The 56,188-nt window shown below is 64.9% G+C and carries 56 protein-coding genes and 2 pseudogenes (2 of these 58 only partly in view); 23 read left to right on the top strand and 35 right to left on the bottom strand.

Translation table 11 applies throughout. The features are described 5' to 3' along the window. The 3 genes in view from CMASS_RS01390 to CMASS_RS01380 are tightly spaced (at most 37 nt apart) and all read right to left on the bottom strand, a layout consistent with a single transcriptional unit that may run on beyond the window. Positions 1-5, bottom strand: partial view of a TlpA disulfide reductase family protein gene (locus CMASS_RS01390; protein WP_027018748.1) — the 5' portion only. Its footprint begins 625 nt before the window's first position; the window shows 5 of its 630 coding nt (coding positions 1-5); it begins with the start codon at positions 3-5; its stop codon lies off the left edge, out of view. 19 nt (positions 6-24) lie between these two features. Continuing rightward, positions 25-633, bottom strand: coding sequence for a histidine phosphatase family protein (locus CMASS_RS01385; protein WP_022863399.1), 609 nt, complete (start codon positions 631-633; stop codon positions 25-27). A gap of 37 nt (positions 634-670) precedes the next feature. Further along, entirely contained in the window at positions 671-1,339 is a 669-nt protein-coding gene (locus tag CMASS_RS01380; RefSeq protein ID WP_022863398.1) for a metal-dependent transcriptional regulator, read from the bottom strand. A gap of 154 nt (positions 1,340-1,493) precedes the next feature. Here CMASS_RS01380 and CMASS_RS01375 point away from each other — a divergent pair, with 154 nt between their 5' ends. Genes CMASS_RS01375 through CMASS_RS01360 form a run of 4 tightly spaced genes read left to right on the top strand, consistent with a single transcriptional unit; the run spans position 1,494 to position 4,813 of the window. Continuing rightward, a complete protein-coding gene (locus CMASS_RS01375; protein WP_022863397.1) occupies positions 1,494-2,465 on the top strand; it encodes a metal ABC transporter substrate-binding protein in 972 nt (323 codons plus the stop codon). Continuing rightward, on the top strand, positions 2,462-3,187 hold the full coding sequence (locus CMASS_RS01370) for a metal ABC transporter ATP-binding protein (protein ID WP_022863396.1): 726 nt from the start codon (positions 2,462-2,464) through the stop codon (positions 3,185-3,187). Before CMASS_RS01375 ends, CMASS_RS01370 begins: the two co-directional genes overlap by 4 nt. Further along, complete coding sequence (locus CMASS_RS01365; protein WP_022863395.1) at positions 3,180-4,010, top strand: metal ABC transporter permease; 831 nt, start codon at positions 3,180-3,182, stop codon at positions 4,008-4,010. The genes CMASS_RS01370 and CMASS_RS01365 overlap by 8 nt, the downstream gene beginning before the upstream one ends. Next, on the top strand, positions 4,007-4,813 hold the full coding sequence (locus CMASS_RS01360) for a metal ABC transporter permease (protein WP_022863394.1): 807 nt from the start codon (positions 4,007-4,009) through the stop codon (positions 4,811-4,813). Before CMASS_RS01365 ends, CMASS_RS01360 begins: the two co-directional genes overlap by 4 nt. On the opposite strand, the gene hemL is transcribed toward CMASS_RS01360, so the two are convergent. Continuing rightward, positions 4,810-6,129, bottom strand: coding sequence for a glutamate-1-semialdehyde 2,1-aminomutase (hemL, locus tag CMASS_RS01355; RefSeq protein ID WP_027018746.1), 1,320 nt, complete (start codon positions 6,127-6,129; stop codon positions 4,810-4,812). The two genes, CMASS_RS01360 and hemL, sit on opposite strands and share 4 nt — an antisense overlap. 32 nt (positions 6,130-6,161) lie before the next feature. On the opposite strand from hemL, the gene CMASS_RS01350 reads away from it, so the two are divergent. Further along, positions 6,162-7,001, top strand: a complete 840-nt coding sequence (locus CMASS_RS01350) for an NAD(P)-dependent oxidoreductase (RefSeq protein ID WP_022863392.1) — start codon at positions 6,162-6,164, stop codon at positions 6,999-7,001. Here the strand turns inward: CMASS_RS01350 and CMASS_RS01345 are convergent. From CMASS_RS01345 to CMASS_RS01305, 9 genes are all read right to left on the bottom strand, one after another. Next, positions 6,998-8,449 carry a protoporphyrinogen oxidase gene (locus tag CMASS_RS01345; protein WP_022863391.1) on the bottom strand — a complete coding sequence of 484 codons (1,452 nt, stop codon included), beginning with the start codon at positions 8,447-8,449 and terminating at the stop codon, positions 6,998-7,000. The genes CMASS_RS01350 and CMASS_RS01345 overlap by 4 nt on opposite strands. Beyond that, positions 8,450-9,508: a uroporphyrinogen decarboxylase gene (gene hemE / locus CMASS_RS01340; protein ID WP_022863390.1), complete on the bottom strand. Its 1,059-nt coding sequence runs from the start codon at positions 9,506-9,508 to the stop codon at positions 8,450-8,452. It lies immediately after the preceding gene. 27 nt (positions 9,509-9,535) lie between these two features. Next, positions 9,536-10,066: a hypothetical protein gene (locus CMASS_RS01335; RefSeq protein ID WP_022863389.1), complete on the bottom strand. Its 531-nt coding sequence runs from the start codon at positions 10,064-10,066 to the stop codon at positions 9,536-9,538. Further along, positions 10,063-10,773, bottom strand: a complete 711-nt coding sequence (locus CMASS_RS01330; protein WP_022863388.1) for a hypothetical protein — start codon at positions 10,771-10,773, stop codon at positions 10,063-10,065. The genes CMASS_RS01335 and CMASS_RS01330 overlap by 4 nt, the downstream gene beginning before the upstream one ends. A gap of 69 nt (positions 10,774-10,842) precedes the next feature. Next, positions 10,843-11,832, bottom strand: a complete 990-nt coding sequence (hemB, locus tag CMASS_RS01325) for a porphobilinogen synthase (RefSeq protein ID WP_022863387.1) — start codon at positions 11,830-11,832, stop codon at positions 10,843-10,845. An 84-nt stretch (positions 11,833-11,916) separates the two neighbouring features. Then, positions 11,917-13,815 carry a uroporphyrinogen-III synthase gene (locus CMASS_RS01320; RefSeq protein ID WP_022863386.1) on the bottom strand — a complete coding sequence of 633 codons (1,899 nt, stop codon included), beginning with the start codon at positions 13,813-13,815 and terminating at the stop codon, positions 11,917-11,919. Between the two features lie 246 nt (positions 13,816-14,061). Next, positions 14,062-14,955 (bottom strand): hydroxymethylbilane synthase, encoded by an 894-nt coding sequence (hemC, locus tag CMASS_RS01315; protein ID WP_022863385.1) that lies wholly within the window; start codon positions 14,953-14,955, stop codon positions 14,062-14,064. After that, positions 14,956-16,335 (bottom strand): glutamyl-tRNA reductase, encoded by a 1,380-nt coding sequence (locus CMASS_RS01310; protein ID WP_022863384.1) that lies wholly within the window; start codon positions 16,333-16,335, stop codon positions 14,956-14,958. Between the two features lie 91 nt (positions 16,336-16,426). Next, on the bottom strand, positions 16,427-16,666 hold the full coding sequence (locus tag CMASS_RS01305; protein ID WP_022863383.1) for a glutaredoxin family protein: 240 nt from the start codon (positions 16,664-16,666) through the stop codon (positions 16,427-16,429). A gap of 114 nt (positions 16,667-16,780) precedes the next feature. Between CMASS_RS01305 and CMASS_RS01300 the strand changes: the two genes are divergently transcribed. Further along, positions 16,781-17,794, top strand: coding sequence for an HAD family hydrolase (locus tag CMASS_RS01300; RefSeq protein ID WP_027018745.1), 1,014 nt, complete (start codon positions 16,781-16,783; stop codon positions 17,792-17,794). Positions 17,795-18,109: 315 nt separating this feature from the next. Beyond that, positions 18,110-18,874 (top strand): annotated as a pseudogene (locus CMASS_RS01295) (IS256-like element IS1249 family transposase); the annotation flags it as partial. Positions 18,875-18,895: 21 nt separating this feature from the next. On the opposite strand, the gene CMASS_RS01290 reads toward CMASS_RS01295, so the two are convergent. After that, a protein-coding gene (locus tag CMASS_RS01290) for an IS3 family transposase (protein WP_273665894.1) occupies positions 18,896-20,130 on the bottom strand; the annotation gives its coding sequence in 2 pieces (ribosomal slippage) (positions 18,896-19,842 and positions 19,842-20,130; 1,236 coding nt in all). Positions 20,131-20,172: 42 nt separating this feature from the next. Between CMASS_RS01290 and CMASS_RS01285 the strand changes: the two are divergent. Continuing rightward, a pseudogene (locus CMASS_RS01285) lies at positions 20,173-20,598 on the top strand (IS1249 family transposase); the annotation flags it as partial. A 151-nt stretch (positions 20,599-20,749) separates the two neighbouring features. Here CMASS_RS01285 and CMASS_RS01280 read toward each other — a convergent pair. The 5 genes from CMASS_RS01280 to CMASS_RS01260 form a co-directional block, all read right to left on the bottom strand. Further along, positions 20,750-20,851 carry a 30S ribosomal protein bS22 gene (locus CMASS_RS01280; RefSeq protein ID WP_003855542.1) on the bottom strand — a complete coding sequence of 34 codons (102 nt, stop codon included), beginning with the start codon at positions 20,849-20,851 and terminating at the stop codon, positions 20,750-20,752. A gap of 333 nt (positions 20,852-21,184) precedes the next feature. Next, entirely contained in the window at positions 21,185-21,376 is a 192-nt protein-coding gene (locus CMASS_RS01275; RefSeq protein WP_022863596.1) for a helix-turn-helix domain-containing protein, read from the bottom strand. A 275-nt stretch (positions 21,377-21,651) separates the two neighbouring features. Beyond that, a complete protein-coding gene (proC, locus tag CMASS_RS01270) occupies positions 21,652-22,449 on the bottom strand; it encodes a pyrroline-5-carboxylate reductase (RefSeq protein ID WP_022863595.1) in 798 nt (265 codons plus the stop codon). A gap of 83 nt (positions 22,450-22,532) precedes the next feature. Continuing rightward, entirely contained in the window at positions 22,533-23,453 is a 921-nt protein-coding gene (locus tag CMASS_RS01265) for a hypothetical protein (RefSeq protein WP_022863594.1), read from the bottom strand. Positions 23,454-23,463: 10 nt separating this feature from the next. Further along, entirely contained in the window at positions 23,464-24,393 is a 930-nt protein-coding gene (locus tag CMASS_RS01260) for a Ppx/GppA family phosphatase (RefSeq protein ID WP_169460809.1), read from the bottom strand. A gap of 33 nt (positions 24,394-24,426) precedes the next feature. On the opposite strand from CMASS_RS01260, the gene CMASS_RS01255 reads away from it, so the two are divergent. Beyond that, positions 24,427-25,371 carry a DUF3109 family protein gene (locus CMASS_RS01255; RefSeq protein ID WP_022863592.1) on the top strand — a complete coding sequence of 315 codons (945 nt, stop codon included), beginning with the start codon at positions 24,427-24,429 and terminating at the stop codon, positions 25,369-25,371. Between the two features lie 14 nt (positions 25,372-25,385). On the opposite strand, the gene CMASS_RS01250 is transcribed toward CMASS_RS01255, so the two are convergent. The 4 genes from CMASS_RS01250 to mshA are packed head-to-tail and all read right to left on the bottom strand — an operon-like array spanning position 25,386 to position 29,340. After that, positions 25,386-26,084: a response regulator transcription factor gene (locus tag CMASS_RS01250; RefSeq protein ID WP_022863591.1), complete on the bottom strand. Its 699-nt coding sequence runs from the start codon at positions 26,082-26,084 to the stop codon at positions 25,386-25,388. Next, positions 26,081-27,289: a sensor histidine kinase gene (locus tag CMASS_RS01245; protein ID WP_022863590.1), complete on the bottom strand. Its 1,209-nt coding sequence runs from the start codon at positions 27,287-27,289 to the stop codon at positions 26,081-26,083. The genes CMASS_RS01250 and CMASS_RS01245 overlap by 4 nt, the downstream gene beginning before the upstream one ends. Before the next feature lie 34 nt (positions 27,290-27,323). Beyond that, positions 27,324-28,070 (bottom strand): phosphoglyceromutase, encoded by a 747-nt coding sequence (locus tag CMASS_RS01240; protein WP_027018790.1) that lies wholly within the window; start codon positions 28,068-28,070, stop codon positions 27,324-27,326. 4 nt (positions 28,071-28,074) lie between these two features. Then, the gene (gene mshA, locus CMASS_RS01235) at positions 28,075-29,340 is read right to left on the bottom strand and encodes a D-inositol-3-phosphate glycosyltransferase (RefSeq protein WP_033399687.1); all 1,266 of its coding nucleotides are present in this window, start codon (positions 29,338-29,340) and stop codon (positions 28,075-28,077) included. Between the two features lie 133 nt (positions 29,341-29,473). Between mshA and CMASS_RS01230 the strand changes: the two genes are divergently transcribed. Continuing rightward, complete coding sequence (locus CMASS_RS01230; protein WP_022863587.1) at positions 29,474-31,195, top strand: long-chain-fatty-acid--CoA ligase; 1,722 nt, start codon at positions 29,474-29,476, stop codon at positions 31,193-31,195. A 27-nt stretch (positions 31,196-31,222) separates the two neighbouring features. Next, a complete protein-coding gene (locus CMASS_RS01225) occupies positions 31,223-31,699 on the top strand; it encodes an S-ribosylhomocysteine lyase (protein WP_022863586.1) in 477 nt (158 codons plus the stop codon). A 71-nt stretch (positions 31,700-31,770) separates the two neighbouring features. Here CMASS_RS01225 and CMASS_RS01220 read toward each other — a convergent pair whose 3' ends face one another. Next, positions 31,771-32,883 (bottom strand): UDP-N-acetylmuramate dehydrogenase, encoded by a 1,113-nt coding sequence (locus CMASS_RS01220; protein ID WP_022863585.1) that lies wholly within the window; start codon positions 32,881-32,883, stop codon positions 31,771-31,773. A 39-nt stretch (positions 32,884-32,922) separates the two neighbouring features. On the opposite strand from CMASS_RS01220, the gene CMASS_RS01215 reads away from it, so the two are divergent. Together CMASS_RS01215 and CMASS_RS01210 are read left to right on the top strand one after the other, a co-directional pair. After that, positions 32,923-33,417 (top strand): DUF2505 domain-containing protein, encoded by a 495-nt coding sequence (locus CMASS_RS01215; RefSeq protein WP_022863584.1) that lies wholly within the window; start codon positions 32,923-32,925, stop codon positions 33,415-33,417. Between the two features lie 27 nt (positions 33,418-33,444). Then, positions 33,445-34,242 carry an LmeA family phospholipid-binding protein gene (locus tag CMASS_RS01210; protein ID WP_022863583.1) on the top strand — a complete coding sequence of 266 codons (798 nt, stop codon included), beginning with the start codon at positions 33,445-33,447 and terminating at the stop codon, positions 34,240-34,242. Positions 34,243-34,282: 40 nt separating this feature from the next. Here CMASS_RS01210 and CMASS_RS01205 read toward each other — a convergent pair whose 3' ends face one another. From CMASS_RS01205 to CMASS_RS01155, 11 genes are all read right to left on the bottom strand, one after another. Further along, positions 34,283-34,939, bottom strand: coding sequence for a beta/alpha barrel domain-containing protein (locus CMASS_RS01205; protein ID WP_022863582.1), 657 nt, complete (start codon positions 34,937-34,939; stop codon positions 34,283-34,285). A 12-nt stretch (positions 34,940-34,951) separates the two neighbouring features. Next, a complete protein-coding gene (locus CMASS_RS01200) occupies positions 34,952-35,266 on the bottom strand; it encodes a DUF2516 family protein (RefSeq protein WP_022863581.1) in 315 nt (104 codons plus the stop codon). Between the two features lie 10 nt (positions 35,267-35,276). Next, complete coding sequence (locus CMASS_RS01195) at positions 35,277-35,672, bottom strand: hypothetical protein (protein WP_022863580.1); 396 nt, start codon at positions 35,670-35,672, stop codon at positions 35,277-35,279. Positions 35,673-35,691: 19 nt separating this feature from the next. Then, complete coding sequence (locus tag CMASS_RS01190; protein ID WP_027018788.1) at positions 35,692-37,008, bottom strand: DUF445 domain-containing protein; 1,317 nt, start codon at positions 37,006-37,008, stop codon at positions 35,692-35,694. Between the two features lie 95 nt (positions 37,009-37,103). Continuing rightward, the gene (locus CMASS_RS01185) at positions 37,104-37,592 is read right to left on the bottom strand and encodes a hypothetical protein (protein WP_022863578.1); all 489 of its coding nucleotides are present in this window, start codon (positions 37,590-37,592) and stop codon (positions 37,104-37,106) included. A gap of 60 nt (positions 37,593-37,652) precedes the next feature. Further along, complete coding sequence (locus CMASS_RS01180; protein ID WP_022863577.1) at positions 37,653-38,402, bottom strand: succinate dehydrogenase/fumarate reductase iron-sulfur subunit; 750 nt, start codon at positions 38,400-38,402, stop codon at positions 37,653-37,655. Continuing rightward, positions 38,402-40,417, bottom strand: a complete 2,016-nt coding sequence (locus CMASS_RS01175; RefSeq protein WP_022863576.1) for a fumarate reductase/succinate dehydrogenase flavoprotein subunit — start codon at positions 40,415-40,417, stop codon at positions 38,402-38,404. Before CMASS_RS01175 ends, CMASS_RS01180 begins: the two co-directional genes overlap by 1 nt. 30 nt (positions 40,418-40,447) lie before the next feature. Further along, complete coding sequence (locus tag CMASS_RS01170) at positions 40,448-41,203, bottom strand: succinate dehydrogenase cytochrome b subunit (protein ID WP_022863575.1); 756 nt, start codon at positions 41,201-41,203, stop codon at positions 40,448-40,450. 288 nt (positions 41,204-41,491) lie between these two features. Next, the gene (locus CMASS_RS01165) at positions 41,492-42,364 is read right to left on the bottom strand and encodes a MetQ/NlpA family ABC transporter substrate-binding protein (RefSeq protein WP_027018787.1); all 873 of its coding nucleotides are present in this window, start codon (positions 42,362-42,364) and stop codon (positions 41,492-41,494) included. Between the two features lie 197 nt (positions 42,365-42,561). Next, positions 42,562-43,974: a dihydrolipoyl dehydrogenase gene (gene lpdA / locus CMASS_RS01160; protein WP_022863573.1), complete on the bottom strand. Its 1,413-nt coding sequence runs from the start codon at positions 43,972-43,974 to the stop codon at positions 42,562-42,564. Positions 43,975-44,023: 49 nt separating this feature from the next. After that, complete coding sequence (locus CMASS_RS01155; RefSeq protein WP_022863572.1) at positions 44,024-44,155, bottom strand: hypothetical protein; 132 nt, start codon at positions 44,153-44,155, stop codon at positions 44,024-44,026. Positions 44,156-44,473: 318 nt separating this feature from the next. Here CMASS_RS01155 and CMASS_RS01150 point away from each other — a divergent pair, with 318 nt between their 5' ends. From CMASS_RS01150 to CMASS_RS01105, 10 genes are all read left to right on the top strand, one after another. Next, positions 44,474-45,631, top strand: coding sequence for an alpha/beta hydrolase (locus CMASS_RS01150; RefSeq protein WP_022863571.1), 1,158 nt, complete (start codon positions 44,474-44,476; stop codon positions 45,629-45,631). Between the two features lie 80 nt (positions 45,632-45,711). Continuing rightward, positions 45,712-47,094, top strand: a complete 1,383-nt coding sequence (locus CMASS_RS01145) for a M1 family metallopeptidase (protein WP_027018786.1) — start codon at positions 45,712-45,714, stop codon at positions 47,092-47,094. Positions 47,095-47,126: 32 nt separating this feature from the next. After that, complete coding sequence (gene rfbB, locus CMASS_RS01140; RefSeq protein WP_022863569.1) at positions 47,127-48,131, top strand: dTDP-glucose 4,6-dehydratase; 1,005 nt, start codon at positions 47,127-47,129, stop codon at positions 48,129-48,131. A 10-nt stretch (positions 48,132-48,141) separates the two neighbouring features. Continuing rightward, a complete protein-coding gene (locus CMASS_RS01135; RefSeq protein WP_033399683.1) occupies positions 48,142-49,545 on the top strand; it encodes a sugar nucleotide-binding protein in 1,404 nt (467 codons plus the stop codon). 121 nt (positions 49,546-49,666) lie between these two features. Next, positions 49,667-51,319, top strand: coding sequence for a peptide ABC transporter substrate-binding protein (locus CMASS_RS01130; RefSeq protein WP_084684444.1), 1,653 nt, complete (start codon positions 49,667-49,669; stop codon positions 51,317-51,319). A 12-nt stretch (positions 51,320-51,331) separates the two neighbouring features. Beyond that, positions 51,332-52,258: an ABC transporter permease gene (locus CMASS_RS01125; RefSeq protein ID WP_022863566.1), complete on the top strand. Its 927-nt coding sequence runs from the start codon at positions 51,332-51,334 to the stop codon at positions 52,256-52,258. Continuing rightward, a complete protein-coding gene (locus tag CMASS_RS01120; RefSeq protein ID WP_022863565.1) occupies positions 52,251-53,300 on the top strand; it encodes an ABC transporter permease in 1,050 nt (349 codons plus the stop codon). Before CMASS_RS01125 ends, CMASS_RS01120 begins: the two co-directional genes overlap by 8 nt. 2 nt (positions 53,301-53,302) lie before the next feature. Next, on the top strand, positions 53,303-54,964 hold the full coding sequence (locus CMASS_RS01115) for a dipeptide ABC transporter ATP-binding protein (protein WP_022863564.1): 1,662 nt from the start codon (positions 53,303-53,305) through the stop codon (positions 54,962-54,964). Positions 54,965-54,983: 19 nt separating this feature from the next. Continuing rightward, positions 54,984-55,868, top strand: a complete 885-nt coding sequence (gene rfbA, locus CMASS_RS01110) for a glucose-1-phosphate thymidylyltransferase RfbA (protein WP_022863563.1) — start codon at positions 54,984-54,986, stop codon at positions 55,866-55,868. A 166-nt stretch (positions 55,869-56,034) separates the two neighbouring features. Continuing rightward, on the top strand, positions 56,035-56,188 hold the 5' end (the start) of the coding sequence (locus CMASS_RS01105; protein ID WP_156831817.1) for a hypothetical protein. It continues 953 nt past the right edge of the window; only the first 154 of its 1,107 coding nucleotides appear in the window; it begins with the start codon at positions 56,035-56,037; its stop codon lies off the right edge, out of view.

Below are 56,188 nucleotides of genomic sequence, written 5' to 3'. Positions count from 1 at the left end.
TGCAACGAAAAAGACACTTCTTACCTAAATCTCGTGTGCCGGTTCTGCATAGTGCATATCACTGATCTCGCCGTCGCGGAAAACGAGCGACGTCACCGACGCCAAGTCACACTGCCTATCCCACGGCGCGTGCGCGAGCCGCTTGCCCCGCACATAGCGCTGCACGGTGACAATGGGCAGCTGGTGGCTGACCAGGATGGCCTCGTGGCCTTCCGCCTCCGCGCGGGCGTTATCCACCGCGTCGAGCATGCGCTTGGCGATGTCCACGTACGGCTCACCCCACGACGGCTGCAGCGGGTTGGTCATCAGCGGCCAGCGCACCGGGTTCCACAGCTGGGAGCGCCAGCCCTTCGTGCGCAGGCCCTCGAAGCGATTGCCCGACTCGATAAGCCGCGGCTCCACCTCCACGTTGAGCTTGGTCGCCGCCGAGATGGGCTGCGCGGTTTCCTGCGCGCGCTGCAGGGGCGAGGCGGCGAGATAGACCACGTCGTGACCGCGGAAAGACTGCGCGGTGCGCGCCGCCTGCGAGTGCCCGCGGGACGAGAGGTGGTAGCCCGGGATGCGCCCATAGAGGATCTTTTCCGGGTTGTGGACCTCGCCGTGGCGAACGAGGTGGACGATGGTGGTAGACACTCGTGTTGCTCCTTTAGTCTTTTCGGTGCGCGTGTGCTTAGTGCACCGCGATGTCGCGGGCGGCGATCTCCGCCAGTGCGAAGGACGCCGTGCCGTCCACGCTGACGTGCATGAGCCCCGCGGCTGGTGCGGCGGTCACGGTGAGCTGGGTGCCGGGTCGCATGCCGTGCTCGTCCAAGAAGCGCAGCAGCTCTGGGTCGGCATCGTCAACCTGTTCCATGGTGACGGTTTCGTCGGCGGGGACATCGGCAAGCTTGCGCGCGGACAGCGGTTCCGCCGTCCCATCGGCGCCCGGGATGGGATCGCCGTGCGGGTCGCGCGCGGGGTGGTCGAGGAAGTTGTCCAGCCTGTCGATGAAGCGGTCGCTGCACGCGTGCTCGAGCTGGTCCGCCTCCACGTGGACCTCGTCCCATGTGTAGCCGAGGGTGGTGACCAGAAAGGACTCGAGCAACCGGTGGCGGCGGGCCACCGCGGCGGCGAGCGAGCGCCCCGTTTCAGTTAGCCGCGCGCCCGCGTACCGCTCATGGGAGACCAGCTTTTTGGCGTGGAGACGCTTGACCGCCTCCGAGCACGCCGGCAGCTTCTGCCCCGTTGACCGGGCAAGTTCGCCGAGCGGCATGGCCGCGTCCACGCCGTGGTGCTCTTCGAAATTCCACAGCGTCTTCAGGTAGTCCTGCGTCCGCTCGGGCAGTTCATCAACGTGCATGCGGGCAAGTCTAACGCCAGCACCGCCGCACAGTTTCCAGCACGTTTGCACCCGCTCCATTCATTCCTTATGTTTTCAACTGTTCAATGCATTGAACTTCATCATTTCATGCGTCGATCTTTGTATTCCACGACCCTTCTACAGAAAGCCAGACATGCGACCTCATCTCTCCGCTTCCCGCCGCCAGAATCGCCCGGGCGCCGCCACCGCTCTTGCCGCCACCGCCATCATCGGCACGCTAGGCGCGCTGACCGCCTGCTCCTCGGGCACCGACACCGCGGCCGGCCCCGGCGACAACGATCACCTCCACATCTTCGCCACCACCGGCTACCTCGCCGATGCCGCGCACAACCTCGCGCCCGAGGCGGAGATCACCACGATGGTCGGCCCGGGTGGTGACCCGCACACCTACCAGCCGTCCACCAAGGACTTGGAATCCATGAAGGATGCCGACCTGGTGCTGTGGAACGGCCTCAACCTCGAGGCCCAGATGGTGGACCAGCTTGAATCCCTGGGCGACAAGCAGCTCGCCGTGGGCGACAAGGTGGACCAGAAAGAGCTTCTGCCCTGGCCGGACGCGCCGGATCAGCACGACCCCCACATCTGGAACAGCCCCACCCTGTGGTCCCAGGCCGTCGACGCCATTGGGGACAAGCTCGCGGACATGGACCCGGACGACAAGGTGGCCTACCAAGATCGGTCCGCCGACTACCAGCAGCAGATTGCCGATGCCGCCGCGGACGCCGAAAAAGATCTCTCCCGCGTGGATACCCGCGTACTGGTCACCGGCCACGACGCGTTCAACTACTTCGGCAAAACCTTCAACTTCACCGTGCACGCCACCGACTTCGTCTCCACCGAGGCGACCAAGTCCGCCCCGGAGATCTCCGAGCTGGCCGACGTCATAGCCAAGGAAAAGGTGCCGGTCATCTTCAAGGACAACCAGGCCAACCCACAGGCGGTGACCTCCCTGAAGGAGGCGGTCAAGGATCGCGGGTGGGACGTCGGCGTCTCCGACGCCGAGCTCTTCGCCGATACCCTCGGCCCCACCCCGCCGACCGACACCTACTTGGGCGCGTTCCGCCACAACGCCGAAGCCGTCGCAGATGGGCTAGCTACTAAATGATCCGCACCCGCAACGTAAGCGCCGGCTACGGCAAGCGAACAGTGCTGGAGGGTGTCTCCCTCGACATCCGCCCGGGCAGCTTTACCGGGCTCATCGGCGCCAACGGTTCCGGAAAATCGACCCTGGTTAAAGCCATCGTCGGCCGCATCCCCAGCACTGGCGATATCGAGGTGGACGGGCGTTTGGGGTACATGCCCCAGCAGGCCGACATTGACTGGGATTTTCCCGCCACGCTTTTCGATGTCGCCCTCTTCGGCCGCATCGCCCACCTTCCCTGGTGGCGCTGGCCCGGCAAGCGGGACAAGGCCGCGGCCCGGCGCGCCCTGGAGCGGGTCGGGCTCGCCGATCTGGCCAACCGTCCCATCTCCGCCCTGTCCGGTGGACAGCGCCAGCGCACCCTGCTCGCGCGCACGCTGGCCGGCGACCCAGACGTCATCATCCTGGACGAGCCCTTCGCCGGTGTCGATGCCGCCAGCCAGGCCACCATCGTCGACGTCCTCCACGAGCTCAACGCCGCCGGGTGCACCATCGTGCTGGTGCACCACGACCTGGCGGAAGTCGCCGCGTACTGCTCGGACGTGGTGCTGCTCGCCGGCGGCACGATCATGGCCAGCGGGCCAACGCAGGAGACGCTGACGGACGCGAACATCGCCACGCTGTTTTCCCTTCCTCCCTCCGAAAAACAGCTGGCCCACCACCCGCGAGGTGGCCGCGATGATTAGCCCGGCCGAGCTCGTCACGAACTACACCTACGCCCAGGCGCTCGCCGGGACCGTCGCGGTGGCCGGGTGCGCGGGCGCGGTTGGCCCGTTGGTCTACCTGCGACGGCAGTCACTCATGGTCGACGCGGTCTCGCACGCCTCCTTCCCCGGGCTCATCGCGGTCTTCATCGTCGCTGCATCGCTGGGTTTTAACGGGCGCAACGTCGTCGCGCTGACCTGCGGCGCGGTCGCCTTGGGGTGCCTGGCCGTCGCGGCGATCAATTACCTGCCCAAACACTCGCCGCTGAAGACCGATGCGGTCATGGCTGCCGTGCTATCGACGTTCTTCTCGCTCGGCATGCTGCTCATGCAGTACGTGGCCCGCCACCCCCTGCCGGGCAAGGCCGGCATTCAGGACTACCTGCTGGGCAACGCGTCGACGCTCACGCGTGCCGATGTCATCTCTGCCGCCGTCGTCGGCGCCCTCGCCGCCCTGGCGCTGGGCGCGGTCCACTTCCCCTTGGCGCTCGCCGTCTTTGACCCCGCCTACCGGCGCTTCGAGCCGCTCGTCTTTCTTGTGCTCACGGTGGTGGCCGTCATCGGCATCAAGGTCGTCGGCGTCGTACTCATGGTCGCCGTCGTGGTCGCCCCGGCGGCCGCGGCGCGGCAATGGGTGCGCCGCCTGCCCGGGTTTATCGCCCTGTCGGCGGCCCTCGGGGCGCTGAGCGCCGCGGTGGGCACCTATGCCTCGGTGAACTGGGCCATCCCCACCGGCCCGGCGATTGTCCTCGTCCAAGCTGCCATCGTGGCGGCCTCGCTGATTAACCGGAAGGTCCGCTCATGAGTCTTGCTGCCTCCGCGTTCCTTTTGGCCGTGGTGACCGCGGTCGCGTGTGCCATTCCCGGCGTCTTCGTGGTGCTCTCGCGCCAGTCGATGCTCATCGACGGCATCAGTCACGCCGTGCTGCCGGGCATCGCGCTCGGGTTCCTCTTCACCGCGAGCCTCACCTCGCCCTGGCTTTTGGTCACCACCGTTGTGGGCGGGCTACTCGTGGCCCTCGGCAGCGAGTGGCTCACCCGCTCCGGCTGGCTGGCGGGCGACGCCGCCCTCGGTCTTATCTACCCCGCGCTGTTTGCCGCCGGCGTCATCCTCATCTCCACGCGGTTTAGCCACGTCCACCTCGACGTGCACGCCGTGCTGGTGGGCGATCTCAACCTCGCGGCGATGACCCGCCCGCCATTCGTCCTCGTGATGGGGACGGTCGCCATAATCAACGCCGCAGTGACGCTCATCGCGCTCCCGCGGCTGACCGCGCGGGCGTTTTCCGGGCGCGGGCTGGCCACCGTCTATCTGGCGCTGGTCACCCTCACCTGTACCGCCGCCTTTCACGCGGCCGGCGCAATGCTCGTCATCGCGCTCATGGTCTTCCCCGCCATCACCGCGCGGCTTTTCACCCACCGCGTGCCCGCGATGCTGGCGGCCGCAGTCGCCGTCGCCATCATCACGGCCGCCGCTGGATTTTGGATCGCCTACCACCTCAACGCCGCGACGTCGCCGGCCATGACCGTGGCCAATGCCGGCGTTTTCCTTGCGGTCCTGGCCCTAAGAACCGTCACGCGGCGCACAGCAGGCGCCACCCAGCGCTAGTTCTCCTGCGCCTGGGCGGCGGCCTCCGCGGCCGGTTGCAGCGCCTTTTCGATGACCTCGAAGTCGTCGTCGGTGAGCGCATCGGAGACGAACCACGTCTCGAAGGCGCTCGGTGGCACCATGACGCCGTGATCCAAAAGCGCGTGGAAGAACGGCGTGAAGCGGAAGGTGTCCGCGGCCTGCATGTCCGCGAAGTTGCGGCCTTCGCCTTCGGCGAAACGGATGGACAGCATCGACGAGGCGCGCTGGATGTGGTGGGCAACGCCGGCGTTATCCAGCGCGGAGTCGATGAGGTCTTCCAGACGGTCCGCATGGGTGGCCAGGCGGGGGTACATGGATTCATCGGCAAGCGTGAGCGATGCCAGACCGGAGGCCATGGCCACCGGGTTACCGGACAGGGTGCCGGCTTGGTAGACGGGGCCTGCCGGCGCGAGGTGGTCCATGACGTCCGCGCGGCCGCCGAACGCCGCGGCGGGCAGACCGCCGGAGATGACCTTGCCAAAGGTCACCAGGTCACCGGCGACGCCGTCGACGCCGTACCAGCCCTGGTAGGAGGTGCGGAAGCCGGTCATGACCTCATCGAGGACCAACAGGGCGCCGTCCTCGTGTGCGATGTCCTTGAGCGCCTGGTTGAAGCCCTCAGCTGGGGCGACGGTACCCATGTTGCCGGCCGCGGATTCGGCGATGATGCAGGCAATCTCGCCCTTGTTCTCCGCGAACGCGCGACGCACCGCGTCGAGATCGTTGTACGGCACCACGATGGTGTCCTTGGCGGTCGCGCCCGTAACCCCCGGGGAATCCGGCAGCCCGAACGTGGCCACGCCGGAGCCGGCCGAGGCGAGCAGCGCGTCCACGTGTCCGTGGTAGCAGCCCTCGAACTTCAGGACCTTGGCGCGGCCGGTGTAGCCGCGCGCGAGGCGCACCGCCGACATGGTCGCCTCCGTGCCGGAGTTGACCAGGCGCACCTTGTCCACCGCGGTGCGCTTGACGATGGCCTCCGCCAGCTTCTCCTCCCCCACCGTCGGGGTGCCGAAGCTCAAGCCATCGGCCACGGCCTTCTGCACCGCCTCGACCATCTGCGGGTGCGCGTTGCCGTGGATCATCGGCCCGAAGGAGCTGACCAGATCCACGTACTCGTTGCCGTCGACGTCCCACAGGCGGGAGCCCTTGCCGTGATCGATGACGCGGGCCTGGCCGCCCACGGAACCGAACGCGCGGACCGGGGAGTTCACCCCGCCGGCAATGTACTGGGCGGAACGGTTAAACCACTCGGCGGACTGGGCAGTAGACGCAGAAGTTAAAGACATGGGCGCCATTGTAGTAACCGCATTTGGCACACTAGGAAGCCATGAAGATCGCATTCTTAGGAACCGGACGCATGGGCACCGAGCTTGCCCGCCACCTTCTCACAGACCACGACGTCACCGTATGGAACCGCACCGCCGACAAGGCGCAGCCGCTTGTCGATGCCGGCGCGCACCTCGCCGACTCCCCCGCCGCCGCGGTGGACGGCGCGGAGGTTGTATTCACTTCCCTCTTCGGCCCGGACACGGTCCGCGAGGTGGTCATCGAGCCGAACCTCATCCCGGAGGGCACCCCGTGGTGTGACGCGACCACTATTTCCCCGGACGATGCCCGCGAATTCGCCGACGCCGTAGACACCTACGTGCACACCCCGGTCGTGGGCACACTGGGTCCGGCGCGCGAAGGCACCCTCGGCGTCTACGTGGGCACGCCTGACGATGACCTGCGGGAGAAAATCATGGATCTGGTCGAGCCGTGGGCCGGCGAGAAGAAGCTCATCGGCGTCGACTCCGCCGCGGCCGCCGCCACCGGCAAGCTGCTCGCCAACCTGGCGCTGGCCACCATGGCCCAGGGCGTACGGGAAGCGCTCTACCTCGGCGAATCACAGAACGTGGACACCGAGTCCATCCTCACCATGCTGGACATCTCGGGCCTGAAGTTCATGAAGGACATGAAGCAGGACTTCATCACCCGCGAGCGCGACACCGACCCGGGCGATTTCACCGTCGACGCGCTGTGCAAGGACGCGAAGCTCATGGAGGAAAGCTCCAACGTCGATCTGCCGGCCGTCCACGCCGCCATCGAGTCCTTTGAGGAGCAGCAGTCCATGGGCCACGGCGACGAGGACTTCTCCTCTATTTTCGTCTACCGCAGCCCGGCCTAAAGAATGCGGCGGGCGGCGGCGCGGGCATCCGCGACCACGTTCGGGATGCCCACTCCCCCGGCCCAGGCGCCGGTGACGTCGATGCCGGGGACATCGGCAAGCGCGGCGCGGGCAGCCTTCACGTAGCCGAGGTGACGCTCGTCGAAGCGCGGGATGCCGCCGAACCAGCGCTGAGTAAAGATCTCGCTGACGCCGGCGTCGCGGGCATCGAACCCGGTGATGGTCTTCAGATCGTCGAGGGCGTAATCGACGAGATCGTCCTCGTCGGCGCGGACGATGGCGTCGTCGCCGAAGCGGCCGAAGCTGGCGCGGACGATGACACCGCCGTCGAGACGCTCAGCCAGATGCGGCCACTTCCGTGAGGAGAACGTGAACGCCTTGGCGTGAACACCGCCCTGATCGAGCGCGACGAGCAGACCGGAGTTTTCCGGCAGGTGGTTGCCGGCGCTGTCGGTATCCGAGTCGATCTTCAGCCCGACCACTGCGGAGCTGGCCAGCTTGATCGGGCGCATGGCCTCGGCAGCATCCGGCGCGACCTTCTTCAGCAGCCGGGAAGCGGTCGGGGCCGGGGTGGCGACGAGGACGCGGTCGTAGGGCTCCTGGGCCGCCTCCCCGCCGCCCTTGACGGTGTACCCGCCCTTCTTGTGCGGCTCGACGCCGGAGATGAACGTATCGATCTGGATGTTCGCGCCGCACTTTTCCGCGAGCGTGTCGTAGACGTCCGCGTAGCCGCCGCGGAAGGCGCGGAACGGCGGGCCCGCCGGCTGACCGACGCCGCCGTCGTTGTCCGCGGAGCGTTCTCGCGCTCGCTCCGCGCGCTCCGCTTCGATGGATTTCACAGCGGCAGACAGGGTGACGGGTTCGCCGGACTCAGCGAGCGCGTCGAGCGCTTCCGCCAACTGCGGGACGGTGGCGCGAATGCCCAGGTCGTCGGCGCTGCAAGAGTACACCCCACCAAGCAGCGCGGAGACGACCCGGTCCGCGACCTCGTCGCCGTAGCGCTCGCGGACCATGCGTCCCACGGAGTAGTCCTGACCCACCTGCCAGTCGATGGGTTCGGCGGTGGACTCGGCATCGATACGCGCGGCGGTCTCGGCGGATACCAGGTGCTTGACCGGCTCAGCAGACGACGGGATGCCCATGACGCCGCCCTGCGGGATCGGTTGCAGCGAATCCTGTGCATACACGCGGGAGCGCAGCCCCGACGGCCCGACCATCTGATCGGCCAGGCCGAGCTCGGTGAAGAAATCCACGATGTCGTTGTTGCGGGCGAGAAACGCCTCTGCACCTACGTCCATCGGGCCGCTGTCGAACGGCACCGTGCGCGTTTTGCCGCCGACGCGCGCCTCGGCCTCGAAGACGTCGACGTGCGCGTCCGGCGCGACCTTATGGATCTCGTAGGCAGCGGTGAGACCGGCAATGCCGGCACCGATGATGGCAATACGCATTTAGCCCTCCTCGTGAATGATGTGTACGGCGCGGGTGACGTCCTCGGCCTGGGTGGTGGGCAGCACCCCGTGCCCCAGGTTCCAGATGTGCCCGGTCGCATGCCCAGCCGCCTGGGCGGCGGCAACTTCGTCGCGGATCGCGCGCACGCGGCGGCGCACGGCGTCCTCGCCAGCGAACAAAAGTGCCGGGTCGAGATTGCCCTGCAGCGCGTGCGGCCCGGCGGCCGCGTGGATGCGGGCGGCCGCGGTGTCCATGGTCATGCGGTAGTCCACGCCGACGACCTCCGGGCCGGCCTCGGCCATTGCCCCGAGCAGCTCGCCGGTACCTACTCCGAAGTGGATGCGTGGGATCACGCCGTCGACCGCGGCGAGAATCTCCTTGGAGTACGGCAGGACGAACTCGCGGTAGTCGGCTTCGTTGAGGTAGCCGGCCCAGGAATCGAAAAGCTGCATCGCGTCGATGCCGGCATCGACCTGGATCTGCAGAAAGCGCGTGATGGTGGGAACCAACCGCTGCATCAGCTGGTGCCACAGCTGCGGGTCGGAATGCATGAGCGCCTTGGTGCGCTCGTGGTTCTTCGACGGCCCGCCCTCGATGAGGTAACTGGCCAGGGTGAACGGGGCGCCCACGAAACCGATAAGCGCTTGCGTGTCGGTGAGCTCTTCGAGGATGCGGCCGATGCCCTCGGTGACGGCGGGGGTGTCACCGTCAAGCACCGGCAGGTTCCGCACGTCCTCGGCGGTACGCACCGGATGCTCCATGACGGGCCCGCGGCCGGGGACAATCTCTACCCCCACGCCGGCGGCTTTGAGCGGGACCACGATGTCCGAGAACAAGATGGCCGCGTCCACGTCGTGGCGGCGGACCGGCTGCAGGGTGATCTCTGCCAAGAGATCGGGCCGGAAGCAGGAGTCCAGCATGGAAATGCCCTCACGCACAGCGCGGTACTCGGGCAGCGAACGTCCCGCCTGCCGCATGAACCAGACGGGCGGGCGGGACGGGGTTTCACCACGCGCGGCGGCGAGAATTGGCGCGTTCGGAAGGTGGCGTCGAGACATACCCTCCATTATGGACGAGGGGTAAGCCTAGTCGATGATCCGGCGCTTCTCCCAGGTTTTCTCCTGGACAAAGGAGTTCGCGGCGGGGCGGAACATCAGCAGCGCGGCAACGGCCATCAGCACCGGGATCACCAGCAGGGCCATGCCGCCAACGCCTAAGGCGATGGCGCCGATGTTCACCAGACAGGCCAGTCCCATAACCCCGGCGACGATGCGGCGGCCCCACTGGCTGCCGTTCGCCATCTGCGGGACCAGACAGCCCAGCGCCTCCGCACACACCGTATTAGCCACGGCCACGAAGCGCCGGTTGCGCTCCAGGTACGCCGCGGCATCCGCGGAAAGGTCCGGATCCACCGACCCGGTGTCTGCCCCGCCCGTGCCGAACAGCCCGACGAAGCCAGAGGTGAGCAACACGACGGCCACGGCGATAAGGATCCAATACGCCCACGCCAGCGGGGCGGGCGGCCGTGTCCGGGAGCCAGCCGCCGCGGTACCCGGTCGTGCGACGTCTTCCTGCGCGGCATCCTGGGCGGGCCCGGTGTGCGGATAATCGCTCATCGGCCCCACCCCGACTTCCAGTCGCTACCGCGCGTGCCGCGGTCTTGGTCGTCCTGCTTCTTCTGCTTTTCCTTTTCCTTGTCCTTGTCCTTGTCCTGCTTTTCGCGCCGCTTTTCCTCCCACGCTGCGCGCTGCTCGCGCTCCAGCTGTTTGAGCTGCTCCAGCTCGCCGGTGTAGTCCAAGGTGTCGCGGCGGAGGCTAAAGATAAGCCCCAGGATGGCGGCGACGCCGGTGAGGATGACCAGCATGCCGTCCAGCATGATGAGCCAGTCCGGGGCCTTGGAGCCAGCCGGGGTGGCCAAAAAGGTCAGCAGCAGGCGGAGGGTGAAGTAGATGGAAAAGGCGAACCAGATGCGCCGCGCGACGCCGGCCCGTTTCGTCCCCTTACGCAGGATGTGCAGCATCCACAGCAAGACGCCGACGATGGCGAGTGCAATAAGCCCGCCGACAACGATGGACCCGTAGGCCGCCACGCGCGCCAGCGGTTCCGACAGCGGCTGGTCGGCCTCTTCCAGCTGCTTGTGCACCATGGACACCAGCCCGTCGACGTTGGTGAACCCGATGGCGACCGTCAATAGCTGGTGGATCGCCTCCAGCACGACGGCCAAAAGCCACATCCGGAGCATGTAGTACACCGATTCCGGGTGCTTTTTCGCGGGGCCGGCGTCCGGGCTCGGGTTCTGATGGGGAGTCGGGGGCGTGGTCATAGGCATCTTTTCGTGGTGTCTGTAGTGGATGGGAAACGGACTGCGCGAGCTGAGGCGCCGCGCCGGCGCTTAGGAGTTCAGCGCGCGGGCCGCGTCGACGGCGAAGTAGGTCAGAATCTGATCGGCGCCGGCGCGCTTGAAGCTGCTCAGCGACTCCATGATGATTGCCTGCTCGTCGATCCAGCCGCGCTCGGCGGCGGCCTTGACCATCGCGTACTCGCCGGAGACCTGGTAGACGGCGACGGGCACGGTGGAGCGCTCTGCGGCCAGCGACAAGACGTCCAAGTACGGCTGGCCCGGCTTGACCATCACGATGTCGGCGCCTTCCTCGATGTCCAGATCGACCTCGAGGAGCGACTCGCGCACGTTACGCGGATCCTGCTGGTAGGTGCGGCGATCGCCGTCGAGCGAAGACGCGACGGCTTCGCGGAAGGGGCCGAAGTAGGCGGAAGCGTACTTTGCGGAATACGCCATGATCGCTACGTCCTGGTGCCCGGCCGCATCGAGCGCGGAACGGATGGCGGCCACCTGGCCGTCCATCATGCCCGACGGGCTGACCATGTGGGCGCCGGCCTCGGCCTGGGCGACGGCCATCTCCTGGTAGATGGCGACGGTCTCGTCGTTTTTAACCCGTCCCTTGTCATCCAACACGCCGCAGTGGCCGTGGTCGGTGAACTCGTCTAAGCAGGTATCGGCCATGACGATGAGGTCGTCGCCGAACTCCTCCCGCAGGGCGTTGATGCCGCGGTTGAGGATGCCGTCGGGGCGCACCGCCACCGAACCGGTCGCGTCCTTGTCTTCCGCGCGGGGGACGCCGAAGAGATCCACGGACTTCACCCCGGCGTTCAGGGCGTCTTCCACGGTGCGCTTCAGCGAGTCGATGGTGTGCTGAAACTGGCCGGGCATGGAGGTGATCTCCTGCGGGGCGTCGATGCCCTCACGGACGAACAGTGGCCAGATCAGATCGGAGCTGTGCAGGCGCGTTTCTGCGACCATCTCGCGCAGGGCGGGAGTTTGGCGCAGGCGCCGCGGGCGGCGAGAAATTTCGAAAGAAGACACGCGCTACATCTTAAGGGACGGCGCAAACCCGGCGTTTCCACCGGGCGACCGCGTCCCCCGCCTCATCCCCGCGCGCCCGCGGTTTTAGGAGTCCTTCTTCTGCGTCTTCTTCCGAGTGCGGCGCTTCTTGCGCGGGGCGGGCAGGTTGCCGGCGGCACGCAGGGCGGCGACGTGCTCCGCCAGGGCATCGACAAGCGAGGGCACGTCGGCCTGCTCCGGCACGACATCGACACGCAGGCCCATCTCTTCTGCGACCTTCTTCGTGGACGGCCCGATGCAGGCGATGATGGTGCGCGGGTGCGGCTTGCCGGCGATACCGACCAGGTTGCGCGCCGTGGAACCGGAGGTAAACGCCACGGCGTCGAAGCCGCCGGACTTGATCATGTCGCGGGTCTCCGCGGCAGGCGGGGCGGCACGCACGGTGCGGTAGGCAACGATGTCGTCGACCTCCCAGCCCAGGTCCTCCAGGCCTTCCACGAGGGTGTCGCCCGCGATGTCCGCGCGCGGCAAAAGGACGCGGCCGACCGCGTCGATCTCCTCGACGTAATTGGGAAAGACCTCGACGAGCCCCTCGGCGTTTTGCTTGTAGGGCTTCGGCATAACCTCCGGGCTAATGCCCTTTTCCTGGATGGCGGCGGCGGTCTTGGTGCCCACCGCGGCCAGGTGCACGCCGGCGAAGTCGCGGGCGTCGAGACCGAGCTGCTCGATCTTGCCCCACACCGCGCGCACGGCGTTCACGGAGGTGAACACGATCCACTTGTAGCGGCCCTCCACGATGCCCTTGATGGCGCGGTCCATCTGCGCCGGGTTACGCGGCGGCTCCACGGAAATGGTGGGCACGTTCTGCGGGATGGCGCCGTAGGAGGCCAGGCGCGCGCTCATCGGCGCCGCCTGCTCCTTGGTGCGCGGCACCAGCACGCGCCAGCCATACAGCGGCCGGTTTTCCCACCAGGAGTACTTCGTGCGGTCGTCGAAGCTGCGGCCGAGCGTGACCACCAAGTTGCCGGGCAGCTCCACTTCGAGCTTGCCCAGCGTGCCCAGGGTGGCCTCGATGGTGCGCTGCAGCCGGGTGGTGCCGTGCACGGTCACGTACGCTTCGGACTCCGCCGGCAGCCCACGATCCTGGAGGTTTTCCGAAATGCGCGACAGGTCCGCCGCGGTGGCCTGCAACACCAGTGGCTGCGCGGCCTGCGCGAGCTTGTCCCAGTCCACGTCGCCGTCGGTGACATCAGCCTCGGTGTAGGTCGAACCGAGGGCCAGTCCGGCGAAGGTGGGCACGGTCGACGGCAGGGACATCCCCGGCGCAACCTGGAAATCCAGCCCCGCGGCCGCGACCGCGGTGATCTCCTTCTTGATGGACTCGCGGTTAAGCGGGTTGCCCGCCACCAGGCGAATCACGTTGTGCGGCTCGTATGCGGCCGCCTGCTCCGGGTCGTCGGGGCGCTCGTCCAGCGCGTCTTTGAGCTGCTTGACGATGGCCGCGACGTCCGCTTCTGCCGCACTGTTTCCTTCGTCTCCAGCACCAGTGCCGGAGCCGGAGCCGATGCCGGTGCTGGTCTCGAGGTCGCCGTCGACCTCCGCGGCATCGGCACCCGCGTCGGCATCAGCACCCGCATCGCTGTGTACGTCGGCAGCGTCATCCGATGCGGACTCTGACACGGAACCGGCGACCTCGCGGATGTCCGCAGCCGTCGGCGGCGCCGGGCGCGGCGGCTTGCGGCGGGCACCGTTGGCCTTCGCCTCGGCGCACATCTGCTCGTAGGCCTCTTCTGCCGCGTCGAGTTTTTCCTGCGGTACGGGCAGCGCAGATCCCACGATGTCGCGGATCCCGCTAAAGACCTCCCTGTCCACGATGGCGATAGCGTGGTGTGCCAAAATCTCCCGTGCACGGACGGTGAGCAGATCTGGGTTGCCAGGTCCGGCGCCTACGAAGAGGACCTTGCCCCGCGCCGGGGTGGACGAGTCAGTCTCAACGTTGCTCATACAGTTCTTTTCTAAGGTTGGGCACCAAGGGCGCCGCACGCGGACATGATCGCGCGCGGCAGTCTCCCCCGAGCCATGGACAGATGGGAAAACGCTCAGTCATTTCGGGGCCATACCCAGGGGCTTTCCAGCCCATCCCCCGCCACAGGGGACCACGTGGGACGGCTGAGATGGCCGTGTGGTAGTTACACCTTAATTTAGGGTGCCCCCGGTGCAAAAATTACCGGGGACCTACCGGGGCGCCGGCTACTCCCCCAGCAGGTCGGCAGCCCCTTGGGCGAAGAGGCCGCTGGCTACCTTCTCCCCCAGCTCGCGGGCCTGGGCAGCCGGGCCCTGCTCCGTGACGATGATGTTGCGCGAACCGTCCAGGGCAAACACGCCGCCGCGGACGGTGAGCGTATCGCCTGTCAGATCGGAGGTCGCGGCGACCGGGGCCGTGCAGCCGGCCTCCAGGCGGGACAAGACCGCGCGTTCGCCGTCGACGCAGGCGGTCACGGCGGCATCGGCAAGCGTGTCGATGGCCGCGCACGTTTCCGCATCGTCCGCCCGTGCCTCGATGGCCAATGCACCCTGCGCCGGCGCCGGCATGAAGCGCTCGCGGTCGAAGACCTCGGTGGCGCGATCGGCATACCCGCCGCGGTTCAACCCGGCGTAGGCGAGCAGCACCGCGTCGAGCTCGCCGTCGGTGACCTTGCCCATGCGCGTGTCGATGTTCCCGCGCAGCGGCCGGATATCCACGTCCGGGCGCAAGGCGCGCAGCTGGGAGATACGCCGCGGCGCCGACGTGCCCACGCGGGCGCCCTCCGGGAGATCGTCTAAGCCCATGCCGTCCCGCGCGATGAGCGCTTCGCGGTTGTCCGCGCGCTGCGGGGTAATGAGGTGGAAGCGCTCGTCGGCCGCGGTGGGCAGATCCTTGTACGAGTGCACGGCGATGTCGCAGTCGCCGCGGTGGAGCGCCTCGCGCAGGGCCTGGGTGAACACGCCGACGCCGATGCGCTCGACTGGTGCCATATTCACGTCGCCGGCGGTGGTGACGATGTGCAGTTCGGCGTCAAACCCCTGCTCGATAAGCCAGTCGCGCACGTGCCCCGCCTGGGTGGTCGCGAGCTTGGATCCGCGGGTACCAATCTTGAGCGTCACTTACGCGTCCTTTCTTTCCGGGTGAGTGTCCGGCAGGTCGGGAAGGTCGGGCAGTTCGGCCGCTTCGACGGCCACGCCCGTCCCCTCCAATTGGAAGCCGAAGAGCTCCTGCAGCGCCGTGGCGTGGTCGACCGTTCCGGAGTCGGCGGCGAGTTTTTTCGCGCGCACCGTCGGTTCGTGCAACAGCTTGTCCGCCACGCGCTTTAAGGCCTGGCGTACGTCGTCCACCTGCTGTTCGGTGAGCTCCGGGGACTTCTGGCGCAGCCTGCCCAGCTCGCAGGCCACCACGTCCGCCGCCCGGCGGTGCAGGGCGCCGATGGCGGGCGCGACGTCGCGCACGCGCTGCGCCGACGTGTACGAATCCAGTTCCTCGGCCACGATGCGCTCGGCCGCCTGCCGCGGGTCGGTGGCGGCGGCGACTTCGGTGTTGGCGGCCTGCAGCGAGTTGCTCAGCGATTCGATGTTGACCAAGCGCACGCCGTGGTGCTCGGCCACCGCGTCATCGATGTCGCGTGGCAGGGACAGATCCACCAGCATGAGCGGGCGGTGGGCAGCGGCAGTTTCCTTGGCGGGCAGGTCCGCGGCGGTGATGGTGAAGGAATCGGAGCCGGTGGCGGAAACGGCCATGTCCACCTCCGCCAGCTGCGTACAACGCTCCGTGAAGGGCACGGCACGGGCCTTCACGCCGGCTTCTTCGGCGTGCTGCGCTAAGTTCTCGGCGCGCTCCAAGGTGCGGTTGGCGATGACGAGCTCCGCCGCCCCCAGCCGCCCCGCGTGGGTGGCGGCGAGCGAGGCCATCGCACCGGCGCCGAGGATGAGCACCCGCTGGCCGGCCAGATCGCTGGCCTCCATGGCGGTGAGCGCCTGGTCGAATGCGAAGGAAACCATGGAGGCGCCGGCGGCATCGATATCCGTTTCGGAGTGGACGCGCTTTCCCACGTGGAGCGCGGCCTGCGCGAGCGCGTGCAGGCGCGGGCCCACGGTGCCCTCCTCGGTGGCCGCTTGGTAGGCGGTGCGCACCTGGCCGATGATCTGCTGCTCGCCGATCACCATGGAATCCAGCCCGGAGGTCACCGTCATCAGGTGCTCGGCCGCGGCATCAGCGTATCGGACGTAGAGATACCCGCGCAGCGTGTCGGCGGGCACGTCAGAGACGTCCGCCAAAACCCCGACAACTTCCTGGACGCCCATGTGGAACGAGTTCGTCACCGCATACACTTCGAGGCGGTTGCAGGTGGAGACGATCATCGCCTCCGACAGCGCGGAGCAATCCACGAGCCGCGAGCAGGTGTCGTGCTGGATGGTGTTATCCATACTCAGCTGCTCTAGGAGGGCGACCGGCGCCGACTGGTGCGACATGCCCACTACGAGCACGCTCATTCACTTTCCTCCAGTCACAGGGATGGTTGACAGGGTTCGAGACAACCGTCAACCTTATTGTGGATAAACTCGTTCGTCCAAAAGACGGGTGCTACTCGGCCAGCGCGTCGGCGAGCTCAGCGTTATCCACTTCCCAGCACGCAAACTCTTCGCCGTCCACGACGACCACCGGTACCCGGTCGCCGAACTCGACGGCCAGCTCGGCGTCCTCATCGACGTTGACCACAGTGAATTCCGCGCCCGCCTCCTGGATCACGGGTTCGATCTGTTCGCGGACACGGGCGCACGATCCGCACGTGGTGCGAACCATCAACTCGACTGTGTGGGACATCAATCCTCCTTGCGCATGCCGCGGGCGCGGGCGGTGTCTATCATTGACACGTTACAGAACCGACGTGGAAGGCCCGTGACCGCCGCCGTGAATGCACTCGCCGCACCAGAGGACATGCCGGAGGACCCGCGCGATTTCCTCGCCCAGTGGGTAGCCAGCCGCGGCAACCTACGGCATTTCTTTGAAAACTCCGCATTCGCCCCGCTTGGCGATGCCGAGCAATTAGCCGCCGGCCACGCCGCCGCGGCGGCCGCCGCCGAGGACATCTTCGGACTCGACCTAGACTCATTTAGCTCCGGCGTCGACTCGGTGGGCGCGGTCCTGGCCAGCGGCGGGTCGTTGAAGTTGACCTCCCCGGACCCGGACATCCCGCAGGAGGCGGGTGTGGCCGCGTTTTTCGATGTGGACAACACCCTCATCCAGGGCTCCTCCCTCGTCGTATTTGCCCTAGGCCTGGCGCGTCGCCGGTTTTTCCGGCTTCGCGAGATCGCCCCCATCGTGTGGAAGCAGCTTCGCTTTCGCATCAGCGGCAACGAGAACCCGGCGGACGTGCGCGCCGCCCGGGCGCAGGCGCTCGAGTTCATCAAGGGCCGCGACGTGGCCGAGCTGGAGGAGCTGTGTGAGCACATCGTGGACCGCCAGATGCTCGACCGCGCCTACCCCGGCACGAAGGAGCTGGCACAGATGCACCTCGACGCCGGCCACCAGGTGTGGTTGGTCACCGCCACCCCGGTGCAGGTCGCGCAGATCCTTGCCCGCCGCCTCGGGTTTACGGGCGCGCTCGGCACCGTCGCGGAGGTCGAGGACGGCAAATTCACTGGGCGCCTCGTGGGCGACATCCTGCACGGTCCAGGTAAGAAGCACGCGGTGGCGGCGTTGGCCACGATTGAGGGCCTCGACATGGCGCGGTGCACGGGCTATTCCGACTCCTCCAACGACGTGCCCATGCTCACCATGGTGGGCACCGCCGTCGCGGTGAACCCGGACCGCACACTCAAGCGCATCGCCGAAGAACGCGGCTGGCCGGTCCGTGACTACCGCTCGCTGCGCCGCGCGGTGAGCACCTACGGCCTGCCCGCCCTCGCCGCCGCCTTCACGTGGCGCATAGTCCGCCGCCGGCGCGCCTGAGCGATATCCCCATCCCCGCCCGGCTCCCCCTGCTCGACTCCTACCCGGCTCCTGCGCGCACGTTTTGTGATCACAAGGCCCATTTTTGTCTGGATTTTCGCGCTTACGATCACAAAACGTGCGCCCACCCTCAGCGCGGGCATTCAGAAGGCCTGGGTTAAGGGTCAAAAAGTGTGTCCGGAATCGCGGATTTTCACGGATTGACCTGTAGGTTTCCGGAAAGTATATGCTCCGGAAGCATATATCTAGCCCCCGACGGGAAATCCTCGGTGTGGCAGCCGTGATGTGCTATGCGCGGCGTGGTGTGGTGTCGCAATGTCGAAGAACCAACCACGCTGCCACTGCGGCGGTGAAATGAAACGCAACGGCACCACCAGCAAAGGCACCACCAGATGGCGCTGCAAACAATGCGGCGCCTCCAGCGTCAAACGTCGAAACGACATCACCAACGCGGCAGTGTTCACCCAGTTCATCGAGCATTGCACCACCGCAATATCACTCGACGACCTAGCCAAACGAAACGGTGTTAGCCGCGCCACCATGAAGCGGCGCTTCAAGTGGTGCTGGCTCGTTGATGTGCCTGACCCCACCGCCGGCCACCACAAGCGGATCTACGACCAGGTATTTCTCGATGGCACCTACACCGCCGGTGGCTGCCTGATCGTCGCGGCGACCATCGACCACGTGATCGCCTGGCACTGGTGCAAACACGAAACCACCCGCGACTACCAACTGCTGCTTGAACGCATCGAAGCCCCACTCATCGCCGTCATCGACGGCGGCCAAGGCGCATACAGCGCAATCAAAAAGTGCTGGCCGACTACGAAAATTCAACGCTGCCTCGTCCACGCCCAACGCGTGGTCCGCCGCTACACCACCACCAACCCACGCACCGATGCCGGGCGCACCATCTACCGACTTGCGCTGAAACTGACCCGGATCACCACACTGGATGAAGCCGCCGCGTGGGGTGTGCAACTGCACGAGTTTTCAACGATCTACCGGGAATGGATGAACGAGAAAACCATGATCAAAGACCCCAAAACAGGTGCATGGACCCGCGTGTGGACCCACCACAATGAAGTGCCCCGAGTTTTGTTCCTAGGCATTTGCCTTGATTTCTATTATTTCTTGCGGCGGGTTCTGCTTCCAAAAATCGGTTTCCACTTCGACTGGGGTTCGGTATCCCAAGCTTTGGTGAAGCCTCATCTCGTTCCACCATGACACCCACTCGAACGTCGCGATTTCTACCTCGACAACATCATCCCACCTGCGAGTATGGATCAGCTCGTTCTTGTAGGAGCCGTTAACGTTTTCAGCCAGAGCATTGTCATAAGAATCCCCGACAGTTCCGGTGGAAGCGGCAATCCCGTGCTGGGCAAGGCGCTCGTTGTAGACCACGCTGACGTACTGCGAGCCGTGATCCGAATGGTGAATGAGACCTGTTGTTTCCTCAGCACACACGATCGCCTGATTAAGAGCTTGCAGCGGCAACGCTTCGGTGCGCATGGAGTCTGATAACGCCCACCCAACGATCCGTCGGGAGTAAACGTCGGTGACAAACGCGGCATACACAAAGCCTTTCTTCGTGCGCACATACGTAATGTCAGCCACCCACAGTTTGTTCGGGCCGGGGGCTTTGAACTCACGCTCGACCAAGTCTGGGCGCAGATCAGGCACGTTAGGCTTACGGGTTGTGAGAGGTGATCTGCCTTTGCCTTTGCCAGAAACACCGGCCAAGCGCATTAAACGGGCAGTTTGTTCACGACCGATATCAATTCCGTCACGGCGGAGAGCATGCCACATTTTCCGTACACCGTAGACACCGTAATTATCCCGATGAACAGTTCTAATGCGTTCGACCAGCACAGCATCACGAAGGCGACGAGCACTTAACCCACGGGCCTTGGACTGGCGATAGCCACGCGAGGTGATAAACCCACCAGCCCGGTTATTCTTCAACGTCTTACAGATGAACTCGACAGAGAAACGACCCCGGAATTCATCGATGAACCGGATCATTTCCGACGTTTTGGGTCGAGTTCCGACGCGAAAAAAGCTGAAGCGGCCTTCAGCAGCTCATTAGTGTCGCGTAGCTCTTGATTTTCACGACGCAGCCTCGCGTTTTCCGCGGCCAAATCTTCAGGCACAGGTTCTGGGATGTTTCCCGCACGACGGGCCTGTTGAGTCCATTGACGGGCCGTATGCCATGAAACCCCCAGCTTTGGAGCTACTGCCTGGCACGCGGCTTGCATCGACATATTTTCTGCCAAGATGCGATCTTCCACGAGACGGACCACACGGTCCTTTGCATCCTGGTCAAATTTTCTTGGCATATTCCAGATTTTCCCATCTACTTAAACGGAACAAAACCTGGGACACTTCACAACGTGCGCAAGGCCTACAACAGCCTCAACCATCTTTGGCGGTCCGAGATGCTGTTTGTCTACCTCAACCCGCCAGCAGGAGTCCTTGCGCCCGAGCGGATCAAATCCACCACCAACAGCTTAGAAGGCGGCATCAACGCCCAGCTCAAACTGCTCGCCAGAACCCACCGCGGCAGATCAGGCGAACGACAACGCCGCATGCTGGATTGGTGGCTCTACTTAAAAACGGAACTGCCTGACGATCCAGTACGAATCGCCAGGCAGTCCGACTGGGGCCAGGGCCAACTCGCCAAAGTATCCACCCTGACCCAAACCGAGAACCAAGCCGACCACGAAACAGGACGCCCAGCCCTCTACGACAACGCTATCGACACCGACTACACCCACTCAATCGGCATTCAAAAAGGCCAAATCTAACCCCCGCGACACGCCGAGCCAGACACACATTTTGACCCTTAACCCGAAGGCCTTCCCGGAGGATCTGGGTACGCGAAAAGCCCGCCCTCCCAGCGAGGTGTGCGGGAGGACGGGCTAAGAAGCAGCACGCATAAAGCGTGCGCGCGCTGGTTTACTTACCCAGCTTGCGACGCTGAACGCGGGTGCGGCGCAGCATCTTGCGGTGCTTCTTCTTGGACATGCGCTTGCGGCGCTTCTTGATCACAGAACCCATAGCAATTGCCTCACTTTCGGGGACATAGTACGTACATGCCTTATCGCGTTCGCAGGCGTGGAATACCGGCGCGCTCTCGCGGTGCACTCGGACAACGCGCGGAGGCCCTCCGAAAAGGAGAACCAGGGCTGGCGCCACATAGTGACCAGCCGCACGACGCAGGCGTCACGCAGATAAGAATGGTGCTAGTTTACCGAGACCCGCAACGTGCGACAAAACCACCACAGCGCCCGCGGCCGTGAATGTGCATAGACATTCCCAGGCGACAGGCGCTGCGGAAAGGTGTGTGGGCGGGACGCCGCCCAAGCGGCTTTAACCCCAGTTGCCCGACAGTTATCCGACGTCGTAGACCGAGTTCGACAGGTAGTCGGAAACCGCCTTTTCGTGGACACGGAAAGAACGACCAACTCGCACGGCCGGCAGATCACCCGCGTGGACCAAGCGGTACACGGTCATCTTGGAGACACGCATCATTTCTGCGACCTCAGCGACCGTGAGAAAGGTCCCTTTGTCTTCGTTTGCCATAAGTTACCTAACCCTTCAGCTCGTCGCGCGCTGCAGGCTTCCCCTCCCGCAGGACAACACGCACGTACTTGCCCCACCCTAGCGTGAGTTCTGTGACTAATGCGACCTAAGGGGTGGATTTTTCCTCAGGGAGCGCGCAGGAAACGCGAAACTAGCGGGACAACTTCCCTCCCACCGGTCCCGTTCGTGCACTCAGAAACCAACAAAAAGGCCCACCCTCCCCCGAATGAGGCGGACGGGTGGGCGCGGGCCGACTCGGCGGAACGCCTACAGCCTTAACCGAGCTCTTGGGAGCGATCCGCGCATGCCTGGGCGGCGCGGAAGAAGGCGCCGCGGATGCCGGACTCCTCCAGCTCGCGCAGTGCGTGCACGGTCGTGCCGCCCGGGGAGGACACGTTCGCGCGCAGCGTCGCCGGATCCTTGCCCGATTCGGTGAGCATCGCGCCGGCGCCAGCCGCCGCCTGGGAGGCCAGCTTCTCCGCCACGTCGCGCTTGAGACCGAGCTGCACGCCGGCATCGACAAGCGCCTCGGTAACGAGGAAGTAGTACGCCGGGGAAGAACCGGACAGCGCGGTCACGGCGTCCATGTCCTTTTCCTCCACGGTGACCACTTCGCCGACGGCGCGCAGCAGTTCCTCGACCTTCTGCAGCTGCTCGTCGCTGACGTTGTCGCCGGCCGCGCACGCGTTCATGCCCTTGCCCACCAGCATCGGGGTGTTCGGCATGACGCGCACGACGGCGGTGCCCTCCGGCAGCGCCTTCTGCATGTCCGCGAGCTTCAGCCCCGCCGCCATGGACACGACCACGGCGTCGGTCGGCAGGGAGCCGCCTACCTCATCGAACATGTCAATAATCATGTACGGCTTCACGCACGCGAAGACGACATCGGCGTCCTTGACCGCCGCCTGGTTATCGCTGGTCGTGGTAACGCCGTACTTGTCCGCCAGCTCCTCGCTGCGCGACGAGCTGCGGTTGGTCACGGTGATGTTCGTGGCTTCCTGGCCCGAAGCAACGAGACCCGAGACGAGGGCCTCGCCGATCTGGCCGCCTCCTAAGACTGCAATGTTGGTCATAGATCCAACAGTGCCAGAAAACCCGCCAACGCGACTAGGCGTGGCGGGCGGAAAAAGAGCGTTACGCGCTCAGCAGGAGCGCCTTACGCAATCAGCAGCGGGCCGAAGGTGAGAACCACGCCCACGATGGCGGCCAGCAGCATCGACATGCTGTCGCGGTCCGTGCGCAGCGCGTGCGCCACGCCGACCATCGCCGCGGTGACCGCGACGCCCAGCAGCGCGACGACCGGCTTGGACAGGCGTGCCCACAGCGCCTCAAAGCCGAGGAAGACGAGTACGCCCAGCACCACGCCGAGCACGGCGAGCAGGATGACGGCCAGCGGATTGAGCTTGCCGTCCTCGTCAGCCTCGCCGTCGTGCGCATCACGCTCGTGATCGACAGGCTCCAGCTCGTCGTGCGCAGCGGTGTCGGTGGAGGCAACCGGCTGGTCCTCCCGGATGACCGGGATCTCACCGGTTTCGGCTTCCTGCGGGCTGTTCCACGCGGTGGTCTGGTCAGCGGCGGCGTTATCCGCCTGGGCGTTGCCGTCCCCGGCAACCTGCGGGCGCGGTGCCACGGTCGTCTGCGGCGCTGCCGCCTCGGCACGCTTAGCGGGCTCCGGGTGGTCAACCCGCTTGAGGACGGTGGTGTCGTCCTCCGCCGGGCCGGAGGCCTGCTCCGCCTTGGCGGCTGGGCGCTCGATGCGGCTGGCGTTGCCCACCGGGGCGTCCTTCTTATCCGCCTTTTCCGCGTCCTTCTTCTCCGCGTTCTTCTTCTCCGCATCCTTCGGAGCCGGGATGACGGGAGCCGGCTGGTCCATCGTCTGGTCGGAGTGCTTCGACTCCGGCGGGGTGGCCTCGACCTTCTTGAGGCCGCCGGTCAGCTCTGCAACGGAGATGCCGCCTTCCTCGAGACTGCGCCGGCGACGGCGGCGCGCAGAACCATCGGTGCCTTCCGCGCCCTTGCCCTTTTCGCCATTGCGCGCCAGAAGCTCCGCGACGGTCAACTGTTTCTCGTCAGCCATGCTCTTCTTCCTATCCCAGTCCCTTATCGATGCGGCTCAAGATAACGCCTTCGCGCAGCGCCCACGGACAAATCTCCAAGTGCTCCAAACCTAACGCGCGCATGCTCGCCTCCGCTACTAATGCGCCCGCGACGATCTGGTGCGAACGATCAGAGCTTACGCCCTCCAAGTCGGCGCGATCGGCCGCGGTCATGCGCGAGATAAAGGCGATGAGCTGGCGCAGGCCCGGAGCGGTGAGCGAACGTTTCACAAAGGGGCCTTCCGACGACGGGGCGGCGCCGGTCAGGCGGGCCAAGGTGCGAAAAGTCTTGGACGTGCCCACGGCCAGCCCCGCGGGACCGCGGTCGCGCAACTGCGCGGTGGCATCGGCAAGCTCCGCGTCGATGTAGTCGCGCAGCATGTTGACCTTCTTCTTGCCCGGCGGGTCCGTATCGAACCAGTTGTGGGTCAGCCGGCCGGCACCCAGGTCGAGGGAGAAGGCGAGGTCCGGCGCCTCATCGGTGCCGGTGGACAGCTCCAGCGAGCCGCCGCCGATGTCCAAGTTGGTGATCCGGCCGGCGGACCAGCCGTACCAGCGGCGGACCGCGTGGAAGGTCAGGCGGGCTTCCTCCTCACCGGAAAGCACCTGCAGGCGCACACCGGTCTGCTTTTCCACCTCGCCGATGACCTTTTCCGAGTTCGGCGCGGAACGTACCGCCGACGTGGCAAAAGCGATGAGCTCGTTGCAATCGAGCTTGTCAGCCAGCTCCTTGGCTTCCCCCACCGCGCTGACGAGCTTTTTCACCCCCTTCGGGTGAATGTTTCCGTCCTTGTCCAGCTGCTCCACCAGCTTCAAGGAGGTCTTCCAGTCGCTCATCGGGGTCGGCCGCCCACCCGGCCGCGCGTCAACGGCCACGAGGTGGACGGTGTTGCTTCCCACGTCTAATACACCTAATCGCACAGTTAAAGCGTAGTAGGTCTACCGTGTGGAGGTGTGAATCGCCCGCACACTTTTGGACAGACGAACACGGTGTACCTCGGTTTTCCGGCCACCACCCCCGCGGCTGCGGCGGTGCGTTCCGGCTCGGAGGTTGCCCCCGACTTTCCGCGTGAATGGTTCGAGTTCACCGATCCGGCCGATCCATTCCACGTCTTTTCCGTCGATCTGACGTGGATGGAGTCGCACTACAACTGCGTCTTCGGTTCCGGCGACTGCCCCGGCATCGACGCCACTGCCCCCGACGTGGGCTGTTGCGTGCACGGAGCATTTCTTGCCGATGCCGCCGACCGCACCCAGCTTGCCGATGTCGTCGCCGAAATGCCCGCCAAGTACTGGCAGAACCGGCCGGCCGCGACCGACGCGTGGCTGCGCGAGCGCGCGGAAAATAACGACAAGCCGCACGACAACCAGGACGTCGAGCCATGGCTGGAATGGGACGAGCTGGCGGGCGACGATGGCGAGCCGGAACCTTCGGTGAAAACGAAGACCGTGGACGGCGCATGCATCTTTGCTAACCGCGCCGGGTGGGCGACGGGCTCTGGCTGTGCGCTACACCAGTGGGCGATCGATTCCGGCCGCGACATCACGACCGCCAAACCCGAGGTGTGCTGGCAGCTTCCCATCCGCCGCCACGAGGACTTTGAGGAACGCCCCGACGGGCAGGAGATCCTGCGCACCACCATCGGCGAGTACGACCGGCGCGGCTGGGGCGACGGCGGCGAGGACTTTCAGTGGTACTGCTCCGGCAACGCGGCGTGCCACTCCAACCCCGATCCGCTGTGGCGCTCGCATAAGTCGGAGCTCACCGCGGTGATGGGCAAGGAGTGCTACGACATCCTCGCCGGCCACTGCGCGGCGCGCGAGGCGGCCGCCGCAGCCGGGGTGTCTTTCCCGACGCACCCGGCGACGGCCGCGCGAAAGGATTCGCGCGAGGATTAGTGAGTGAGCGAGGGCTACTGGTCGAACTTGTAGCCCAGCCCGCGCACCGTCACGAGGTGCTGCGGGCGGGACGGCTGCTCCTCGATCTTGGAGCGCAGGCGCTTTACGTGCACATCCAGGGTCTTGGTATCGCCGACGTAGTCCGCGCCCCAGATGCGGTCGATGAGCTGGCCGCGGGTGAGCACGCGCCCGGCGTTGCGGAGCAGGTACTCCAGCAGGTCGAACTCTTTCAGCGGCATGGAGATGGGCTCGCCATCGACGCAGACGGTGTGGCGCTCCACGTCCATGCTCACGCGGCCACCGCGCAGGATGTCGCTGGACGGATCCGGCGCGGCCGCCTCGGAAGTATCGGCCCCGCCGCGGCGCAGGACCGCGCGGATGCGGGCGATGAGCTCGCGGGACGAGTACGGCTTGGTCACGTAGTCATCGGCACCCAGCTCGAGGCCGACGACCTTGTCGATCTCGGAGTCGCGGGCGGTAACCATGATGACGGGCACGGAGGATTCGGCGCGCAGCTGCTTGCACACGTCGGTGCCGGACATGCCGGGCAGCATGAGGTCGAGCAAAACGATGTCGACGTCGTTGCGGGAAAACTCCTCCAGCGCCGTCGGTCCGTCGTTACAGACGATGGGTTCAAAGCCTTCCTTGCACAACAGGAAGGCCAGTGGATCAGCAAGGGACTCCTCGTCCTCAACGATGAGGATAGTCGTCATGTCAGCGTCGTCCTTTCCTTGACCTGATCATCATTATCCCGCGATACGGTCGCGTCTGCTTTGTTTTCGTCGGCGTATATCGGCAGTTCAATCGTGAACGTGGAGCCGGTTCCGGGCCGGGACCATAGCTTGATGTTCCCGCCGTGATTGGCCACCACGTGCTTTACGATTGCTAATCCTAAGCCAGTGCCACCCGTCGACCGCGATCGGGCTTTGTCTACGCGGAAGAAGCGCTCGAACACGCGCTTTTGATCGTCGGGGGCGATGCCGATGCCACGGTCCGTGACGCGGATAAGCACCAGCTCACCGCCCACCACCTTCTGGGAGATGCTCACCGGCAGCGCCTCCGGCGAGTAGTGGATGGCGTTGGATATGAGGTTGGACACCGCGGTCACCAACAGCGGGCGATCCGCAAGCACCTCCACGCCGGTGGAATCGCCGCGCAGGATGTCGATGCCGGCGGTATCCGCCGCGAGCTGGTTGCGGGAAATGGCTTCGTCCACCACCACGTCCACCGGCACCGGTTCCATCTCCGGCAGCGACTCCGCGCCCTGCAGCTTGGACAGCGCGATGAGTTCGCGCACCAGATCGCCCATGCGCTGGGCTTCCTTGAGCACGCGGGAGCCGAAGAACTCCACGTGCTCGGCATCGTCGGGCGAATCCAACAGCGCCTCCGCCAGCAGCGCGATGCCGCCGACCGGAGTTTTGAGCTCGTGGGAGACGTTGGCCACGAAATCGCGGCGGGCCGATTCCATCCGCGCGTTTTCGGTCTCGTCAGTGCCGTAGACGACGACGAAGCGGTCATCGTTGAGCGAGAGCGGCATCGCGGTCGCGCGGACGTTGGTGACGCGATTGCCGGTGCGGCGCTTGGGTATCTCGAGCGCTAGCACCCGGTTTTCCTTGTCCGAGTAGACCTCCTGCGCCAGCTCCCAGATACGCGGGTTGACGGTGCGCTCGTGCACGAGCGCCATGTCGTGCGCGGAGGCGTTGGACAAGATGACGTCGCCGGAGCGATCCAACACGGTCACGCCCGTGGGCGATCCCTGCACGGTCAGGTGCAGGACCTGGCTGACCGTCGTGATCTGGTTGGCCTGCGGCGACGAGGTTTGACGGAATTGCCGGATGCGCTCACGCAGCCACTGAAAGAGCGGCGGGGCGAGCGCGCAGACGGCAACGCCAAGGGCGAAAGTGAGCAGATACAACACAATGCGCCCCAGGGTACCTGGCGGTATCTACGCCTTACTTACCGCCTTGCGCGGCAACGGCGGCGGCTCCGGCGGCCGCCGCATCCGGGTCGAGGTAGGTGCCGCCCGGGTTCTGGACCTTGCCGTCAGCATCGATCTCGTAGACCAGCGGGATACCGGTCGGAATGTTGAGCCCGGCGATGTCCTCGTCCGAGATGTTGTCCAGGTGCTTGACCAGCGCGCGCAGGGAGTTACCGTGCGCGGCGACGAGCACGTTCTTGCCCTCCTTGACCTGCGGGAGGATAGTCTCTTCGAAGTACGGGACGAGGCGCGCGACGACGTCCTTAAGGCACTCGGTGCGCGGGACCGCCTCCAGATCCGCGTAGCGCGGGTCGTCTACCTGGGAGTACTCGGAATCATCGGCCAGCTCCGGCGGCGGGGTGCCATACGAACGACGCCACTGCATGAACTGGTCCTCGCCGTACTTGTCGCGGGTCTCCGCCTTGTTCAACCCCTGCAGCGCGCCGTAGTGGCGCTCGTTGAGCCGCCAGTTGCGCTCGACTGGGATCCAATGCCGGTCAGCGTGGTTGAGCGCGATGTTGGCGGTGCGGATCGCGCGCCGCAGCACGGAGGTGAATAAGAGATCCGGCAAGGCATCCTCAGCCGCCAGCAGCTCGCCGCCGCGCTTGGCTTCGACCTCCCCCTTCTCCGTGAGATCAACATCCACCCAGCCGGTGAATTGGTTGGATTCGTTCCACTTGGACTGCCCGTGACGCAGCAGGATGAGCTTAGACATAGGCAGCAGTTTAGCTACCCTCCGCCCGGCGCGTGGCGCGGTCCGCCGGGCCATTTTTCGTCGCGGCGGCGTAGACGTCTTCCAGCTGCTCGGCCGATGCCGCCCAGCTAAACGTCGCCGCGTGCGCGACGGCGGTCTCGCCCATGCCGATGCGCAGGTCGTCATCGTCAAGCAACTGCCCCAGCGCGTCGGCCCACGCGGCCGGCTCGTGCCCGCGGACCAGCACGCCGGTCTCCCCGTCGCGCACGGCGATGGGCAGGCCACCTACCCGCGCCGCGACCACGGGCGTGCCGGAGGCCTGCGCCTCCACCGCCACCAGGCCGAAGGACTCGTTGTAGCTGGGAACCGCCACGATGTCCGCCGCCTGGTACACAGCCACCAGCTCGGCCGGCGGGCGCGGCGGGATGAACCGCACGCGATGCTGGATCCCCAGCTCGCGGGCGAGCTGCCGGTAGTCCTCCACGGACGATCCGTTTCCCGATGCCCCGCCGCAGATCACCACCCGCAGGTTGCGGTACGGATCCCGCTGGAACAGCTCCGCCGTCGCGCGCAGGAGGACCTCCGGCCCCTTGAAACGCTGCAGGCGCCCGACGAAGACCACGACCTTCGCGTTGAGCGGGATGCCCAGCTCGCGACGGGAACGCTCGGTATTGCGGTTGGTTCCGGGGGTAAACAGCTGGGTGTCCGCGCCGGGTTTGACCGTGCGGATAGTCTCCGGGCGCGCGTCGTAGTGGTAGGCCAGCTCGCGCGCCTCGTCCTCGGTGTTGACCACCAAGAGATCCGCGTTGTCCACCAGCTGCTGCTCGCAGATGCGGCGCGCTTCCGCTTCCTGGGCGTCCTCGCTGGAACGGTGCGCGTTTTTCACCGCCGCCAGCGTGTGGGCGGTGTGCACCAGCGGCACCTGCCAGAGATCGCGCAGCAGCCACCCCACCTGGCCGGACAGCCAGTAGTGCGAGTGGATGAGGTCGTAGTGCAGACCGTTTTCGCGGGCGAATTGGATCATGCCGCCGGCGAAGGCGGCGAGCTGCGTCGACAGCTCGTCCTTACTCAATCCCTCGTAGGGTCCGGCGACGATGTTGATGACGCGGAAGCCGTCCTCGACTTCGACGATGTCGCCCTGGCTGGGACGGGTGGCGTGCGTGTACACGTCCACGGTGATGCCCCGGCGCGCCAGCTGCAGCGCCGTGTTCAGGATGTAGACATTCATTCCCCCGGCATCGCCCAAGCCCGGCTGTTCGATGGGTGAGGTGTGCATCGAAATCATCGCCACGTTCATGGTGGCCCAGTCTAACCACGCCGCGAGACCGGCCGACGACACACAGTTTTGCCATCAATAATACTTCGGAGGGTGAAACCGTTATACTGTCTGCACGCAGTAACTTACGGTACCGAAAGTTAGGGAGAATTCCGTGTCCGCTTCCGAGAATAAAGCCTGGTTGAAGCACTACACCCCGTGGACGCCGCATTCGCTGGACTACGGCGAATCCACCCTCCTCGACGTCTACAACGACAACCAACGCCGCAACGCGGACAAGTCGGCCATGTACTTCTTCGGGCGCACAACCTCCTACGCCGAGCTCGACCGCCAGGTCCGCCGCGCCGCCGCGGGGCTGAAGGCCTTTGGCGTGCGCCCCGGCGACCGCGTCGCCCTCGTCATGCCCAACTGCCCGCAGCACATGGTGGCCTTCTGGGCCGCCTTGAAACTCGGTGCCATCGTGGTGGAGCACAACCCGCTCTACACCGCCCACGAACTCGAGGGGCTGTTCCAAAACCACGGCGCGCGCGTGGCCGTCGCCTGGGACAAGACGGCGTCCACCCTGGAAAAGCTGCGAGATAAGACCGAGCTGGAGACCATCGTCGCGGTCAACATGATCGAGGCGATGCCGAAGTCCCAGCAGGTCGCGCTCAAGATCCCACTGCCGCCGCTGAAGAAGCTGCGCACCCAGCTGTCCGCCCCGGCAGAAAATACGGTGCCGTGGGCCACGCTGCTTTCCGATGCCATCGGTGGCGACGGCCGCGACCTCACCTCGCCGGCCGACATTGACCGCGACACCACCGCGGTCATCCTCTACACCTCCGGCACCACCGGCGAGCCGAAGGGCGCGGAGCTCACCCATGGCTCGCTGTACGCCAACCTGCTCATGGGCAAGGCCTGGGTGAAAGGCCTCGGCGACAAGGACGAGCGGATGCTCGCTGCCTTGCCGATGTTCCATGCGTACGGCCTCACCTTCAGCGCGACGCTGGGCCAGCTCATCGGCGGCGAGGTCATCCTGCTGCCTGCGCCGAAGATGGACCAGATCATGAAGATCATGAAAAAGCACACCCCGACCTGGGTGCCGGGCGTGCCCACGCTGTACCAGAAGATCATCGACGAGGCGGACAAGACCGGCACGGACATCAGCGGCGTGAGCAACGCCTTCTCCGGCGCGGCCACGCTGCCGGTGAAAACTGTCGAGGAGTGGGAGCGGCACACCAATGGCTTCCTCGTCGAGGGTTACGGACTAACCGAGTGCTCCCCCATCCTCATCGGCAACCCGATGAGCGACGACCGCCGCCCCGGCTACATCGGCATCCCCTTCCCGGACACTGAGATCCGCATCGTCAACCCGGACAACCCGGATGAGGACATGCCGGACGGGCAGGAGGGTGAGATCCTCGCCCGCGGCCCGCAGGTGTTCAAGCGTTACTTCAAAAACCCGGAGGCCACCGAGAAGGCGTTCCACAACGGCTGGTTCCGCACCGGCGACTTGGGCGTCATGGACGAGGAGGGCTTCATCCGCCTGGTCAGCCGCCTCAAGGAGGTCATCATCACCGGCGGCTTCAACGTCTACCCCGGCGAGGTCGAGGAGGCCCTGCGCGAGCACCCGTCCATCCAGGACATCGCGGTGGTGGGCCGCCCCCGCAAGGACGGCTCCGAGGACGTGGTCGCCTGCGTGACGCTGACCACCGGCGCGCCCATCGACCCGGAGGAGTTCAAGGAATTCGCCCGCCAGCGGCTTACCCGCTACAAGGTGCCGCGCACGTTCTACAACTTCGACTCCCTGGCCATCGACCACATGGGCAAGATCCGCCGCCGCGAGGTCCAGGCGGATCTGCTGCGCCGTCTCGCCATGGAAGAAAAGCGTCACTAGCCGCGCTAGCTCATTAAGCTCGGCCGCATGACCGAGAAGAACAACGTTGAGTCCTTTGACCTTGACCACCGCAAAGTCGCCGCGCCGTACATCCGCGTCGCGGGGCGCACGGATTTAGGCAACGGCACGGAGATCGTCAAATACGATCTCCGCTTCTGCCAGCCCAACAAGGAGCACTTCGACACCAAGTCGATGCACTCCATCGAGCACATGATGGCGCAGTTCATGCGCAACTACACCGACCGACTCGTCGGCTTCGCGCCAATGGGCTGTCTCACCGGTTTTTACGCCATCACCAACCACATGGACTGGGATGAGCTGCTGCGCGCCGTTGAGGGCGGCCTCAACGAGATCCTCGAGGCCACCGAGGTCCCCGCCGCCAACGAGGTCCAGTGCGGCTGGGGCGCCGACCACGACTTGGAAGGCGCTAAGAAGTGGGCGCGTTACTTCCTCGACCACAAGGACGGCTGGCGCCAGGTCATGGCCGACGGCTCCGAGGCCTAAACCAGGTCCGCCACCTCTGGACGAAGCATAAAACCAAGTCCGCCACCTCTGTACGAAGCAGTGGCCTAGACCTAGGCCTCTGCTTCGTCCAGCTCGCAGCCCAGCCACACCGGCTCGGGCACGAGCGTGACGCCGTATTCACATTCCACGCCGTCGCGGACGCGGCGCGCCAGCTTGACGATGTCCTGCGTGGTCGCCGCCCCGCGATTCGTCAGCGCCAGGGTGTGGCGGGTAGACAGACGCGCCGGCGCGTCCATCGACGGGTAGCCCTTCTTGAATCCGGCGCGGTCAATGAGCCACGCGGCCGACAGCTTCTCGCCGCCCGGGGCGGCAAACCGCGGCATGTTGGCGGCGTCCTCCTCGCCGCGGATCTCGCGGACCTTGGCCTGCACGGCATCGGCAACCGCGGGCTCAACCACCGGGTTGGTGAAGAAGGAGCCGGCGGACCAGGTGTCGTAGTCCTGCTCGTTGAGCACCATGCCCTTCCCGCGGCGCAGTTGCAGCACCGCTTCGCGCACCTCGGCGACAGGGCGCCGCTCCCCTGGGTTCTCGGTGAGCTGGCCGAAGCGCAGCGGGGCGGACAGGCCGTCCGTGGTCAGCTGCAGCTCGATGGCGATGACCACCGCGCGGTTGGTGTATTTCAGGTTCGACGAGCGGTACCCAAGCTCCAACTCCTCGGCCTTTACCCAGTGGTCTTCTTCCGTCTCCCGCTCGTAGAGGCGCACCCAGGTGAGCGTCTCGGCGATCTCGGTGCCGTAGGCGCCCACGTTCTGCACCGGCACCGCGCCGGCGCGCCCCGGAATACCGGACAGGCACTCGATGCCGCCGAGGCCCGCCTCCACGGAACGGCGAACGACCTCGTCCCATTCCGCGCCGGCGCCCGCGCGCACGATACCGCTATCGGTGTTGACCTGGATATCCGTAAACTCCAGCGTGACCGCGACGATGTTGAGGCGCGCCAAGCCACAGGACTCGTCGGCCACGAGGAGGTTGGACCCGTCGCCCACGATGACGAACGGGATGTTCTCGCTGTCTAAGGCCTTGACCACGAACGCCACCGCGTCTGGGTTGGAGCAGCGCACCGTGTACAGGGGGCGGCCGCCCACGCGCAGCGTCGTCATGTCGGCGAAGGAGGAATCGTAGTCGATGTCGACGCCGACGAATTCTTGCAAGTGCTGGGTCATGAGTTCAGTTGCCACCTGTACCACGGTAGTCTGTTTTCCATGTCAACCCGAAGCGAAAACACCGTGACCATCAACCAGCCGGCAGAGAAGGTCCACCAGGCTCTTACCACTAAGGAGTACTGGGACTACATTGTGGAGAACCTGTCGCCGCAGGCTGGCGAGGTCCACGACTTCTCTGACAACACCGCTACCCTCTACGAGGTCCTGCCCACCACCCTGCTGCCGGAGGCCGCTCGCGCCCTGGTCTCCCAGGATTTGAAGGTCAAGCGCGTGGTGAAGGTCGGTGACCTGCACGACGGCAACGCTGACATCAACTACACCGCCGACGTGAAGGGCACCCCTGTCGACTTCGGTGGCGACATCAAGCTCTCCGGCGAGGGCGAGACCACCACGCTGGCCTACACCAACGACATCTCCGTGGGCATCCCGATGATGGGCCCGGCTATCGAGTCCAAGGTCGGCGAGCCGCTGGCCGAGCTCTTCGACAACGAAGGCCAGCTCACCGAGAAGTGGATCTCGGAGAATCTGGACTAGTCCACCAGCCGCGCTAGAGTAGCGCGCATGTCACACTCTTCTGCTGCCCGCGCCGCCTGGAAAGGCGTCGTGGGCACTTTAGTCACTGTCCTCATCCTCGTTCTCCTCGCTGAGTTCGGAACTCGGTGGTACATGTCGCACCGCGTCACCGAGGAGTTCAAAAACGCGACCGCGCAGCAGGGCGCGCAGGTCTCTACCGCGGACTCCGATCCGCACGTCACCTTCGGGCCCGTGCCGGTGACGTGGGGGCTCATTCGCGGCTCCCTCGATCAGGTCAACGTGGATACCCCGTCGACGCTTCAGATCAACGAGTCCGACGTCAACGGCCAGCCTCCTATCGAGGCGCACCTGAAGGACGTCACGGTCAGCGACCAGCCGGTGGCCGGCGAGCTCGACGCCTCTACCACCGTCCCCGACCAGCTCATCCTCGTCGTGCTGCAGAACGCCGTGCGCGAGCAGTCCGGCTTCGACCGGCTTGGCGATGTCGTCATCACCGACATCACTACCCACGACGAGAACGACACCATCGACGCCGAATTCGCCGGCGGGCTAGGCTCGCTGACCATCCACCCGCGCGCCGAGAACGGCCGCCTGGCCATCGACACGCAGCAGGCGAAAGTCCTCGGCTTCGAGCTTCCGGACTCTGCCCGCCACGGCATTGAAGACACCATCCGCGAGCAGATCGACGCCTCCTCGACCGGCGACCTCGAGGTCACGCACGTCGACGTCCGCGACGGCGAGCTCAAGCTCAGCGCGCACGGCTCGAACGTAAACCTGCGGCAGCTTTCCGATGGCCTGGGCCAGTACGACCCGAGCCGGAAGTAGCGCGCTTTTGCGCTTTTGCGCTTTTGGCCGGCGCTAGCTCCTAGTCCCCCGCACGATCGCGCGTGAGCTCCCGCGGCGGCAGCACCGCCGCGGAGACAGCGGCCTCCGCGGCGAGGTCATCGACCGCCTCGTCCAGGGAGTCGGCCCAGTAGACGATTTCTATCCCGCCGCCGGAGGCAGCCAACACCTCGCCGACCGCCGCGAGCACTGTGCGCCCCCGCGAGCTGCCAGCTGTGTCGTTGTCTGCGCGCACCACGAGGCGATCGATTCCAGCCGCGCGCGCCGCCCGCACCGTCGGCTCCAGAACGCTCTGCGGCATCTCCCCGACCACGAGCCCCAGCTGAGCCGGCGCCGGGACGGCCTCGCGGAACGCCGCGAAGTCAACGAGCAACGCGTTCTCGTCGCCCGCCGCCGGGTCGGGCGCGACCCATACCTCCGCGGCACCGCCGTGGATAGCCAGCCGGGCTTCTGCCGCCTTGACCAGACGGTGGTGCCGCCCGGTGGGGAAACCGGCCAGCGACACCACGCTGTGGTCGGAATCGGCGAAAGCTTCTACGTGCGTCGGCGGGACAATAACCCCGCGGAGCGGGTGGGAAAAGTGGAAATTCGCGCACTCCTCACGGGGCGATAGGCGGCTTTCCGCGTCAACCGGGGCGAGGAAGGTGCGGGCGGCAAGCCACGCGACATCGTCAAGCACGATGCTCCTGCCTTAAAAGCCGTAGGTGCCGTTGAGGATGCTGCGGATCTGCGGGCGCACGTCGCACCAGTACACGCCGATGACTACGGCGCCGATGATGCTGAGCATGAACACCGCGCCCGCGGTAACGGTGGTGAGCACGAGGGCGATCGAGGACGCCGCGAGCAGCACCACCCAAATGGTCTTGGACTGACGGTCGGCGGCGTCGAAGGCGTCGTCGCGGGTCATCGCGGCGCTGATTGTTCCGGCAATTCCCGCGAGCGCGACAAGGCCGTAGAGGATCTTCTCCAGGAAGAACAGGACGGTGAAGATGACGCCAATACCCATGTGGGTCATCCTAACGGCGCGCCTCGTCATCAGTGGAGATGACCTCCCCCGCGATGACGTCCGGGTGCGGGGTAGCCCCGCCCTTTCCGGACTCTCCCTTCCCCTTTTCGGCCTGCAGGCGCTTCCGCGCCGCCGTGAGCGCCTCGCCTACGCCGTCCCGGGTCTCGCGGTAGACCTTGTCGTAGTGCTTCTTGGCAGCACCGAAAGACGCGGACTCACGCGTCGCGCGCGCTGCCTCCCGCACGGTTTCCGCGGCAGACGCGTCCGTGCCGTTGGCCCGGCGCTCCTGGACGTGGGAGGAGAAGTCCTTGACCACGTCCCACGTGGATCCACCGGCATCTTTGAGGTGGTCGACGGCGTTTTCCACCGTGCGCCGGATGTCGCTGCGGTTCGGTTCAGAAGTCATTGTCGTGAGCCTTCCGGGGTTAGAGAGCGAACAGTAGCTGGCTCACAGTGTAAATAAGCAGGCCCGCCAGCGCACCGACGATCGTGCCGTTCAAGCGAATAAACTGCAGGTCTTTGCCCACCATGAGCTCGATCTTGTCGGAAGCTTCGTCCGCGTCCCAGCGCTCGATGGTCTCGGAGATGATGCTGGTGACCTGCGGGGCATAGTTGTCGGCCAAAAAACGCGCCGCGCCCTGGATGCGGCGGTCGAGGCTTGCGCGCAACTGCGGGTCGCGCTGGATGTTGTTGCCCCAGTCCACGGCAAGATCCGTGATCTTGCCGCGCAGCATGGAGTCTTCAGTCTCTGCTTGCTCAATGATCGCGCGGGACGCTGCCTGCCACATCGAGGCTGCCGCTCCCTGCACCGGGGTGGAGCCCATCACGTCAGCTTTGAGGCCCTCGACCCGTTCCATCATCTGCGGATCTTCCTGCAGGTCGACGGCGAACTTGGCCAGGTTGCGGCGCACCGATTCGCGGGCCGGGTGGTTCGGGTCCGACTTCACGTCGCCCGCCCAATCGACCAACTCGCGGTACACGCGGTCACCGACCAGCGAGCGCGCGAAGCGCGGGGCCCACTGCGGCATGCGCTCGTCGATGAGTTCAACCACCGTGTGTTCCATGCCGAGCAGCTTGCGGTAGCCCCAGTCGATGATCTCGTCGACGACGGGCTCTACCTTTCCGTCATCGATAAGCCCCTGCAGCACACGTCCCAGCGGCGGACCCCAGTCGGGCTCGGCCAGGCGGTCCACCACCTGGGACTGCAGGAGCGCCTCAGCGTCGCGGGGATCGAGCGCGCGCACCGCGTTCGCAGTCAGCCGTCCTGTCTCGCGCGAGACCTTCGCGGCATTGCCCGGGCGGCTGGCAAGCCAGCTCCCCAGCTTTTCCGGCAGGTTCGCCTGCGCCACCTTCTCGGTGATGAGCTCGGCGTTGAGGAAGTTCTCGCCCACGAACTCGGAGAGCGCCCCGCCTACCTGATCCTTTTTATGGCGGATAAGGGCAGTGTGCGGGATGGGCAGGCCTAGCGGGTGGCGGAACAGGGCGGTGACCGCGAACCAGTCCGCCAAACCGCCGACCATGCCTGCCTCCGCGGCGGCCTGCACGTACCCAATCCACGCGGGCGTCTCCCCGGGCCGGTGGCTGGCCCAGGCGCAGGCGAAAAAGATCACCGCGGCAAGCGCCAGCAGGGCGGTGACCCCGGCCTTGTGCCGCCGTAGGACGCGGCGCCGTTCCGCCTCTACCTCGGGTGATGGACCGGGCACAGACCTGCGGCGAGTCAGGGTCGCACTGTGTTGAGACATGCCCTCTACCGTAATGCACGCACGAAAAAGCCCCGCCCGCCTGACTTGGGGTCAGGTGAGCGGGGCCGCAAACGCGCGATTCGGACGCTGGAGTCTTACAGGTCCTTCGCGTCTACCGGCTCAGCGTAACCGTGCGCCGCGCCGCTGCGCTCTGCGTCAGTGCGAACCTCGGTGCGGGAGCCCGCGTCGAGGCGGCGCTGCTGGGCGTATGCCTCGCGCTGCTGCTTCTGGCGCTTTTCAAACTGGTGGTAGTAACGGCGGCCGTAGCGGATGAGACCAAAGCCGGCGACGGTGATGGCGATGACCGCCGCGATGCCGACGATGATCCACATGTTGAAGTCCTGGTCACCGGCGGTGCCATACGGGTAGGCCATCACGCCCAGACCCCAGATGAGGATGCCGATGGCCGGCAGGATGGACAGCACGAGGCCCATGCCAATCCACGTGGAGTTGCGGATCAGCGAGGAGTGCGGCGCGGCCAGGGACATCGGGTCGTAGCCCTGGACGTAGCCGTCCTCCAACTTGCTCTCATACGTGGGGTAGGTCTCACGCTGAAAATCAGCGACAGCGTGCTGGTGGCTCATGGCAAAACTCTTTCTGGAACCTGGGTTTTTCTTAGGGCGTCCGTCTTAACCGACTATATCCTAGTCAGCCTTGCCGCGGAACGCCGCGCGTGCACGTTCACGGGTGACCGCGGACACGGCGGTCAGCGGGATGCCGGCCGGGCAGACATCGGCGCACTCACCGTACAGCGAGCAGTGGCCGAAGTTCTGCTCCAAGTCGTCCACCATTCGCTGCGCACGGCGGCCGCGCTCCTGCTTGCCCAGCGGCATGAGCGACAGGTGCACCAGTTTGGCGCCGGTGAACAGGTGGGCCGCGCCGTTCGGGCACGCAGACACACACGCACCGCAGCCGATGCAGGCGGCGTGATCCAGCGCGTACTCGGAGGTCTCGTGGTTGAGCTGCACGCTGTCAGCGTCCGGAGCGGTGCCCGCGTCCATGGACACGTAGCCGCCCTGCTCCATGACGTGATCCAGCGCGGAGCGGTCCACCACCAGATCCTTGATGATCGGGTACGCGGCGGAACGGAACGGCTCGATCTTGAGGGTGTCGCCGTCGTGGAACTGGAACAGGCGCTGCTGGCACGCCGGGGTGTTCTGCCCCGGGCCGTGCGGACGGCCGTTCACGGTCAGACCACAGGTACCGCAGATACCCTCGCGGCAGTCGGAGGCGAAAGCGTACGGCTCTTCGCCGCGCTCAATGAGGCCATCGTTGACGTGGTCGAGCAGCTCGAGGATGGACATCTGCCCGTCGGCGTCGTCCACCTGAACCGTCTCGAAATTACCTTCTTGCGTCGGACCAGCCTGACGCCAGATCTCAAGTGTCAGTTTCATTACTTGTAGTTCCTTGTCATCAGCGGGATCGAGTCAAAGTACAGCGGTTCAGCGTGGCGGATGAATTCGCCCTCGGTCTCGCCCGGCTCCCAGGCGGAGACGAAGCACCAGTTGTCATCGTCACGCTCGGCCTCGCCGTCTTCGGTCAGGTGGTCCTCACGGAAGTGGGCACCACAGGACTCGTCGCGGTCGAGGGCGTCGATGCACATGAGCTCACCGAGGTCGAGGTAGTCAGCAACGCGCAGGCCGTATTCCAGAACCTGGTTCATGTCCTCGGCGGAACCCGGGATGCGGACGTTGGCCCAGAAGTCGCGGCGGATCTCGCGGACCTTCTCCACGGCTACCTTCAGGTCTTCGACCTTGCGGGAAACGCCACAGCCCCAGTAGAGAACCTCGCCCAGCTTGCGGTGGTAGTAGGTCGGGCCGTGCGGGTCGTTGCCGCGGACGGTCATGAGCTTTTCGATGCGCGCGCGGGAGCGGTCGACCGCTTCCTGCGCCTCCGCGGAATCCTCCGGGAGCTTGTCCTCGCCCAGGTGATCAGCCAGGTAGTTCGGGACCGTGAACGGCAGGGTGAACCAGCCATCGACAGACGCGGACAGCAGGGAGTTCGCGCCCAGGCGGTTCGCGCCGTGGTAGGTCCAGGAACACTCACCGGCGGCGAACAGGCCATCGATGGAGGTCATCTCGTTGAAGTCCGTCCACAGGCCACCCATGGTGAAGTGGCAGGTCGGCGCGATGCGCATCGGGGTCTCGTACGCGGACTCGCCGATGGCCTCCTTGTACATCTGGATGAGGTTGGAGTAGCGCTCCGCGATGGTGTCCTTGCCCAGACGCTGGATGGCGTCACCCAGGTCGAGGTACACCGAGTTGTTCAGCGGGCCGACGCCCAGCCCCTTGTTGATCTGCTGGGAGATCGCGCGGGAGGCGACGTCACGCGGGACGAGGTTGCCGAACGCCGGGTAGCGGCGCTCCAGGAAGTAGTCGCGCTCCTCTTCCGGGATGGAGTTCGGATCGCGGTCGTCGCCTTCCTTCTTCGGCGACCAGATGCGGCCATCGTTACGCAGCGACTCCGACATCAGAATGGTCTTGGACTGCCACTCGGAGTTGACCGGCAGGCCCGTCGGGTGGAACTGAATGAACGCCGGGGAGGCGAGGTACGCACCCTGGTCGTAGGCACGCATCATGGCCGAGGCGTTGGAGTTCTTCGCCAGCGTGGACATGTGGAAGACGTTGCCGTAGCCGCCGGTGCCGAGGATGACGGCGTGGCCGGTAAAGGCCTTCAGCTCACCGGTGATGAGGTTGCGCGTGACGATGCCGCCACAACGCTTCGTGCCCTCTTCGTCGTAGGTGATGATGTCCTGCATGTCGTGGTGCGCGAACAGCTCCACGTTGCCCAGACCGATCTGGCGGTACAGCGCCGAGGTGGTCGACAGCTGCAGCTGCTGGCCTGTCTGGCCGCGGGTGTAGTAGGTACGGGAGACCTGCACGCCGCCGAAGGAACGGGTGGCCAGGGTGCCGCCGTACTCACGGGCGAACGGCGCGCCGATGGCGTTCATGTGGTCGATAACGCGCGGCGACTCCATGGCCAAGCGCCAGCAGTCGGACTCGCGGCAGCGGTAGTCGCCGCCCTTCACGGTGTCCTTGGTGTGGCGGTAGGCGGAGTCGTTGTCCACCTTGCGGGAGCGGGAGGAGTTCACGCCGCCCTGGGCGGCGATGGAGTGCGCGCGGCGCGGGGAGTCGTGGTAGGTGAAGACCTTCACGCCGTAGCCCAGCTCACCGAGCGCCGCGGCGGCCGCACCGGCGGACAGGCCGGTGCCGACGACGAGGATCTCGAACTTGCGGCGGTTGAGCGGCGAGACCAGCTGCATGTGGTCCTTGTGCTTTTCCCACATGTCCTTCATCGGGACGTCGTGGGGCTCGTTGGATTCCAGGATGTCGCCCGGGCGAACACCGTCCACGATGGACTGGGGATGCTGGAAGTCGGGGTGTTCCCGCTTCAATTCAGTGTTACTCATGGTGTGGAACTTTCCTCTCAGTCCTGGTTGCTAGCTGACCAAACCCGTGGCGATCGACAGCGGCATCACGATGTTTCCGATGACGACGATGAGCGGGATGACGTAAGCAAGCACGATGAAGGTCTGGCGCCACTTCTTACCGGTGATACCCAGATCCGAGGCAGCGAGCTTGATGCCGTGGGTCAGGTGGAGGAAGAGGCACAGCATGGCGATCACGTAGAAGATGGTGACCGGCCAGCGGCTGAAGGTGGCGATCATGTTGTTGCGCACCGCGCCTTCCACGAAGGCATCGGAGGCAACCGGCTGCACGCCCATGGTCAGGTCTAGCAGGTGGAAGACGATGAAGCACAGCAGCACGATGCCGGTGACCAGCATGCTGCGGGTGGCAAAGGAATCCATGCCGCCCATCAGGTTCGTGCGCTTGAACTTGCCGCGGGACTGGCCGGAGCGCTGGTAGAGCATGATGGCTGCCAGGATGTGCGCAACGAGTGCCGCGAGCAGCACGATGCGAACGATCCACAGCAAGGCGTTTTCCGGCAGGAGCGGCTCACCGGCGGAACGCAGGAAGCGGCCGTAGACGTCGAGCGCCGCGCCGTCCTCGGTCGCCGGGGCGTACAACTTCAAGTTGCCGGCCATGTGGCCAATCACGAACAGCGTGAACAGTAGGCCCGTGACCGCCATGGTCAGCTTCAGAACCCACGAGGGGATCGACGGTTTGTCACGCAACGGCTTTTCGCTAATGCGGCCGTGCGCAATTGCTTCTTGATCAGGTTGTTTCAAAGTCATGGCACCTCCATAGTCGCTATAACCATACGCAGGACTAATGGCCGGTTACCAGTTGTCCCACCGGCGTGTAAGAGACCGAAGACGAACCGTCCCCTACCACCCCGTCGCTTGTTAGGCAAGACTTACTTAAATAGAGAAAATAAAATGCCCGTCACGCTTGCCAGAAGCCTGAGAGGCACTTTCGAATAATCTAGCCCCCACCTGAACGTGAGCTTTATCACAATGGGTGTGACAGGTGAGGATTCAACCCTTTTGGTGTCAAACTTTCGCATGCCTTTACGGGGCGCGCTACTTAGCCGCACGCAGCTCGTCCTCGACCTCGTGCATGATGTCTTCCATCTCCTCCGGGGAGCGCTTCACCGGAACGGACGTGCCTTGTGAGTCCTCCTCGACCGCCTTCTGCACCTTCGGGTCATGCCATAGCTGAGCCAGATCCTTGTACAGCTGGTTGTCCTTGTCCTCTTCCCGCACCACGAAGGTGTTGATGTACGGCGCCGCCTCGTCCGAGGCCGGGTCGTCCGCGAAGATGGCCGTTTTCGGATCAATGCCCGCGCGATCCAGGAAGGAATTGTTCACAATCGCCGGCATCCCCTCGCCCCATGCGGAGGTGGTCTGCGCCGCGTCCGTCGGCGCGATCTCCACCTTGGACTTGCCCTTGTCGATGTCCACGGGAGTCGGCGTCAGGTTCTTCTCCCCCTTCAAGGTCACCAGGCCGGCGGCCGCCAGTACGTTGAGTGCGCGCCCCTGGTTGGACGGATCGTTCGGGATGGCGACAGTCTGCCCCTCGATCCCGTCGAGCGAATCGTGGTCCTTCCAAAACAGCGCGAGCGGGACAATCTCGGTGGAGCCGATCGGCGCGAGCTGCTCGTCATTGCCCACGTTGTACTCCGCCAGGAAGCGCAGCGTCTGGAAATTATTGACGTCGTTTTGCCCCTGAGCCAGCGCGACGTTCGGAGTGGAGTAATCCTCGAACGGGACGATCTTGACATTGAAGCCGTTGTCCTTAGCCACGTCTTCGAAGGCACTCCACGCCTTCTTGCCCGAGTCGGTAGTGCCCACCTTGATGGTCTGGGACTTGCCCTCCTTCTCCCCACAGGCGACCAGCCCGGTCGCGGCGAGGGATGCGGCAGCGGCGGTTGCAATGACGCGACGGAAACGCATGGTGGAATCCTCTTTTCGTTCGTTCAGGTGGCCCACAATGAACCAAGCGGTCTGTATTCCACGTAACAATCTAACAAATCGCGTACCACTTGGTCTATTTAGCCTGAATCCACCCACAGCCGTGCCCGAAAACGCCGAAAGACCCCAGGACATACCTGGGGCCTGCCGCAGCAGGGCGCTCACGCGCCACTGAATCTTTAGAGGTTGGTCGTGTGACCCTCGATGCCCTCGGCAGCCTCCTTGAGCGCCTCCGACAGGGTCGGGTGGATGTGGACGTTGCGCCCGATTTCCTCGGCGGTGAGGTCGAAGCGCTGCGCCAGGGTGAGCTCCGGCAGGAGCTCGGAGACGTTTGCACCCACGATGTGGGCTCCGAGCAGCTCGCCGAACTCGCCGTCGGCCACAATCTTGGCGAAGCCGGAGGTCTCCGCCAGGCCGGCAGCCTTGCCGTTCGCGCTGAACGGGAAGGTGGCGGTCTTGATCTCGCGGTCGGAGAACTTTTCGCGCGCCTGCTCCTCGGTGTAGCCGAAGGAGGCGACCTGCGGGTTGCAGAAGGTCGCGCGCGGCATCATCTGGTAGTCACCGAGCTCGAGCGTTTCTGCGTCCGCGATGGTCTCGGCAGCAACGACGCCCTGCGCCTCCGCGACGTGCGCCAGCTGCAGCTTGGCAGTGACATCGCCAATCGCGTAGATGCCCTTAACGTTGGTGCGCATACGCTCGTCGATGTCGATGGCACCGCGGTCGGTCAGCTCGACGCCCGCCTTGTCCAAGCCGAAGCCCTCGACGCGCGGGGCGAAGCCGATGGAGACCATGCAGCGATCGACGTTGAGGGTCTCCTGCTTGTCGCCGTCCTTGGACTCGACCTCGACGGTGACGTCGTCGCCGTTGTCCTTGATGGAGGTGGTCTTGTAGCCGGTCATCAGCTTGACGCCGAGCTTCTTGTACTCCTTGGCGATGGCCTTGGAGACTTCCTTGTCCTCGTTCGGCAGGCAGCGATCCATGAACTCGACGATGGTGATGTCCACGCCGTAATTCGCCAGCACGTAAGCGAACTCCATGCCGATGGCGCCGGCACCGACGATGACCATGGACTCCGGCAGGTCATCGCTAAGAATCTGCTCCTCGTAGGAAACGATGTTGCCACCGATTTCCACGTCCGGCAGGGACTTGACCACCGAACCGGTGGCGATAATGCAGTTATCGAAGGTGACGACCTTGCCCTCGTCATCACCCTCGGTGATCTTGATGGTCTTGTCGTCTTCGAAGGAGCCCAAGCCGTTGTTTTCGGTGATCTTGTTCTTCTTCATCAGGTAGTGGACACCCTTGACGATGCCCTCGGAGACCTTACGGGAGCGCTTGTGAGCGACCCCGAAATCGAAGGAAACGTCACCGTCGATGCCGAAGGTCTTCGCCTCGTGGTTGAAGATGTGGGCAACCTCGGCGTTCTTAATCAGCGACTTCGAGGGGATACACCCAACATTGAGGCACACGCCGCCCCAATACTTCTTCTCGATGACGGCAACCTTCTGACCAAGCTGGGCTGCGCGGATGGCGGCGACGTAGCCACCAGGGCCCGCGCCGAGTACTACAACGTCATAATGCTCATTACTCACGCCCTACAGAATACGTAAGGACGTGAGCGATGTCTGCACGACGGCAGTTTTAGAACAGGCCGAGGTTAACGGAGGCTTCCGAAAGCGCAGCGGAGCCGTTGTGCAGGGCCGGGCCGAGCAGGTGGTTGAAGTTGGCGATGAGGTTCTCGAAAGCGTTGAGGAACGGGAACTGCTGGAACATGTGGCGGTCCTTTAAGTAAGAGGAGTGAGTACTTTTCCAAAGCTATCAACGGCGCGCGGCAGTGATCCGTTACCACGACAGCCAGTCGATGCACAGGAAAGTATGTCACACACGTCACTTTGGTACCACAGCCCCGTCATCTGACCTGCTAAGCTCACTGGCGCAAGACGGCGCAGCGACGCTCAGCTCGCTATACTGTCCACACATTGTCGTCTCAGACGAGTCACGTAGCTAACGCAGATAACGAAGGCACGCCCAGCGGCGATTATGCTTTCGGAAAGCCCTGCTTAAGACTTTCAGGAAGGCCAAGAAGTTCCCGTGAAGAAGCTCAAGACCGCCCTCGCCGCCGCAGCCGCCACCGGCGCGCTGCTCGCCCCGGCTGCAGTCGCCCCCGCCGCGTTCGCCGGCATCGCTGAAGAGGACGCCGCAGCCGCCGCTGCCCAGGAAGGTCAGCCGGCCGAGGCCAACGGCCCGCAGGCAGAGATCTCCGACCTCGAGGTCGAGCCGTGGATCGAAAACTCGAAGTGGTACCCGAAGTACAAGGACGACGCCCGCGTCCAGTTCAAGCAGGCCACCTCGCCGGCTATGAACGGCCGCAAGGTTCCGCTGGCTGTCATTCCCGCTAAGAGCGAGAACCGTCCGACCGTCTACCTGCTCAACGGCGCTGGTTCCGGCGAGCAGGACACCGACTGGCTGACCCACTCCTCCGTGGTCGACTTCTACAGCGACAAGGACGTCAACGTCGTCATCCCGATGGCCGGCGCGTTCTCTTACTACATCGACTGGCTCGAGGATCCGACCGGCGAGGGCCAGTACCTGAGCGGCCCGCAGAAGTGGGAGACCTTCCTGACCAAGGAGCTGCCTGGCCCGCTCGAGTCGGCGTACAACGCCAACGGCAAGCGCGCCATCGCCGGCATGTCCATGTCTGCGACCTCTTCCCTGCTGCTCGCGGAGCACAACCCGGACTTCTACGACGCGACCGGTTCTTTCGCCGGCTGCGCCCCCACCTCCCGCCAGCTGGAGTACAACGCCGCCGGCATCGTCGTCGGTGTGGATCGCGGCGTGGTCAAGGGTCCCGACCTGGAAAACGTCCGCCGCATGTGGGGCCCGCAGGGCTCGCCGACCAACGTCCACCAGGACGCGTTGGTCAACGCCGACAAGCTGCAGGGCACCCCGACCTACATCTCCTCCTCGTCGGGCGTTCTGAGTGAGAAGGACCTGGGCGGCTACCTGGCCCACGAGTACGGCGTCTCGGAGCTGTCCGGCTCCTACAACGCCGTCACGGTCAACGGCCTGCAGGGCATGCCGATTGAGGGTGCTGTGAACAAGTGCACCCACGACCTGAAGGCGAAGATGGATTCCATCGGCGTCCCGGCCACCTACAACTTCCGTGACGTGGGCGTGCACAACTGGAACGGCTGGGAAGACGACCTGATTAAGTCCTGGGAGGTCTTCGGCCCAGCCCTCGAGGCCTAAAGAGCCTCTCCGGGCCGACGGCCTGTCCGGACCTCTCCGGCCTTCCTTCCTTTCCGGGGCGATAGGATGACGGCACTATGGTGAAGCTGTCTCCTGTCGCCCTTTCGCGTTTTTCCACCGGCCCGGCCCACGCTCCCCGCGACCCGTACACCGGCATCGAGTACAACACCGGGTTCACGGTGGAGCACTACGACCTCAACCTGGACTACCGGGTGGAGCCAAACCACCTGTCGGGCCAGGCCGCCCTCACGGTTACTGCGGATGCCGAATCGGCTGAGCCCTCCGCCAACCTCACCCTCGACATGGCCGCCACGTTAAGCGCCGACCGGGTCTCGGTCAGCGGCGCGCCCCGGGTGGTGCGTTTCCGCCAGTCGGGCGGCAAGCTGCGGATCAAGCTCGCGAAGGCCCCGCGGCCAGGGTCCACCTTCACCATCCGCATTCAGTACTCGGGCAACCCGCGCCCCCTCCGCACCCGCTGGGGCGAGCTCGGATGGGAGGAGACGTTCTCCGGATCCCTGGTGGCCTCCCAGCCCAACGGCGCGCCCAGTTGGTTCCCGTGCGACGACACCCCGGCGGCGAAGGCGACCTTCCGCATCGCGGTGGTGGCCGATGACCCGTTCACCGTCCTCGCCAACGGCCGCCTCGTGGAGACCAAGCCCGCCGGCCCCGGCAACACTCGCTGGGTTTTCGAGACCGCGCACCCCATGGCCACCTATCTGGCCACCGTGCAGGTCGGCGAGTACGAGCGCATCCCGCTCGGCCCGACCACGCAGGCTTTCGCACCTGCCCACCTGCGCGGCGCGGTGCGCGAGGACTTCTCCCACCAGCAGGAGATGCTCGACTTCTTCTCCGATCTCTTCGGCCCCTACCCGTTTACGGACTACACCGTGGTCATCACCCCGGATGAGCTGGAGATCCCCGTGGAAGCCCAGGGGCTTTCCACCTTCGGCGCGAACCACGCCCGCGGCCAGCACGCCTTCGAGCGGCTCATCGCCCACGAGCTGTGCCACCAGTGGTTCGGCAACTCCGTGGGGCTGACCGGTTGGCGCGATATCTGGCTCAACGAAGGATTCGCCTGCTACTGCGAGTGGCTGTGGGCCGAGCACGCCTCCGGCGGCACCACCACCGCGCACCGGGTGGCGCGCTCCCACTACGACGTGTTGCAGCGCAAGCCGCAGAACATCACCGTGGCCGATCCCGGCGCGGACGATATGTTCGATGACCGCGTGTACAAGCGCGGGGCGCTGACCCTCCACGCGGTGCGCCGGGCGCTTGGCGATGCCCCGTTTTTCGCCGCCGTCCGCTCGTACCTCGCCGACAACCAGCACAGCACCGTCACCGAGGACGACCTCGTCGCCTACTTCCATGCGGCGGCAGAACAGGCGGGCATCGGCACGCACGTTATCGATGATCTCCTCACCGCCTGGGTGCGCCAGTCGTCCTTGCCGGCCTTCCCCCACTAAGCCGGGGCGCTCGACTACGCTTGAAACCCATCATGAAATCCCTGCTTGTCACCGGCGGCGCCGGGTTTATCGGCGCCAACTTCGTCCGCCTCGTCCGCGCCACCCGCCCCGACGTCCGCGTGCGAGTGCTGGACAAGCTCACCTACGCCGGCAACGCGGAATCGCTGTCCGGGTTAGACGGGGTCGAGCTGGTGGTCGGCGACATCGCCGACGCGGACTTAGTCGACCGCCTGGCCGGGGAGTCCGACGCCATCGTTCACTTCGCGGCCGAGTCGCACAACGACAACTCGCTGCGCGCGCCGGAGGCGTTCGTCACCACGAACGTGGTGGGCACCTTCACGCTGCTGGAGGCGGTCCGCCGCCACGGGACCCGCTTCCACCACGTCTCCACCGACGAGGTCTTCGGTGACCTCCCGCTGTCCGGTGGTGAGAAGTTCACCGAGCAGACCGCTTACGCGCCCTCCTCGCCGTACTCGGCCACCAAGGCCGGCTCCGACCACCTCGTGCGCGCGTGGGTGCGCTCTTTCGGGGTCCCGGCGACGATTTCCAATTGCTCGAACAACTACGGCCCCTACCAGCACATCGAGAAGTTCATCCCGCGCCAGATCACCAACATCCTTACCGGGCGCACGCCGAAGCTCTACGGCACCGGCGCCCAAATCCGCGACTGGATCCACGTCGACGACCACAACCGCGCGGTGCTCGACATCCTGGAACGCGGGACTGTGGGTGAAACCTACAATATCGGCGCCGATCAGCCGGAGGTGACCAATAAGCAGGTCATGGAGATGATCTGCGCGCTCATGGGAGGCGGCGACGAGCCGGTTGCCTACGAGCACGTGGCCGACCGCCCCGGGCACGACCAGCGCTACGCCATGGACGCGTCGAAGCTGCGGCGTGAACTGGGGTGGGCGCCGCAGTACACCGACCTGGAGGAGGGTCTGCGCGCGACCATCGAGTGGTACCGCACCCACCGCGAGTGGTGGCTGGCAAGTAAGGAGGCCGTGGAGGAAGGCTACGCCGCCCGCGGCCAGTAAAGTGGCGGTCATGTCAACACCCACTTCGACGACGCCCATTGCCGGGCTCGTGGTCACGCAGCTGGACGTCCATGGCGATAACCGCGGCTGGTTCAAGGAGAACTGGACGTTCCCGCGCCGCGGGCTCAGCACTCAGGCCGACACGTTCCGCCCGGTGCAAAACAACGTCAGCTTCAACGCGAAGCGCGGCGCCACCCGCGGCATGCACGCCGAGCCGTGGGACAAGTACGTCTCGGTGGCAAACGGCCGGGTCTACGGCGCGTGGGTGGACATGCGGGAAGGCTCGGACACGTACGGCGAGAAGTTCGGCTGCGAGATCGGCCCGGACACCGCCGTCTTCGTCCCCCGCGGCGTGGCCAACGGCTTCCAGGCCTTGGAAGACAACACGACCTACATCTACCTAGTCAACGATCGCTGGTCGCCGGACGCCCAGTACGCGTTCTGTTCCTACCGCGAGATCGACTGGCCGCTGGAGCCCACGGAGGTCTCCGCCAAGGACGAAGAGCACCCCGCGCTTGCCGATGCCACCGGGGATACCGCCACCGTGAAACCCAAGAAGGTGCTTGTTACCGGCGCGAACGGGCAGCTGGGCCGGGCGCTACGGGCGGTGCTGCCCAACGACAGCACCGAATTCGCCTCCCACGCGGACTTCGACATCACGCAGGCGGACGCCGAGTCGCGCAACTGGCGCGACTACCGCGCGATCATCAACTGCGCGGCCTACAACGACGTCAACGGCGCCGAGGAGGACCGCGCCGCGTGCTGGCAGGTCAACGCCGCCGCTCCGCGCCGGCTCGCGCAGATTGCACAACGCTTCGATCTGACCCTGGTGCATGTATCCACCGACTTCGTCTTCGGGCAGAACCCGCCCGCCAACGGCACGGAGTTCACCGAAGAAGATCTGCCCGCGCCGGTTAACTTCTACGGCGCGGCGAAGGCCGCCGGGGAGGAATCCGCCCGCGTCGCCCCGCAGCATTACGTGGTGCGCACCGCTTGGGTTTTCGGCGACGGCAAGAACTTCGTGCGCACCATGCGCGATCTTTGCCAGAAGGGCGTCCAGCCCGACGTCGTCCACGACGAGCGCGGCCGCCCCACCTACGCCGAGGACCTGGCGAAGGGGATTAAGCACCTACTTACCTGTGGCCCGGACAAGGCCCCGTACGGCACGTACCACGTCACCTCCGCGGGCGATGCGGTCTCCCGGGACGAGCTCGCCATGGCCGTGTTCATCGGCGCCGGCGACGACCCCTCCAACGTCCACCCGGTCAGCGGTGCGGACTACGCCGCCAAGGCCGGCCCCCAAGCACCGCGCCCAGCGGATTCGACGCTGTCCACGGACAAGATCGCGGCGACCGGTTTCACCCCCGGCAACTGGCGGGCGGGGCTCGCGCTGTGGCTCGCGTTGTCTGCATAAACCAACGCAAACCAAAAAGAACTTCCGAATTTCGATCGAAAAATGTGACCTTCGGGTAGGTTACTTGTAACCAAATTCACAGAACGAGGGATCTGTTTTTCAGATCATTGCGGAGGTTTACATGGCTTACCCAGAACGTCGTCCTGTAAGAACCAGGCTGGGCAGAGCCAAGCGGGCCGCCTTATCCACCATCAGCGTGGCTGGGTCTATCGGGTTGCTCGGAATCGCCGGATGCTCGGTGGATAACAGCAACGGCATCACCGGTGGCGGCGACGAAAATTACGTCGTCACAGAGGGGACCGAGCCGCAGAACCCGCTCATCCCCACCAACACGAATGAGGTTGGCGGCTCCCGCATCATCGACTGCCTATTTGCCGGGCTGACCTACCACGATGCCGAGGGCAACAGCCACCTGGAAACGGCTGAGTCCATCGATTCCAACGAAGACAACACGGAGTACACCGTCCACCTGAAAGACACGAAGTTCAGCGACGGCTCCCCGGTCACCTCGCATTCCTTCGTCGACGCGTGGAATTTCGCGGTGGAAAACTCCCACCTCAACGCATATGTCTTCGAACCGATCAAAGGCTATGAGGAAGGCGCCACGTCGATGGAGGGGCTGCAGGTCATCGATGACCGCACTTTCCGCATCGTCTTAAGCGAGCCCGTGGCTGGTTTCGAAGAACGGCTCGGCTACAACGTCTTTTCCCCGCTCCCGGAGCAGGCCTTTGACGACATTGACGCGTTCGGCGAAGAGCCCATCGGCAACGGCCCCTACAAGCTCGCAGGTTGGGGCCACAACCAGGGTGCGACCGTGGTTCCCAACGAGGAATACAACGGTGACCGGAAGGCACAGAACGAGGGTGTGCAGTTCAATTTCTACGCCTCCCCCGATGCTGCGTACGCCGATCTCCTCTCCAACAACCTCGACGTCATCGAAGCGGTGCCCGACACCGCAATGACCACCTACAAGGAGGACTTAGGTGATCGGGCAGTCAACAAGCCATATGCCGGATTCACCTCGTTTACGATTCCGGAGCGCCTCGACCACTTCAGCGGCGAGGAAGGAAAGCTGCGCCGGCAGGCCATTTCCCACGCCATCGACCGCCAGCAAATCATCGACACCATCTTCGCTGGCACGAAGACACCCGCCAAGGACTTCTCCTCCCCCGCTATTCCTGGCTACGACTCGGACATTCCTGGAAACGAGGTCACCGAGTTCGATCCGGAAAAGGCCAAGGAGTTGTGGAAGCAAGCGGACGACATCGACAAGTGGGACGGCGATTTCCAGCTCGCCTACAACTCGGACGGCGCAGGAAACAAGGCGTGGGCCGAGGCCGTCGCGAACTCCATCAAGAACGTGCTGGGGATCGAAGCACACGGCGAGGCATACCCAGACTTCAAATCCATGCGTGACGATGTCACCAGCCGCACCATCGAAACGCCGTTCCGCACTGGCTGGGTAGGCGAATACCCGTCCGTCGAGAACTTCCTCACTCCCCTCTACGGCAGCCAGGGCGGCTCCAACGATGGCGACTACTCCAACCCCGAGTTCGACCGGCTGTTAGCTAAGGCGTCGGGAGCGAAAAGCCCCGAGCAGGCAACCGAGATTTACAACCAAGCACAGGAAATCCTCTTCCAGGACCTCCCGGTCATCCCACTGTGGTACGAGAACACGACCGGCGGCACGTCAGAAAACGTCGACAACGTTGACTTCACCTGGCGCCAACAACCGAGTTACTACGCCATCACGAAGGACGAAAAACAGCAGTAAGGAAACCACTCTATGCTCCGCTACGTCGGTCGGCGCGTCTTGCAGATGATCCCTGTATTTTTCGGCGCCACACTACTTATCTACGCACTGGTGTTCCTCATGCCGGGCGACCCGGTTGAGGCCTTAGGCGGGGATCGCGGGTTGTCGGAGGCAGCACGCGAGCGAATCACCGCCGAGTACAACCTGGACAAACCATTCTTTGTCCAGTACCTGCTGTACCTCAAAGGTATCTTCACCCTCGATTTTGGAACCACATTCTCGGGAGTTCCGGTTAGCGAGGTCATGGCTAACGCCTTCCCGGTGACCCTCTACCTCGCGGTCATGGCCGTGGGCTTTGAGCTCATCTTCGGTGTCCTCTTCGGCATCATCTCGGGCGTTCGCCGCGGCGGGTTCTTCGATTCCACCGTGTTGGTTGTCTCTCTCGTTGTCATCGCCGTCCCGTCGTTCGTCATCGGGTTCGTATTCCAGTACCTCGTGGGCATCAAGTGGAGTCTTCTTCCCGCGACCGTCGGTGCGACCGCCAACTTCTACAACCTCCTCATGCCAGCAATCGTGCTCGGGGCGCTGTCGTTTGCTTATGTCATTCGCCTGACCCGGCAATCCGTCAGTGAGAACTTAAGTGCCGACTATGTGCGCACCGCTCGCGCTAAGGGCCTGGGCAACCGCCGCGTGATGACCCACCACGTGTTGCGTAACTCGCTCATTCCGGTGGTGACCTTCGTCGGCGCGGATCTCGGTGCGCTCATGACCGGCGCGATCATTACCGAAGGCATCTTCGGCATCAACGGCGTGGGCGGCACGATGTATCAGGCAATCCTGCGCGGTGAGCCCGCCACCGTGGTGTCTTTCACCACCGCCCTGGTGACCATCTACATCGTTGTCAACCTGCTCGTGGACCTTCTGTACGCAGTGCTCGACCCAAGGATTCGCTATGCCTAGCCCGAAGAAGAATTTCTATGCCGCCGAACTCGGCGAGGAACAGCTGACCCAGGGCGTCCAGCCCGACCGCGGCCGGCGCCGCAACGCAACAAGCACCAATAGCGCACCGCTTCCTGGCCAAGAACGCTATATCGCCGAGGTAGACGAGCAGGGCCTCGGTGCGGTGGATGCGGTCCAGGACGAGTCCGCACCCTCATCTCAGTGGGGTGAAGCCTGGAAGTACTTGCGCCGGCGACCGCTGTTTTGGGTGTCCGCAGCGCTCATCGTCGCGGCCATCGCCATCGCCGTCGCGCCCCAGCTATTCACCAGTACCGATCCCCGCGCTTGTGAACTGACGCGGTCCTTGGCAGATGCCGAGCCCGGCCACCCGTTCGGCTTTAACCGCCAAGGGTGCGACATCTACTCCCGTGTCATCTACGGTGCCCGCGCCTCCGTCGCCGTCGGCGTCATTGCGACGATCATGGTCACCATCCTGGGCTCGGTGATCGGCGCAATCGCGGGTTACTTCGGCGGCTGGATCGACGCGGTCCTCTCCCGCGTGGTGGATGTCTTCTTCGCCGTCCCGCTGGTGCTCGCCGCGATCGTGGTCATGCAGATGTTCAAGGAATACCGCACGATCCTCACTGTCGCACTCGTCCTCGGCATGTTCGGCTGGGTGAGTATCGCGCGCATTACCCGCGGTGAGGCCATGCGCATTAAGCACGAGGAATACGTGCAGTCCGCCCGCGCTCTGGGCGCGTCGACCTGGCGCATTCTTACCAGCCATGTACTGCCCAACGCCGCTGCGCCCATCATCGCCTACGCCACCGTGGCACTTGGCTCTTTCATCGTGGCCGAAGCCACCTTGTCCTTCCTCGGAATCGGCCTGCCCCCGACCTTCGTCTCTTGGGGCGCCGACATTTCCGACGCGCAGAACTCCCTGCGCATTAAACCCGGCGTTTTGTTCTACCCGGCCGGCGCTTTGGGGCTGACCGTGTTGAGTTTCATCATGATGGGCGACGTCGTGCGCGACGCCCTCGACCCGAAGGCGAGGAAGAAGTAACTATGACTACCACCCCCGCACAGCCCACCAACTCCCAAGCGCCGCTGCTGGAAATGCGCGATGTCCACATCGCTTTTAGCTCCTCCACCGGCCTAGTGGAGGCGGTTCGTGGCGTAAACATGACCATTTACCCGGGCCAGTCCGTCGCGATCGTCGGTGAGTCTGGCTCCGGCAAGTCCACCACGGCGATGTCCATCCTCGGTCTGCTGCCGGGGACCGGCCGCGTGACCGAGGGGCAGATCCTTTTCGAGGGGCAGGACATCACGCGCCTCGATCACAAGGGCTTTGAGAACTTGCGCGGTAATCGGATCGGTTTGGTGCCGCAGGATCCAATGTCCAACCTCAACCCGGTGTGGCGGGTGGGCACGCAGATCGAAGAGTCGTTGATGGCCAACGACATCGGCGACAAGGCCAGCCGGAAGAACCGGGTAACCGAAATTCTGGAGGAAGCGGGGCTTCCGGATGCAGAGCGCCGCGCCCGCCAGTTCCCACACGAGTTCTCCGGCGGTATGCGCCAACGCGCCCTCATCGGCGTGGGACTTGCTGCCCAGCCCACCCTGCTCATCGCGGACGAGCCGACATCTGCGCTGGATGTGACGGTGCAGAAGCAGATCCTGGACCGGCTCGATACGCTCACCCAAGAGTTGGGCAACGCCGTCTTGTTCATCACCCACGACTTGGGACTCGCAGCTGAACGCGCTGAGCACCTGCTGGTGATGCACCGCGGGCGCGTGGTCGAATCCGGTCCTTCCCAGGAGATCCTCACCGATCCGCAACACCCTTATACGCGACGGCTTGTCGATGCCGCCCCGTCACTGGCGGCCAGAAACGAGACCGCAGACCGCGAACGACTCGACGCCAACGAAGCAGACGTCGTCATTGCCGCCCGTAATCTTACGAAGGAATTCCCCGCCCGCGGGCGGGTGCAAAAGGAAGAAGATAAGGTCTTCCGCGCAGTCGACGATGTTTCCTTCGACGTACACCGCGGCACCACCCTGGCGCTGGTCGGCGAGTCCGGATCCGGAAAGTCAACGGTGGCGAACATGGTGCTGGACCTTCTCGAACCGACGTCCGGCACCGTGCACATCGACGGTGAGGACACCACCAACCTGCGCGGCAAGAAGTTGTTGGACTTCCGCCGCAAAGTTCAGGTGGTCTTCCAAAACCCCTACGGCTCACTGGACCCGACGTTTTCCATCTACTCGTGCATTGAAGAACCGCTCGCCGTGCACAAGATTGGCAACCGAAAAGAGCGCGAACAGCGCGTCGCGGATCTGTTGGACATGGTCGCCTTGCCGCGATCTGTCATGCGGCGCTATCCCAATGAGCTGTCCGGCGGGCAGCGCCAACGCATCGCCATTGCGCGAGCGCTCGCCTTGCAACCGGAGGTACTCATCTTGGACGAAGCGGTCTCCGCGTTAGACGTTCTGGTCCAGCACCAGGTTTTGGAACTCCTCGAGGATCTCCAGCGCGACCTGGGGCTCACCTACCTGTTCATTACGCACGATCTCGCCGTGGTCCGCCAGATCGCCGATGAGGTCGCAGTCATGCAGAGGGGCAGGATCGTGGAAAGCGGACGGACCGCCGACATCTTCGATAACCCACAGGAGGACTACACGCGAACGCTCATCAACTCAGTGCCCGGGCTGAGCATCCTGCACTAGTTTCGTAGACTTGCCGCTTATGAAGGGAATCATTCTGGCCGGCGGATCGGGCACCCGCCTCTACCCCATCACCAAGGGCATCTCGAAACAGCTGATGCCCGTCTACGACAAGCCGATGATCTACTACCCGCTGACCACGCTCATCCAGGCGGGGGTCACGGAGATCCTCATCATCACCACCCCGGATGATGCGTCCGGGTTCAAGCGCTTGCTGGGCGATGGCTCGCAGCTCGGCCTTTCCCTCTCCTACGCGGAGCAGCCCTCACCGGATGGGCTAGCGCAGGCGTTTCTCATCGGCGAGGAGTTCATCGGCGATGACTCGGTGGCTCTCGTCTTAGGCGACAACATCTTCAACGGCAACGGGTTTAGCGCGGCGCTGGAATCGGTTGGTGCTTCTCAACAGGGCGGCACCATCTTCGCGTACGAGGTCTCCGACCCGGAGCGCTACGGCGTCGTGGAATTCGACGCCGCGGGCCACGTGTTGTCCATCGAGGAAAAGCCAGAAGTGCCGAAGTCGAGTTTCGCCGTGGTGGGGTTGTATTTCTACGACAATTCGGTCATTGACATCGCCAAGCAGCTGCGTCCCAGCGACCGCGGCGAGCTGGAAATTACGGCGGTCAACGAGGCCTACCTCAAGCGCGGTGACCTCAACGTCATGACCATGCAGCGTGGCGATGTTTGGCTGGATACCGGCACCATCGACTCCATGCAGGAGGCCGCGGACTACGTCGAGGTCATCCAGAAACGCACCGGGGTGGTCATCGGCTCACCCGAGGTGGCCGCCTTCGAGGCCGGACTCATCAGCGCCGCGCAGGCCCGCGACCTGGCCCAGCCGATGATGCGCTCGGGATATGGCAAGTACATCCTCGATGCCGTCGGGGCGGCCGAAGAAAGCACTCGCTAGCGTACGTTCCCGGGATTTTTCGACCGCAAAGTCGCCGGATCTGCGCCGAAAATACCCGGAAACACGCACGCTACAAAACGAAAGCCTCAGCGAGAGCGAAAGTGCGACCGCGGACCCAGAAAACCCGAAGCTAAGCGACACCTACTCGCTGGTAGAGTGCCGCGGCGTGAGCGCTACAACTGATACTTCCGCCCCCACACGCCGCGTCCTCATCGTCGCCGATCCCGGCCGGGCGACGCAGGACGCCCAGGCCGTGGCCTCCGACATCGAGCGCCACCTACAGTCGGCGCGCGGGCTTGCGGCGGAGGTGACGGTACAGT

Source organism: Corynebacterium massiliense DSM 45435, from assembly GCF_028609805.1.
Classification (GTDB): Bacteria; Actinomycetota; Actinomycetes; order Mycobacteriales; family Mycobacteriaceae; genus Corynebacterium; species Corynebacterium massiliense.
This window is presented reverse-complemented; position numbering and strand designations above follow the sequence as displayed.

Excerpts from the sequence above, each read along its gene's own strand:
- CMASS_RS01360 (WP_022863394.1), top strand. The coding sequence starts at position 4,007 with ATGAGTCTTGCTGCCTCCGCGTTCCTTTTGGCCGTGGTGACCGCGGTC.
- CMASS_RS01180 (WP_022863577.1), bottom strand. The coding sequence starts at position 38,402 with ATGAAACTGACACTTGAGATCTGGCGTCAGGCTGGTCCGACGCAAGAA.
- rfbA (WP_022863563.1), top strand. The coding sequence starts at position 54,984 with ATGAAGGGAATCATTCTGGCCGGCGGATCGGGCACCCGCCTCTACCCC.
- CMASS_RS01275 (WP_022863596.1), bottom strand. The coding sequence starts at position 21,376 with ATGGCAAACGAAGACAAAGGGACCTTTCTCACGGTCGCTGAGGTCGCA.
- CMASS_RS01190 (WP_027018788.1), bottom strand. The coding sequence starts at position 37,008 with ATGTCTCAACACAGTGCGACCCTGACTCGCCGCAGGTCTGTGCCCGGT.
- CMASS_RS01350 (WP_022863392.1), top strand. The coding sequence starts at position 6,162 with ATGAAGATCGCATTCTTAGGAACCGGACGCATGGGCACCGAGCTTGCC.
- CMASS_RS01300 (WP_027018745.1), top strand. The coding sequence starts at position 16,781 with ATGCCGGAGGACCCGCGCGATTTCCTCGCCCAGTGGGTAGCCAGCCGC.
- hemL (WP_027018746.1), bottom strand. The coding sequence starts at position 6,129 with ATGGCGCCCATGTCTTTAACTTCTGCGTCTACTGCCCAGTCCGCCGAG.
- mshA (WP_033399687.1), bottom strand. The coding sequence starts at position 29,340 with ATGAACGTGGCGATGATTTCGATGCACACCTCACCCATCGAACAGCCG.
- CMASS_RS01310 (WP_022863384.1), bottom strand. The coding sequence starts at position 16,335 with ATGAGCGTGCTCGTAGTGGGCATGTCGCACCAGTCGGCGCCGGTCGCC.
- CMASS_RS01265 (WP_022863594.1), bottom strand. The coding sequence starts at position 23,453 with ATGGCTGACGAGAAACAGTTGACCGTCGCGGAGCTTCTGGCGCGCAAT.
- CMASS_RS01380 (WP_022863398.1), bottom strand. The coding sequence starts at position 1,339 with ATGCACGTTGATGAACTGCCCGAGCGGACGCAGGACTACCTGAAGACG.
- CMASS_RS01120 (WP_022863565.1), top strand. The coding sequence starts at position 52,251 with ATGCCTAGCCCGAAGAAGAATTTCTATGCCGCCGAACTCGGCGAGGAA.
- CMASS_RS01225 (WP_022863586.1), top strand. The coding sequence starts at position 31,223 with ATGACCGAGAAGAACAACGTTGAGTCCTTTGACCTTGACCACCGCAAA.
- rfbB (WP_022863569.1), top strand. The coding sequence starts at position 47,127 with ATGAAATCCCTGCTTGTCACCGGCGGCGCCGGGTTTATCGGCGCCAAC.
- CMASS_RS01165 (WP_027018787.1), bottom strand. The coding sequence starts at position 42,364 with ATGCGTTTCCGTCGCGTCATTGCAACCGCCGCTGCCGCATCCCTCGCC.
- CMASS_RS01345 (WP_022863391.1), bottom strand. The coding sequence starts at position 8,449 with ATGCGTATTGCCATCATCGGTGCCGGCATTGCCGGTCTCACCGCTGCC.
- CMASS_RS01330 (WP_022863388.1), bottom strand. The coding sequence starts at position 10,773 with ATGACCACGCCCCCGACTCCCCATCAGAACCCGAGCCCGGACGCCGGC.
- CMASS_RS01200 (WP_022863581.1), bottom strand. The coding sequence starts at position 35,266 with ATGGGTATTGGCGTCATCTTCACCGTCCTGTTCTTCCTGGAGAAGATC.
- CMASS_RS01195 (WP_022863580.1), bottom strand. The coding sequence starts at position 35,672 with ATGACTTCTGAACCGAACCGCAGCGACATCCGGCGCACGGTGGAAAAC.
- CMASS_RS01220 (WP_022863585.1), bottom strand. The coding sequence starts at position 32,883 with ATGACCCAGCACTTGCAAGAATTCGTCGGCGTCGACATCGACTACGAT.
- CMASS_RS01130 (WP_084684444.1), top strand. The coding sequence starts at position 49,667 with ATGGCTTACCCAGAACGTCGTCCTGTAAGAACCAGGCTGGGCAGAGCC.
- CMASS_RS01210 (WP_022863583.1), top strand. The coding sequence starts at position 33,445 with ATGTCACACTCTTCTGCTGCCCGCGCCGCCTGGAAAGGCGTCGTGGGC.
- CMASS_RS01185 (WP_022863578.1), bottom strand. The coding sequence starts at position 37,592 with ATGAGCCACCAGCACGCTGTCGCTGATTTTCAGCGTGAGACCTACCCC.
- CMASS_RS01125 (WP_022863566.1), top strand. The coding sequence starts at position 51,332 with ATGCTCCGCTACGTCGGTCGGCGCGTCTTGCAGATGATCCCTGTATTT.
- CMASS_RS01370 (WP_022863396.1), top strand. The coding sequence starts at position 2,462 with ATGATCCGCACCCGCAACGTAAGCGCCGGCTACGGCAAGCGAACAGTG.
- CMASS_RS01305 (WP_022863383.1), bottom strand. The coding sequence starts at position 16,666 with ATGTCCCACACAGTCGAGTTGATGGTTCGCACCACGTGCGGATCGTGC.
- CMASS_RS01335 (WP_022863389.1), bottom strand. The coding sequence starts at position 10,066 with ATGAGCGATTATCCGCACACCGGGCCCGCCCAGGATGCCGCGCAGGAA.
- CMASS_RS01175 (WP_022863576.1), bottom strand. The coding sequence starts at position 40,417 with ATGAGTAACACTGAATTGAAGCGGGAACACCCCGACTTCCAGCATCCC.
- CMASS_RS01375 (WP_022863397.1), top strand. The coding sequence starts at position 1,494 with ATGCGACCTCATCTCTCCGCTTCCCGCCGCCAGAATCGCCCGGGCGCC.
- CMASS_RS01115 (WP_022863564.1), top strand. The coding sequence starts at position 53,303 with ATGACTACCACCCCCGCACAGCCCACCAACTCCCAAGCGCCGCTGCTG.
- proC (WP_022863595.1), bottom strand. The coding sequence starts at position 22,449 with ATGACCAACATTGCAGTCTTAGGAGGCGGCCAGATCGGCGAGGCCCTC.
- CMASS_RS01135 (WP_033399683.1), top strand. The coding sequence starts at position 48,142 with ATGTCAACACCCACTTCGACGACGCCCATTGCCGGGCTCGTGGTCACG.
- CMASS_RS01280 (WP_003855542.1), bottom strand. The coding sequence starts at position 20,851 with ATGGGTTCTGTGATCAAGAAGCGCCGCAAGCGCATGTCCAAGAAGAAG.
- CMASS_RS01215 (WP_022863584.1), top strand. The coding sequence starts at position 32,923 with ATGTCAACCCGAAGCGAAAACACCGTGACCATCAACCAGCCGGCAGAG.
- CMASS_RS01250 (WP_022863591.1), bottom strand. The coding sequence starts at position 26,084 with ATGACGACTATCCTCATCGTTGAGGACGAGGAGTCCCTTGCTGATCCA.
- CMASS_RS01155 (WP_022863572.1), bottom strand. The coding sequence starts at position 44,155 with ATGTTCCAGCAGTTCCCGTTCCTCAACGCTTTCGAGAACCTCATCGCC.
- hemE (WP_022863390.1), bottom strand. The coding sequence starts at position 9,508 with ATGTCTCGACGCCACCTTCCGAACGCGCCAATTCTCGCCGCCGCGCGT.
- CMASS_RS01320 (WP_022863386.1), bottom strand. The coding sequence starts at position 13,815 with ATGAGCAACGTTGAGACTGACTCGTCCACCCCGGCGCGGGGCAAGGTC.
- CMASS_RS01170 (WP_022863575.1), bottom strand. The coding sequence starts at position 41,203 with ATGACTTTGAAACAACCTGATCAAGAAGCAATTGCGCACGGCCGCATT.
- CMASS_RS01365 (WP_022863395.1), top strand. The coding sequence starts at position 3,180 with ATGATTAGCCCGGCCGAGCTCGTCACGAACTACACCTACGCCCAGGCG.